General features: G+C 44.4%; 52 protein-coding genes (2 of these 52 running past the window's edge). 24 read left to right on the plus strand and 28 right to left on the minus strand.

The annotated features are described in order from the left end of the window. The 6 genes from AAEO56_RS00480 to AAEO56_RS00505 all read left to right on the plus strand — a co-directional run. A protein-coding gene (locus tag AAEO56_RS00480; RefSeq protein WP_341695045.1) for a SusC/RagA family TonB-linked outer membrane protein crosses the window boundary here: on the plus strand, positions 1–1,254 show its final stretch. The gene continues 1,824 nt to the left of window position 1, outside the view; 1,254 of the gene's 3,078 nt are visible here — the last part of the coding sequence; its start codon lies beyond the left edge, outside the window; the stop codon is at positions 1,252–1,254. An 11-nt stretch (positions 1,255–1,265) separates the two neighbouring features. After that, positions 1,266–2,744: a RagB/SusD family nutrient uptake outer membrane protein gene (locus AAEO56_RS00485; protein ID WP_341695046.1), complete on the plus strand. Its 1,479-nt coding sequence runs from the start codon at positions 1,266–1,268 to the stop codon at positions 2,742–2,744. 74 nt (positions 2,745–2,818) lie between these two features. Next, positions 2,819–3,871 (plus strand): glycoside hydrolase family 130 protein, encoded by a 1,053-nt coding sequence (locus tag AAEO56_RS00490; RefSeq protein ID WP_341695047.1) that lies wholly within the window; start codon positions 2,819–2,821, stop codon positions 3,869–3,871. A gap of 5 nt (positions 3,872–3,876) precedes the next feature. Continuing rightward, positions 3,877–5,169, plus strand: coding sequence for an MFS transporter (locus tag AAEO56_RS00495; protein WP_341695048.1), 1,293 nt, complete (start codon positions 3,877–3,879; stop codon positions 5,167–5,169). Positions 5,170–5,188: 19 nt separating this feature from the next. Beyond that, positions 5,189–6,910, plus strand: a complete 1,722-nt coding sequence (locus tag AAEO56_RS00500) for a glycoside hydrolase family protein (RefSeq protein WP_341695049.1) — start codon at positions 5,189–5,191, stop codon at positions 6,908–6,910. Between the two features lie 63 nt (positions 6,911–6,973). Then, positions 6,974–8,551 carry an alpha-glucosidase gene (locus AAEO56_RS00505; RefSeq protein ID WP_341695050.1) on the plus strand — a complete coding sequence of 526 codons (1,578 nt, stop codon included), beginning with the start codon at positions 6,974–6,976 and terminating at the stop codon, positions 8,549–8,551. A 57-nt stretch (positions 8,552–8,608) separates the two neighbouring features. Here the strand turns inward: AAEO56_RS00505 and AAEO56_RS00510 are convergent, their stop codons facing one another. The 6 genes from AAEO56_RS00510 to AAEO56_RS00535 form a co-directional block, all read right to left on the minus strand. Beyond that, complete coding sequence (locus tag AAEO56_RS00510) at positions 8,609–9,022, minus strand: DUF1842 domain-containing protein (protein ID WP_341695051.1); 414 nt, start codon at positions 9,020–9,022, stop codon at positions 8,609–8,611. A 386-nt stretch (positions 9,023–9,408) separates the two neighbouring features. Next, entirely contained in the window at positions 9,409–9,912 is a 504-nt protein-coding gene (locus AAEO56_RS00515) for a hypothetical protein (RefSeq protein ID WP_341695052.1), read from the minus strand. Then, entirely contained in the window at positions 9,909–10,496 is a 588-nt protein-coding gene (locus AAEO56_RS00520; RefSeq protein ID WP_341695053.1) for a class I SAM-dependent methyltransferase, read from the minus strand. Before AAEO56_RS00520 ends, AAEO56_RS00515 begins: the two co-directional genes overlap by 4 nt. Further along, positions 10,471–11,301, minus strand: coding sequence for an oxygenase MpaB family protein (locus AAEO56_RS00525; RefSeq protein ID WP_341695054.1), 831 nt, complete (start codon positions 11,299–11,301; stop codon positions 10,471–10,473). Before AAEO56_RS00525 ends, AAEO56_RS00520 begins: the two co-directional genes overlap by 26 nt. Before the next feature lie 57 nt (positions 11,302–11,358). Then, on the minus strand, positions 11,359–11,658 hold the full coding sequence (locus tag AAEO56_RS00530; RefSeq protein WP_341695055.1) for a winged helix-turn-helix domain-containing protein: 300 nt from the start codon (positions 11,656–11,658) through the stop codon (positions 11,359–11,361). Further along, positions 11,655–12,281, minus strand: coding sequence for a hypothetical protein (locus AAEO56_RS00535; RefSeq protein WP_341695056.1), 627 nt, complete (start codon positions 12,279–12,281; stop codon positions 11,655–11,657). Before AAEO56_RS00535 ends, AAEO56_RS00530 begins: the two co-directional genes overlap by 4 nt. A 396-nt stretch (positions 12,282–12,677) precedes the next feature. Here AAEO56_RS00535 and AAEO56_RS00540 point away from each other — a divergent pair, with 396 nt between their 5' ends. Next, positions 12,678–14,594, plus strand: coding sequence for an SPFH domain-containing protein (locus AAEO56_RS00540; protein WP_341695057.1), 1,917 nt, complete (start codon positions 12,678–12,680; stop codon positions 14,592–14,594). 279 nt (positions 14,595–14,873) lie between these two features. On the opposite strand, the gene AAEO56_RS00545 is transcribed toward AAEO56_RS00540, so the two are convergent. The 4 genes from AAEO56_RS00545 to AAEO56_RS00560 are packed head-to-tail and all read right to left on the minus strand — an operon-like array spanning position 14,874 to position 17,307. Further along, a complete protein-coding gene (locus AAEO56_RS00545) occupies positions 14,874–15,557 on the minus strand; it encodes a response regulator transcription factor (protein WP_341695058.1) in 684 nt (227 codons plus the stop codon). A 3-nt stretch (positions 15,558–15,560) separates the two neighbouring features. After that, the gene (locus tag AAEO56_RS00550; protein WP_341695059.1) at positions 15,561–16,355 is read right to left on the minus strand and encodes a sensor histidine kinase; all 795 of its coding nucleotides are present in this window, start codon (positions 16,353–16,355) and stop codon (positions 15,561–15,563) included. Continuing rightward, positions 16,307–16,960, minus strand: a complete 654-nt coding sequence (locus tag AAEO56_RS00555) for a hypothetical protein (protein ID WP_341695060.1) — start codon at positions 16,958–16,960, stop codon at positions 16,307–16,309. Before AAEO56_RS00555 ends, AAEO56_RS00550 begins: the two co-directional genes overlap by 49 nt. A 2-nt stretch (positions 16,961–16,962) precedes the next feature. Further along, on the minus strand, positions 16,963–17,307 hold the full coding sequence (locus tag AAEO56_RS00560) for a hypothetical protein (protein ID WP_341695061.1): 345 nt from the start codon (positions 17,305–17,307) through the stop codon (positions 16,963–16,965). Between the two features lie 328 nt (positions 17,308–17,635). Between AAEO56_RS00560 and AAEO56_RS00565 the strand changes: the two genes are divergently transcribed. The 4 genes from AAEO56_RS00565 to AAEO56_RS00580 all read left to right on the plus strand — a co-directional run bounded on the left by AAEO56_RS00565 (position 17,636) and on the right by AAEO56_RS00580 (position 23,195). After that, positions 17,636–19,108, plus strand: coding sequence for a hypothetical protein (locus AAEO56_RS00565; protein WP_341695062.1), 1,473 nt, complete (start codon positions 17,636–17,638; stop codon positions 19,106–19,108). A 39-nt stretch (positions 19,109–19,147) separates the two neighbouring features. Further along, positions 19,148–19,702 carry a phage tail protein gene (locus AAEO56_RS00570; protein WP_341695063.1) on the plus strand — a complete coding sequence of 185 codons (555 nt, stop codon included), beginning with the start codon at positions 19,148–19,150 and terminating at the stop codon, positions 19,700–19,702. 581 nt (positions 19,703–20,283) lie between these two features. Next, the gene (locus tag AAEO56_RS00575) at positions 20,284–20,775 is read left to right on the plus strand and encodes a T9SS type A sorting domain-containing protein (RefSeq protein WP_341695064.1); all 492 of its coding nucleotides are present in this window, start codon (positions 20,284–20,286) and stop codon (positions 20,773–20,775) included. After that, positions 20,772–23,195 carry a collagen-like domain-containing protein gene (locus AAEO56_RS00580; RefSeq protein WP_341695065.1) on the plus strand — a complete coding sequence of 808 codons (2,424 nt, stop codon included), beginning with the start codon at positions 20,772–20,774 and terminating at the stop codon, positions 23,193–23,195. The genes AAEO56_RS00575 and AAEO56_RS00580 overlap by 4 nt, the downstream gene beginning before the upstream one ends. A 148-nt stretch (positions 23,196–23,343) precedes the next feature. Here AAEO56_RS00580 and AAEO56_RS00585 read toward each other — a convergent pair whose 3' ends face one another. Continuing rightward, the gene (locus AAEO56_RS00585; protein ID WP_341695556.1) at positions 23,344–23,598 is read right to left on the minus strand and encodes a T9SS type A sorting domain-containing protein; all 255 of its coding nucleotides are present in this window, start codon (positions 23,596–23,598) and stop codon (positions 23,344–23,346) included. Positions 23,599–23,852: 254 nt separating this feature from the next. Beyond that, a complete protein-coding gene (locus AAEO56_RS00590) occupies positions 23,853–24,845 on the minus strand; it encodes a T9SS type A sorting domain-containing protein (RefSeq protein WP_341695066.1) in 993 nt (330 codons plus the stop codon). Between the two features lie 189 nt (positions 24,846–25,034). Here AAEO56_RS00590 and AAEO56_RS00595 point away from each other — a divergent pair, with 189 nt between their 5' ends. Continuing rightward, entirely contained in the window at positions 25,035–26,819 is a 1,785-nt protein-coding gene (locus AAEO56_RS00595; RefSeq protein WP_341695067.1) for a hypothetical protein, read from the plus strand. A gap of 129 nt (positions 26,820–26,948) precedes the next feature. Then, complete coding sequence (gene uvrA, locus AAEO56_RS00600; RefSeq protein ID WP_341695068.1) at positions 26,949–29,483, plus strand: excinuclease ABC subunit UvrA; 2,535 nt, start codon at positions 26,949–26,951, stop codon at positions 29,481–29,483. A gap of 302 nt (positions 29,484–29,785) precedes the next feature. Here uvrA and AAEO56_RS00605 read toward each other — a convergent pair whose 3' ends face one another. After that, entirely contained in the window at positions 29,786–30,322 is a 537-nt protein-coding gene (locus AAEO56_RS00605; RefSeq protein ID WP_341695069.1) for a pyridoxamine 5'-phosphate oxidase family protein, read from the minus strand. Positions 30,323–30,479: 157 nt separating this feature from the next. Here AAEO56_RS00605 and AAEO56_RS00610 point away from each other — a divergent pair, with 157 nt between their 5' ends. Beyond that, the gene (locus tag AAEO56_RS00610; RefSeq protein WP_341695070.1) at positions 30,480–31,346 is read left to right on the plus strand and encodes a cupin-like domain-containing protein; all 867 of its coding nucleotides are present in this window, start codon (positions 30,480–30,482) and stop codon (positions 31,344–31,346) included. A gap of 420 nt (positions 31,347–31,766) precedes the next feature. On the opposite strand, the gene AAEO56_RS00615 is transcribed toward AAEO56_RS00610, so the two are convergent. Beyond that, a complete protein-coding gene (locus AAEO56_RS00615) occupies positions 31,767–33,368 on the minus strand; it encodes a Na+/H+ antiporter (protein ID WP_341695071.1) in 1,602 nt (533 codons plus the stop codon). 131 nt (positions 33,369–33,499) lie between these two features. Here AAEO56_RS00615 and AAEO56_RS00620 point away from each other — a divergent pair, with 131 nt between their 5' ends. The 4 genes from AAEO56_RS00620 (at position 33,500) to AAEO56_RS00635 (ending at position 41,291) form a co-directional block, all read left to right on the plus strand. Beyond that, complete coding sequence (locus tag AAEO56_RS00620; RefSeq protein ID WP_341695072.1) at positions 33,500–33,874, plus strand: response regulator; 375 nt, start codon at positions 33,500–33,502, stop codon at positions 33,872–33,874. A gap of 5 nt (positions 33,875–33,879) precedes the next feature. Further along, positions 33,880–36,348 (plus strand): PAS domain-containing protein, encoded by a 2,469-nt coding sequence (locus tag AAEO56_RS00625; protein WP_341695073.1) that lies wholly within the window; start codon positions 33,880–33,882, stop codon positions 36,346–36,348. Between the two features lie 199 nt (positions 36,349–36,547). Next, complete coding sequence (trhA, locus tag AAEO56_RS00630) at positions 36,548–37,183, plus strand: PAQR family membrane homeostasis protein TrhA (RefSeq protein ID WP_341695074.1); 636 nt, start codon at positions 36,548–36,550, stop codon at positions 37,181–37,183. A 64-nt stretch (positions 37,184–37,247) separates the two neighbouring features. Continuing rightward, positions 37,248–41,291, plus strand: a complete 4,044-nt coding sequence (locus AAEO56_RS00635; protein ID WP_341695075.1) for a PAS domain-containing sensor histidine kinase — start codon at positions 37,248–37,250, stop codon at positions 41,289–41,291. Positions 41,292–41,595: 304 nt separating this feature from the next. Here AAEO56_RS00635 and AAEO56_RS00640 read toward each other — a convergent pair whose 3' ends face one another. The 14 genes from AAEO56_RS00640 to AAEO56_RS00705 form a co-directional block, all read right to left on the minus strand. Then, a complete protein-coding gene (locus tag AAEO56_RS00640) occupies positions 41,596–42,615 on the minus strand; it encodes a TerC/Alx family metal homeostasis membrane protein (RefSeq protein ID WP_341695076.1) in 1,020 nt (339 codons plus the stop codon). A 14-nt stretch (positions 42,616–42,629) separates the two neighbouring features. Continuing rightward, on the minus strand, positions 42,630–44,147 hold the full coding sequence (locus AAEO56_RS00645) for a helix-hairpin-helix domain-containing protein (protein WP_341695077.1): 1,518 nt from the start codon (positions 44,145–44,147) through the stop codon (positions 42,630–42,632). Between the two features lie 10 nt (positions 44,148–44,157). Further along, positions 44,158–45,546 (minus strand): PP2C family serine/threonine-protein phosphatase, encoded by a 1,389-nt coding sequence (locus AAEO56_RS00650; protein WP_341695078.1) that lies wholly within the window; start codon positions 45,544–45,546, stop codon positions 44,158–44,160. Next, a complete protein-coding gene (locus AAEO56_RS00655) occupies positions 45,546–46,604 on the minus strand; it encodes a TerY-C metal binding domain-containing protein (protein WP_341695079.1) in 1,059 nt (352 codons plus the stop codon). Before AAEO56_RS00655 ends, AAEO56_RS00650 begins: the two co-directional genes overlap by 1 nt. 146 nt (positions 46,605–46,750) lie before the next feature. Beyond that, complete coding sequence (locus tag AAEO56_RS00660; RefSeq protein ID WP_341695080.1) at positions 46,751–47,386, minus strand: vWA domain-containing protein; 636 nt, start codon at positions 47,384–47,386, stop codon at positions 46,751–46,753. A gap of 11 nt (positions 47,387–47,397) precedes the next feature. Then, entirely contained in the window at positions 47,398–47,817 is a 420-nt protein-coding gene (locus AAEO56_RS00665; protein WP_341695081.1) for a hypothetical protein, read from the minus strand. Positions 47,818–47,820: 3 nt separating this feature from the next. Then, entirely contained in the window at positions 47,821–48,483 is a 663-nt protein-coding gene (locus AAEO56_RS00670; protein ID WP_341695082.1) for a TerD family protein, read from the minus strand. Between the two features lie 134 nt (positions 48,484–48,617). Beyond that, positions 48,618–49,169, minus strand: coding sequence for a TerD family protein (locus AAEO56_RS00675; RefSeq protein WP_341695083.1), 552 nt, complete (start codon positions 49,167–49,169; stop codon positions 48,618–48,620). Between the two features lie 14 nt (positions 49,170–49,183). Then, entirely contained in the window at positions 49,184–50,161 is a 978-nt protein-coding gene (locus AAEO56_RS00680; protein ID WP_341695084.1) for a hypothetical protein, read from the minus strand. A 175-nt stretch (positions 50,162–50,336) separates the two neighbouring features. Then, positions 50,337–51,425, minus strand: a complete 1,089-nt coding sequence (locus tag AAEO56_RS00685) for a toxic anion resistance protein (RefSeq protein ID WP_341695085.1) — start codon at positions 51,423–51,425, stop codon at positions 50,337–50,339. A gap of 10 nt (positions 51,426–51,435) precedes the next feature. Further along, on the minus strand, positions 51,436–52,044 hold the full coding sequence (locus AAEO56_RS00690) for a TerD family protein (protein WP_341695086.1): 609 nt from the start codon (positions 52,042–52,044) through the stop codon (positions 51,436–51,438). 139 nt (positions 52,045–52,183) lie between these two features. After that, positions 52,184–52,738, minus strand: a complete 555-nt coding sequence (locus AAEO56_RS00695) for a TerD family protein (RefSeq protein WP_341695087.1) — start codon at positions 52,736–52,738, stop codon at positions 52,184–52,186. Beyond that, a complete protein-coding gene (locus AAEO56_RS00700) occupies positions 52,707–53,567 on the minus strand; it encodes a phosphoribosyltransferase family protein (protein WP_341695088.1) in 861 nt (286 codons plus the stop codon). The genes AAEO56_RS00695 and AAEO56_RS00700 overlap by 32 nt, the downstream gene beginning before the upstream one ends. After that, a complete protein-coding gene (locus tag AAEO56_RS00705) occupies positions 53,542–54,246 on the minus strand; it encodes an HAD family hydrolase (protein WP_341695089.1) in 705 nt (234 codons plus the stop codon). Before AAEO56_RS00705 ends, AAEO56_RS00700 begins: the two co-directional genes overlap by 26 nt. A 306-nt stretch (positions 54,247–54,552) precedes the next feature. Between AAEO56_RS00705 and AAEO56_RS00710 the strand changes: the two genes are divergently transcribed. The 6 genes from AAEO56_RS00710 to AAEO56_RS00735 all read left to right on the plus strand — a co-directional run. Then, positions 54,553–54,918 carry a VOC family protein gene (locus AAEO56_RS00710; protein ID WP_341695090.1) on the plus strand — a complete coding sequence of 122 codons (366 nt, stop codon included), beginning with the start codon at positions 54,553–54,555 and terminating at the stop codon, positions 54,916–54,918. Further along, the gene (locus AAEO56_RS00715) at positions 54,918–55,463 is read left to right on the plus strand and encodes a GNAT family N-acetyltransferase (RefSeq protein ID WP_341695091.1); all 546 of its coding nucleotides are present in this window, start codon (positions 54,918–54,920) and stop codon (positions 55,461–55,463) included. The genes AAEO56_RS00710 and AAEO56_RS00715 overlap by 1 nt, the downstream gene beginning before the upstream one ends. A 111-nt stretch (positions 55,464–55,574) precedes the next feature. Next, positions 55,575–56,297 carry a hypothetical protein gene (locus AAEO56_RS00720; RefSeq protein ID WP_341695092.1) on the plus strand — a complete coding sequence of 241 codons (723 nt, stop codon included), beginning with the start codon at positions 55,575–55,577 and terminating at the stop codon, positions 56,295–56,297. A gap of 176 nt (positions 56,298–56,473) precedes the next feature. Then, positions 56,474–56,851, plus strand: a complete 378-nt coding sequence (crcB, locus tag AAEO56_RS00725) for a fluoride efflux transporter CrcB (protein ID WP_341695093.1) — start codon at positions 56,474–56,476, stop codon at positions 56,849–56,851. A gap of 161 nt (positions 56,852–57,012) precedes the next feature. Beyond that, entirely contained in the window at positions 57,013–57,153 is a 141-nt protein-coding gene (locus AAEO56_RS00730) for a hypothetical protein (RefSeq protein ID WP_341695094.1), read from the plus strand. A 378-nt stretch (positions 57,154–57,531) separates the two neighbouring features. After that, positions 57,532–57,671 carry the 5' portion of a hypothetical protein gene (locus AAEO56_RS00735; RefSeq protein ID WP_341695095.1) on the plus strand. It continues 70 nt past the right edge of the window, so the window shows 140 of its 210 coding nt (coding positions 1–140); its start codon is at positions 57,532–57,534; its stop codon lies off the right edge, out of view.

Raw genomic sequence — 57,671 nt, forward strand, 5'->3', positions numbered from 1 at the left:
AAATATTTTGCTACAGCAACAATGAGGGCTGATGCATCTTCAAGGTTCGGGCCAAACCACAAATGGGGCTATTTCCCGTCAGTAGGTGCAAACTGGATCATTTCAAACGAAAACTTCATGACTGATGTAAACTGGCTTTCTTACCTTAGGTTAAGAGCAAGCTGGGGTCAGTTAGGAAATCAGGAAATACCTAATAATGCCTACGAAACTTTAGTTTCTACAACAGGTGGCGGCGTGAACATCATCCGTTATGGTAATCCTGACCTGAAATGGGAAACAACTACACAAACCAATTTTGGCCTTGATTTTTCATTCCTGAAAGATAAGCTGATGTTTACTGCTGATTATTTTAATAAAACAACTGACGATATACTATTAACTGTTGGCCTTCCTGCAGTATCAGTAGGGGTTATTGGCAGGACGTATGTAAATGCAGGCGAAGTTGAGAACAAAGGCTTTGAGTTTGGGGTAAAATTCCAAAATAATGACCATGATTTTAAATATGGAGTAAATGCCAATCTTGCAACCCTGACAAGCAATGTGAACCGCCTTCAGGAATTTGTAAAAAACATACAGGACGATTCAACTCATACCAGAATAGAAGCAGGACAGCCTGCAAACTCGTATTATGGTTACGTATTTGACGGAATTTATCAAAATGCAGCGGAAGTGAGCTCTGCTTTATATACAAATGCAAATGGTACTCAACCCGGAGATATGAAATTTAAGGATCTTAACAACGATGGACAGATCAACGCGGATGACAGGACATTTATTGGTAACCCGAACCCGAAAGTTGTGTATGGCTTTACATTTAATGCCTCTTACAAAAACTTTGATATCTCGTTCCTTTTACAAGGTGTAGAGGGCGTTGACCGCTATAATGACCTGAAACAGATACTTGATTATGACAGCCGTCCGTTCAACTCTACTACAGCAGTTTTAGGCGCGTGGAATGGCGAGGGTACCAGCAATACTACTCCAAGGGTTACATTCAATAATAATGGCGGTGGGTTTGTATCAAGCAAATTTGTAGAAGATGCTTCTTACCTGAGGTTAAAAAACATCGAACTTGGATATACCCTTAATAATGTAGTACCAGGCATCAGTGGTTTACGTATATATGTTTCAGGACAAAACCTGCTAACATTCACGAAGTATACCGGTTTAGATCCTGAATCGACATCATACATAGATAAAGGAACCTATCCACAGGCAGCGGCAGTTATTTTTGGTGCGAAAGTAAAACTTTAAAAAAATTGATTATGAAAAATTATATTAAACTCGGACTGCTACTTGGTGTAGTCACAATCACAGGATGTGAAGATGAGCTTACGCAGGAAGCTGTGGGGTTAACCACCCTTGAACAGGCAAACACTACCCCTACGCTGGCGACAATAGAAACATCTGTACGCTCGTCTTACGACTTGCTTTCCAACAGGCTGAATATACTGGCACAATGGGATTGGAACGGCGGACTTGTATTCCAGAATGATTATGTGATGCAGGATGTGGCATCGGATGATATGGAAAAGAAATGGAACCCTGATGGTGACCAGCCATGGATTGATGACCTGAACAATTTTACTTTCACCTCTACCAATGGAGGTCCGAACGGACTATGGAAGTATGATTATGAAGGTATCAAAAGGATAAACATCGCGATTGCCCATCTTACAAATCCGGATATAGAATCTATTACAGGAATTACTGCTGAAAGGAAAAACCAGTTATTGGGAGAAGCATACTTTTTGAGGTCATATTACTATTTCTCACTGGTTACAAATTTTGGTGACGTGCCATTGATAATTGCTCCTGTTAAGACCTACCAGGAAGCTTTTGAAGTGGCGGTAAGAGCAGACAAAGCAGTAGTTTGGGATCGTATAAAAGCCGACCTTAATACAGCGAAAGGGCTATTACCTAACAGCAAATTTTCATCTGAAACCGAAAAATGGAGGGTATCAAAAGGTGCTGTGATTGCGCTTTTGGCAAAATCAGAATTATATACTGAAAACTGGGGTGCCGTACCGGGCCTTGTTGACGAATTGGCGCCGCTTGGCTACAGCCTGAATGACAACTATTTCGACAGCTTCAGGACAGAATTTACGGATAACGAAGTAATTTTTGCTTTTGACCACCAGACCAATGCCACTCCGACAAAAAGAGGTAATGGTATTGATGCACCGCTTGGATGGGGATTCTTTGCCCCTAGCGCGAATTTCCTTGCGTCTTTTGAGCCGAATGATCCAAGGCTGCTGTATACTGTAAACGTTGCTACTCAAAATGTAAACAAAATGCTGGGCAGCCTTGACGGTACCAATAAAGGTAATGACGATGGGCCGAACAATAAGATCTACATGCGCTATGCTGATGCCCTCCTATGGAAAGCAGAAGCTTTGAACGAGCAGGGAGACCACGCTGGCGCTATCGCGATCATCAACCAGATCAGGAACAGGGCAAGGACTACAGTTGATGCCCTGGGCAACATCCCTCCTGCCGGAACTCTTGCAGACAGGCCTTCATCTTCTGATGGCGCAACTGTAAAAGGATGGCTGATATCAGAAAGAAGGGCAGAACTTGGTTTTGAAAACCAAAGGATGCTTGACCTGAAACGATGGGGTATAGCGAAAGAGGTAATGATAGCCCACGGAAAAAACTTCCTGGATAAACACTACCTATACCCTATTCCACAATCTGAAATTGATGCTTCTGCAGGGACTTTGACACAAAATCCCGGTTACTAAAATAAAAGTTTGGGTTAGCTCAGGTGCTGTTAAAGCAGGCCTGGGTTAACCCTTAATTATACAACACACTTGATATGAAAGACATCGCAAAACGCTTTGTTGAGAATCCCCTATTATCTCCACAGGACTTAGTGCCAAGCACCGAAGGCCTGGAAATTACCTGCCTGCTTAATCCCGGTGCCTTCAGGTTCCAGGATAAAACATGGCTTATCGTGAGGGTCGCAGAAAGGCCTAAACAAAAAGACAATATCATTTCGTTCCCGATACTTACAGCGACCGGAGGCATTGATATTATGGAAATAGAAACATCTGACCCTGAGCTTATCGCTGATGATGCAAGGGTAATCAATTATAAAGGGAGCGACTACCTTACAACACTGTCGCACCTGCGCCTGCTTTGCAGCGATGACGGGATTAAATTTTATGAGCCTGAAGGTTATCCGGCGCTTGTTGGCGAAGGTATAATGGAAACATTCGGGATAGAGGATTGCCGCGTGGCAGAGATTGAAGGTATCTACTACCTGACATTCACTTCTGTTTCGCCGAATGGCGTGGGCGTGGGCCTTCGCACCACAACCGACTGGAAAAATTTCGAAAAGCACGGCCTGATATTCCCGGCACACAATAAAGACTGCGCCATTTTTGAAGAGAAAATTAATGGCTTGTTCTATGCAATCCATCGCCCGAGCAGCGTAGATATTGGAGGAAATTACATTTGGTTAGCATCATCTCCTGATGGTATCCATTGGGGGAACCACAAATGCATTATCAAAACACGCAAAGGCCACTGGGACAGCAAGAGGGTTGGCGGCGGCGCTGCCCCTATCAAAACTGCAAAAGGATGGCTGGAAATATACCACGGCGCGAATGAAAATCACCAGTATTGCCTTGGCGCTTTCTTAATGGATCTTAATGATCCGTCGAAAGTACTGGCAAGAACGGAAGAACCGATAATGGTGCCTTTGGAGGAATACGAACTGAAAGGCTTCTTTGGGCATGTTGTATTTACAAACGGTCATATTATTGACCCGGATGGCGATACAATAACTGTTTATTATGGTGCAGCCGATGAATTCGTATGTGCTGCTAAATTTTCTATCAACGGGATACTCTCACTTTTAAAATAGAATTAATGCTAAAGAAACTTACATCAGAAGTTAACCATTTTAAAAGCCAGAGCCATAATTTCCGCATACTGGTCCTTACCAATATGGTCTATGCATTGGTACAGCCCGTTATCGATATTTTTGTGGCGGCCTATATTATGAGGAACTCCGATGATACCTCAAAAGTCGTTATTTACCAGTTGGCAATTTATACTGGTATTCCCCTGACTTTCTTGCTAAATGGCTTTCTGCTGAAGTATTTTAATATCCGGAAACTCTACTCTACAGGGATGATGCTCAGCGGTGTTTCGATGGTGATCATGATGTCGTTAAAGACACTTGACCTTACCGGGATAGCTATAGCGGGCATTACCATGGGACTGTCTTTTGGCTTGTATTGGGCGAACAGGGATTACCTTGCCATATCGATCACCAATGATGAAAACCGTAACTATTACTACGGCCTTGAAACATTCATTTATACGATCATTGCCATTGCGGTGCCTGCTACAATAGGCTGGTTCATCCAGTCGAAAACAGGCGCGGAAGACAAGCATGGCGCTTACCTTGTGATCACCGGGATCGTATTTTTAATTACTATGGTGGCTTCGATTGTTTGCTTCAGGGGAAAATTTGAAAACCCTGTCCAGAAAAAATATATCTTCTTTAAATTCCATCCGCTTTGGTATAAATTATTGTCACTGGCGATGTTCAAGGGCCTTGCACAGGGCTTTTTGGTAACAGCTCCGGCAATGCTCATCTTTAAAATATTAGGCGAAGAGGGTGCGCTTGGCAATGCGCAGTCTATTGGCGCTATCCTCGCTGCGATAATCATTTATTTCATAGGGCGTTTCTCAAAACCGTCCGACAGGATCAAAACGTTTTCCGCAGGACTTATACTGTTTGCATTGGGCGCATGTCTGAATGGCTTGCTTTTCGACGAAACAGGCGTGATCATATTCCTGCTACTATTACTTATCGCTAAACCCCTTATGGACCTGGCCTACTACCCTATCCAGCTTCGGGTTATAGATATCGTTTCGCGGATAGAAAGACGAGGCGAGTTCACCTACATCCTTAACCATGAATCGGGCTTATACCTCGGCAGGCTTTTGGGCGCTGGCACGTTTTTAGTTTTATACTTTGTAGTTTCTGAAGATTTTGCCCTTAGGTACGCTATCGGGATCATCGCACTGCTGCAATTATGCTCTATATTTATAAGCAAAAAGATCATTGCTCAAGGCAACAGCATAGCTCCTGAAAAAGAAGATATAGAAGATACAAAAGTCCTTGAAGAGACTGCCGCAAACCTGGTTTAACACTAACATCAATCTACTTATGAACATTATATATAAAACTGCCGCAGCCTGTTTATTCCTGTTGGGAATTGACGCTACCGCACAGGTAAAACAACAACCCATACCGCGTGTCGATCAAATGGCGGATATGCCAAAGCCATTTAATATCATCGATTACAACAAGCTGTCGCACGATTTTGATGCAACCGTTTATGACTTTAATGCCAAGGGAGAATTTTGGCCGTTAGTCTGGATTGATACATCGCAAAAAAATGCACCACAGGATGTTGTGGGAATGTACACCGCAATTGGCGACGTGCGCCAGGGGCCGTTACATAACAAAGGGATGTTCCATGAAGCGTTGGCAACTATGGGCGCTACACTGGGCGGCACTCTGGTAGGCATTGATAAGACCAACCAGGAAGGCCGGAATTATGTATCCATGCTTAAAAACTATTTCAACAGCGAAACCGGTTGGAACATCATGATGAACAACACCTGTCCCGAAGTAGCTTTGCTGGGTGGCGGTTATGGCCGCGACTGGTGGTATGATGTATACCCTAACCTGCTGTTCTATGCGATATACGACAAATACCCGAACGAGCCCGGCCTTGAAAAAATGGCAAGGACAATTGCCGATAAATTCTATGAGGCCGATGTTATCCTGAATGGCAATTACGACTACTCTTATTTCGATTATGGGAAAATGACCCCCATGAAAAACAATATCTGCGCACAGCCTGATGCGGCCGCAGGTCATGCATGGGTTTTATATGCAGCGTATAAAAAATTCGGTGATGCCAAATACCTGAAAGGTGCAATCTCAGCTCTTAACGCACTGGAAGCGCAAAAGCTGAATCCTACTTATGAATTGCTGATGCCTTTCGGGGCCTATCTTGCCGCAAGGATAAACGCTGAGCAGAGTAAAACTTATGACATCAATAAAATGCTGCACTGGAGCTTTGACGGCACCCCTATCTGCCGCGAAGGCTGGGGTGTATTGGTAGGCAACTGGAACGGGTATGACATTTCAGGGATCGTAGGCAGTACGGTAGACCGTGGCGGCTATGGCTTCCTGATGAATACCTATGATGCCGCATGGCCTTTGGTGCCTATGGTGCGTTATAATCAGTCGTATGCTAATGCGATAGGCAAATGGATGCTGAATGCCGCGAATGCATCAAAATTCTTTTACCCACAATACATGCCGGATGAGCATGAGACCATTCCGGAACTGGCAAGTGTAAGCAAAAATGTTATTGCTTACGAAGGGATAATCAAACGGTCGAATATGGACCAGTACCAAAACGTACAGGCACCTGTAGCGCAGGGTGACGGGCCGCTTTGGGTGGTAGGGCAAAACCCGCCACAGTCACAGCTAAGCGTTTACGGCAGCGGGCACGTTGGTATCTTTGGAAGCATCATCAAAAAAACAAATGTAGAGGGCGTTTTGCGTTTGGATTTACTTGCCACCGACTTTTTCCATGACAAGGCCTACCCTTCCTATTTGTATTATAATCCATATACGGAAGGAAAAACCGTTAAGGTAAAAGTTGCAAAAGGCAAAAAAGTGGATTTGTATGATACTGTATCGGGAACTTTTGTAGCGAAGAATGTTTCATCTTCGGCAAAAATAAAGCTTACATCTAAAAATTCAGCGATAATCATAATGGTTCCGTCGAAAGGCAAAATGACCTATGAAGGCTCGAAAATGCTGGTGGATGGTGTAGTTGTCGATTATAATTACCAATCAAAAAAATAAATAACAGTGAAAGGCAGGACAAAACTTGTAATTATGATCGCCTGCTTTTTAAGTTGTATTGCCATGCATTCACAAGATTCCGCGACTGCAAAAAAATGGTGGAAGGAAAGCGTTTTTTACCAAATCTATATGCCAAGCTATGCTGACAGTAATGGGGACGGCTATGGTGATTTCAAAGGAATTACAAACAAGTTGGGTTACTTGGAGGAACTGGGGGTCAGGTGTGTTTGGCTGACCCCTTTCCTATCTTCACCAAAAGTGGATAACGGTTATGACGTTGCCGATTATTATGCCATCGACCCTACCTACGGGACTATGGACGACTTTACTACTTTCCTGAAAGAAGCCCACAAAAGGAATATCAAAGTAATTATGGACCTGGTGCTGAACCACTCTTCTACCGAATGCAAATGGTTCCGGGAATCCAGGAAATCAAAAGACAATCCGTACCGCGATTATTACATCTGGAAAGACAAGCCTAACAACTGGGAGTCATTTTTTGGCGGGTCGGCATGCGAACTGGATCCTGTGACCAACCAATATTATTACCACAAATTTGATGTGACGATGGCCGACCTCAATTGGTCGAACCCAAAAGTCGTAGCTGAAGTGCAAAACATCCTCCAATTCTGGCTCGATGCGGGTGTGGATGGTTTCCGCCTCGATGTGATCAACTTCCTCAATACCGATGGCATTACACAGGACAATCCCATGAAAGACGGCAAGCAGCACCACCTATACGATATTGATCAAAAGGGCGTGAAAGATGCCATGCGAATCATAAAGTCGACTGTGAATAAATATGACAGCCGTTTTATCGTAGGCGAAATAGGCAGCGACAAGATTGAAGTATTGAAGCAATACCAGTCGGAAGAATTGCTGGATGTGGTCTTTAATTTTAACTTTGGTAGTATCCCCTCTTTTTCTGCAGAAAGGATTTTCAACGAGATGCAAAGCATGGAAAAGGAGATGAGCAGCTACCCTACCCTGTTTTTCGGGAGCCATGATATGCCGCGCATGATCGACCGGTTAGCCGATGGAAATCCTGAAAAGGCAACCGCACTGGCCACCCTGATGCTTACCGCAAAAGGAGTGCCGTTTATTTATTATGGCGAAGAGATCGGGATGCACAACATCATTGCCAAAAGCCTGGCTGAAATCGTAGACATACAGGGAAAAACGGCCTACAAGCTTGCAATAGAAAAAGGTAAAAACCCCAATGAATCATTGGTAGAAGCAAATAGCCAGAACCGAGATAAGTCCCGCAGCCCTATGCAATGGAATGGATCAGATTTCGCAGGGTTTTCAAAAGAGAGAAGCTGGATAAAGATCAACACCGATTATAGGGAAGTCAATGTAGAGGCTTTCGCAAAGAAGACAAACACTATTCTCTCCGATTATAAAAAGATCATTGCTTTACGGAATTCTGAAAAAGCATTGCAATATGGGGAATATAAGCGCCTGGAATACAAAGAAGGCCAGATATTGTTTACCCGCAGCTTTGAGAATGAAGAGATAACCGTTATCATTAACTTTGGAACGAAAACTAAAGTAAAGCTTCCGGCTGGTGCCAAATTGCTTTTGGGGGATACTGATATAAGATCAAATGGTCATATCATTTATAAAACGATGTTGTATTAAAACAAGAGAAACCTGTCTTTTCAGACAGGCCTCCCCAACATTTGAATATTTATCAACTTACGATTTTGAAACCGGAACGTCTTCAACATCATGGCCTCCATAGCTAAAGCCGCCTTTCCCGTTCCAGTTGTTGTCTATTGCCATGTGGGCAGAGAAGTCGGCAAGGAAAGAACCTATTGCCGGTGGCGGAACAGACTGAACATACTGGCCTTCCAGCGCAACTATCTTGGTCACGTTTCCGAAGCCTGTCGCACGGATGACACCGCTTACGTTTCTTATAACAATATCTCCCATCGGCGGTGCCAAAGCCTGGGTAATCTCTACTGTACCCGAAACACTGTTAGTGGAAGGAACCACTACTAATGAAAAATGCATGATCGGTGCACCGGGCATACCTACGTTGCCCATTGTACCATTTACAAGATACGCTCCTATCAAGCGGCTCGTTTTACTTTTTGTTGCTGTTGTCATAATTTTAATAATTTATTGGTTTTAAATCTTACTCATCTGGCTTTTCAGATATCGCCCCTTTACTAGTGGTGTGGTCCACCTGAATCTGACCCGGTCTACAAAGTCGTGAATGTTCTCTGTTAAGAAGAATTGTACCCGATTTCGTACTCCGGGATAATTGCATGCGTAACATAAATTTTTAGCTAAAAACCTTTGACTAAATTACACAATAGCAGTTTTGAAAAACCGCGTAGAAATACCTGTTTTTCAGTAATAGTATAAAATATTGGCACCAAACCACCAATATCCTAAAGAAATCAGCCCAAAAGATGGAGATTTAAAGGATTATAAAATGAGACCCAGATTGCAGAAATTTGGTATATCAGAAACTTTTTTGTGAAGATGTTTTAATAGATAACATGGGCCAGATAAACAATAGAATAGCTAAGCATACAGCAAATACTTTTTGTATCGAATGAACTGAAGATGGATTCTCCTCCTGCGTTATCCCTTGTCCATAGCCAGGCCGGCAGCCAAAACCCAATTGAAAAAGCAATATCCATAAAATCAAACCGGCCGTTTAAAAAATGTATCAATTGTAGTATTTCCATACCCACTGCTATTAATATTGGAATAAATACCAGCCGTAGTTTATACTTTCGGAACTGTAGGTAAAAAGGGCCGGAAGTAATTGTAATGCAAAATACCCACAAGCCTTCCGGGAGGGAATACACAATACATTCCTTCAATGGCAATGCGGTAGTGATGGCTGTTTTTAAATCATGATAGCGATCCTTTGATAGCAATGCCATAATGAACTGGTTGACCAGGGTTTTCTCTGTCCGGTAAAAAACATAGATAAACAGGCAGATCAATAATGAAACGGTCAGTAGTGGGATGTACTTTTTCAAGGCCTGGAAAAAATAAGGAGTTGATAATAGGAGCCTTTTCCCAGCCCCGTTTTTTTTACTAAAGAGAACTTTCTTAGCCCGTCAATATCGCTCAGGCGGAACAAGGATTTGAAATGGAAAATACATGACAACGGGTGAAAAGCCCTGTCAATATATTTAAGCCCGTTATCGGGTGTAAAATGGTTCAGGATAAAGAGCTTCCCTCCCGGCTTTAGCACCCTCTGAACGTGTTCCAATAACCGATTGGGATCTTTGGCAACAGCCAGTACATGCGACATAACCACATAATCGAAACCGGCGTTGGGAAACGATAAATTCTCGCCATCCATTAGCAGCAGTCTGATATTGTTTTTTTCAAAACGACGCGCTTTGCCCAGCATCGCTTCGGAAATGTCGATGCCCGTGATCTCATGCCCTTTATATAAAGGCAGGTGCGACCCGGTGCCAACGCCTATCTCAAGCAGTTTTCCTGAAGGATATTTATTCACTTCATCAATCAGTACTTTTCTTTGCCCCGCTAAAAAATAGTTTATGACAGGGTACAGAAAAGTTATGCGGTTATAAAAGATGCGTGCTGTGTGCATTTTCTGAACGTTTAAAGTGAAAGGGACACCTGCGACCTTTTGGCCCGACATCCAGTGCCTTCAGGTCGTTTTTATATTTCGCCGGCTGGATGATGGCTTTTATAATCCAGTCGCCTTTAAGATATTTAATTAGCTTGTAGGATCCTACAAAAGGCCGCAACAGGGACATTCTCCTGAATCCCAACAGCCCGCGTACTTTATTTGGAACTACCAGTGACTGCGCTTCTAATAATATCCTGTACCGCATCACGCCAAGGTGTTTTCGATATTGACGAAAGAGGTCATCCGTGTAAATGCTGCGCTGCATATCCTCCTCCATGTGTCCTGCACGCATGTCCTCCCATTCCCCGAAGGTTTGCGGCAGGCCTTTCAATCCCATGCGGTCACCTACCCTGTAAAACACATCGAAAACTTCCTGCCTTTCGGCATCGCTCAATTTGCGTTCCAGCACTTCAAACGACCTGACCGAGTAATCGATGAGCATGAAGAGCACGTCCCTGTAAGCCCAGTCGGGAATGCCCATGCCGCGCTTTGCCTCCACCCCGGCATGTATTGCTGCAATGGTGTCGATGGCTTTCAGGGCTGTCTCTCTATCCGAAAAGATTATGGAGCGGGCATACGAAACCGTGGAGAAAAGCCTTCCAAGCGGATCGGCGGGAAGCTTGCCGGTAAAGTACAGCCAGTCGACCGCCTTATTGAGCGCAAATTCTGCCGAAGCACCCGCAAATATAAAGAGGATGTTATCGCTGTTGCCCCATATTTGCCGCACTATCGAATCCTTTTTTACAAAATATTCTGTTTCCATAGAATTATACTTTATTTTAAAAGAACTTTGAATTTCAAAGTTTTATTGCAAATTTTTTTATTTATGTGATTTTACCAAATTTTCAAGTATCCTCAAATGCTCAAGGAATGCCGTCCTGCCCTCTTTTGTCATAATATATTTTGTATTGGGTTTTCTCCCCACAAATGATTTTTCAACACCAATAAATTCTTCTTTTTCCAACGCTTTCAGGTGGCTTGCAAGGTTGCCGTCGGTAACATCAAGGTACTCCTTTAGCGCATTGAAGTCCAGGGCATCATTAACAGCCAGCGCTGACATGATCCCCAGCCTTATGCGGCTCTCGAATGCCTTATGTAATCCATTTACTGAAATTTTCACCTGTCGTATTTAACGTGTATGTATATACCATAAATTATGTGGGCAACCCCAAAACCCAATGCCCAGAATACCAGGCCGTATTCTATAAAATAAGAATTGGCAAGCCCAAGCGCTACCTGTATCAGGCCTAATATCTTTATATCCTCAAAAGTATACCTGCTTGCAATGTATAATGAGAGCCCGTAGAATATCAGGGTTACTGGAGCAATCAGCCCGATAAGCCCTTTCGAGAGCAGCACCAGACTAAATAATCCGCCTATTACCAAAGGTACGCTCATATTTATAAGCAGCCGCCTTGACGTGGAATTCCACATCGTTTCATTTCTCTTTTGTGCCTTCCTGTTCGAAAAATAAAATGCGGTACCGATTGACAAAACCAGTACAGCGACCGCCAAAAGCGCAACCTTCATCAAACCCGCTAAATACTCCCCTCTCGAAAAAGAGGTATAAACAACTTCGTCAGGATTAAAATTAAATACCTTATAGGCTATCCATGCACCTGCCAAAGCATACACCCCAGCCATGATACCTGCCCATCCGGACAGGGAAAGAAATTTGGTAGACCGTTCCATCATCGAACGTATCTCGGATATGTCCCGGGCAAAATCCTGCTGTTGCTTCATAAAAAAGTACTTTTCACTACAAAGTTAATAATTTCGATTAAAAATTAGCTATTCGTACTACTATTTTTACCATACGATGCAGTAAGTTTCTCCTCCAGCCTATAAAATGTTACATCCTTCGTAGCAGACAGATGTCACACAATTTTTGCATTTACCAAAATATGCGATACGAAAAGTTATTCTTGTACACGCATAGCGGTATAAAATCTGACTTTTAAATTGTTAAAGCCCAAAATGCCAATCATAGTTTGTTTTACAAAAAATAATGTCACAGACGGGCAATTTCAGGCCTCCTTAAGCATGGTTTTTTCACATTTAATTAACAAAAATGTTAATAGTTAAAATGTTAATTTATCCGAAAACCGCCCTGTAATTTTGTAGTCTAATTTTTATAATATGACAACAATTATTCTAAGTTACTGGTGGGCAATCCCGGTACTTTTATGTGTTTTAGGGTACAAATTTGTACTTCGTGTTTTTTTCGGAATGGTGATAGTACCTGAAGATAAGATAGGGCTGGTTACCAAAAAGTTCGTTTTATTCGGGGAAGGAAAATCCATGCCCGACAGCCGCATCGTAGCAACAAAGGGAGAAGCCGGCTTCCAGGCACAAACGCTTGCACCCGGGTTGTACTGGATGAAATGGATATGGCAATATAGTATTGACATGACATCGTTCACGATTATCCCTGAAGGCAACATCGGCCTCATCTTAAGCAAAGATGGTAGGGAAATACCAACAGGCCGCATTCTCGCAAGAAGGGTAGAATGTGATAACTTCCAGGATGCTGCGGCGTTTTTGGAAAACGGTGGGCAAAAAGGCCGCCAGACCGCTTTTGTGACAACAGGGTCTTACAGGATAAATACATTTTTGTTCCAGGTCGTAATCATGGAACAGGTAAAAATAAGGGAGAACATGGTCGGCGTGGTTACTGCCCTCGATGGTGAGCCGATACCTATCGGGCAGATCGCGGGTAAATTTATTGAAGGCCATAACAACTTCCAGGATTTCGATGAGTTCCTTGGCCAGGGTGGTAACAGGGGTTTACAGCCACAGGTAATGCTGGCAGGTTCGTACTACCTTAATACATGGGGCGTACAGATCGAGCAGATACCTATGACGGATGTGCCTATTGGTTATGTGGGTGTCGTGATATCCTACATAGGAGAAGATGGTGTGGATGTGACCGGCGAAACCTTTAAGCATGGCAATATTGTAGCGAAAGGTGACCGTGGCGTATGGGTAGAACCACTTGGGCCCGGTAAGTATGCCATCAATAAATATACCACCAAGCTGGAACCTGTCCCTACTACCAACCTTGTACTCAATTGGGCAAACGCGCGCAGTGAGTCGCACGACCTAGATAAGAATTTGTCGACCATTACAGTACGGTCTAAAGACGGCTTCCCCTTTAACCTGGATGTGGCGCAAATTATCCACGTCCCAGCCAATGAAGCGCCTAAAGTGATCGCGCGTTTCGGCAGCATGACCAACCTTGTGTCGCAGGTATTGGAGCCTACTATAGGTAACTACTTTCGTAACTCGGCGCAGGACAGCGATGTTATCTCATTCCTTAGCACCAGGAAAGAACGCCAGGAATCGGCAAAGAACCACATTAAGGCAGTGCTGGATGAGTATAATGTGAATGCTGTAGATACGCTGATCGGCGACATTGTGCCTCCTGAATCGCTGATGAAAACACTGACCGACCGTAAAATTGCGGAAGAAGAGCAGAAAACCTACCAGACCCAAAGGATGGCACAGGAACAGCGCCAGGGTGTGGAGAAAGAAACCGCCATTGCAGATATGCAGAAAGAAATCGTTCGCGCTTCGCAGAGCGTTGAAATCGCACAGCGGACTGCTGATGCCACAGTGAAAAAAGCGGAAGGTGATGCAACCAGCCTCAAACTAAATGTAAATGCCGAAGCCGAAGCTACTAAGATGAGAGCCAATGCTGAGGCCGAAGCTACAAAAGCAAGGGCAGGCGCTCAGGCAGAGGCTACCAAGCTTACTGCAAGCGCTGAGGCAGAACGCATTTCGAAAACAGGTTTGGCTGAAGCCGAAAAGATCATGGCAATAGGTAAGTCGACTGCGGAAGCCTACCAACTACAGGTTTCGGCTATGGGCGGCGATAACTTTACCCGGTACAAAATCACAGAAGAGATTGGTAAAGGCAATATTAAGGTGATTCCTGATGTAATGATATCGGGGAATGGCGGTGCCGATAACCCCATAAGCGGCATTCTTGGCCTTAAACTCATGGAAATGATGGGCAATGATAAAAAAGACAAGCCTGATCCTGAGTTGAATTAATGAAATGAAAACAGCCTTCGGGCTGTTTTTTTTTATAAAACAAGGAACACCTAATGGCTCAGAAAGACACCGTCGCCCCCGGATAGGTATGCCCATACGCTATTTGAGGATAAGGGGATTACTGTGATTGTAATTTTTCTTAGAAAAAAAAGGCAGGCAACAGGAATTGTAGTTTGGCCCTCATATAAATAAACTTGTCTGTTGAAAGTACAGCTGCATAGATAAGTAATTATTTTAAAAATACAGCACGCTGTTTGGCTATTCTTTACTGGAAAAATTTTAATCTACCAGATTATCTACAGATACATATTCGTTTTGGATAGCATATATGATAAGGCCTATCATATTTTTACATTCGGTTTTGCGTAATAAATTATTGCGATGCCCTTCTACAGTCCTTGAGCTTAGGAACAACTCTTTGGCTATTTCACCTGCGCTGTATTGTTTGCAGATTAATTTAAGCACTTCTACTTCCCTTGTTGTAAGCTGCTCACCGTCAAACCTGCTCCTGGGTTTTTTATTTGGCGAAATCAGGCATTCATGTATAATACTCAACACATGGTCGTTGTAGTAATACCCGTTAGTATACACTTCGTTTATAGTTGTCAGCAATTCCTGCGGGGTAGTGTTTTTTGCTACATAAGCTGACGCGCCTACATCGATCATGTTGGCAATAAACGATTTGGTATCGTAACTTGACAAAGCAATTATCCTGATTCCGGGGTAATCATTATGAATTATTTTTGTGGCCTCTACCCCATTCAACAATGGCATCTTAAGATCCAGTATAATAATATCAGGATGATTCCTTTCTTCCTCTTTTTTAAGATACGTAATAAGCTCCTGGCCATTAGATGCCTCAAAAACAATTTCGATGTTTTTCTTCCTTTGCAGTAAAAATGAAATCCCTTTTCGGAATAAAGCTTCATCATCTACAAGTGCAATTTTGATTTGGCTGTTCATAGTCTAAAAATTAAAGATAACATTTGTGCCTTTGCCTACAACTGAATTGAAAGTAATGCTGCCATCCAGGTAAATAATCCTGCTTTCAATATTTTTCATACCAAGGCCTTTTTTATTTTCGATGCTTTCGGTATCAAAACCTTTCCCGTTATCCGAATACGTGCATAGAACCTTCCCACTCTTTTCTTCAAAAAGCAGCGAAACACCACTTGCCTTGCCATGGCGAAGCGAATTGCTTATCAGTTCCTGCACGATCCTGAAGACATGGAGGTGACGCTTCTTATCTGCATCGTCAAACTGCACCTTATTCGTATAGGTAACCGCTATCGCATTTAAGCTGTTATATTCAAAGCACAACTCTTCAATGCCTGCATGAAGCCCAAATTTATCCAATACTGCAGGTAACAGGTCATGTGCTATTTTCCTGGAATTGTCAAGCGCTTTGGCCACCATGCCTATTATGTTTTCCGATATTTCAGAAAGTTCGCGGGCAGTCAGGTTGGGCGTGGTGAGCAGGTGGCTGTTTAACGAAACAATATTTAGCTTTGAACTTATATCGTCATGCAAATCCTGTGCAATTCGCCGGCGTTCTTCTTCCTGTACTTCTATTGTAACTGTCAGCAGGTCTTTCTGATAGTCGAGTTCGAGCTGTTTTGTTTCGAGTTCTTTCAGAGTGACTTTCCTTTTTGAGAAATAAAAGAACAACAGCAGGATCATTCCCATAAACACCATAAGAAAGATCGCTGTTATCAATATGAGCGCTGTTTGGTTGCTTTCTGATAAAAGGTTTTCTTCCATTCATATAAGATTAATAGTTGGTAAGCAATAAATATTATGGAGTTGATCTTCCAGATGTACATACCCACATCAGCGGCAATTGATACAATTTCTGCGGCAGTGGCAAAAATAAGGCTGATGCCGATCAGGTAAATAAATATTCCTGCAGTAATATAATAAAAAGGCAATTTATTGGATATGAGCTCATATAAATAAAGAACTGCATAAAGGATAAGGATAATAGCCGTCATCAAAAAGCCAAATGAATTAAAAACATAATAAAGTTCGGGTTCCCTGATGTATTGTATGGCTAAAACAACTAAAACCGGGACTGTTATATATTTTATTACCCGGCTGATCTTTTTGTTACAATCCTCAAAAACATAATAGAAAAAGCAACTCAGCACTATGTATTGGATAAAAAGATAATACGTTGATAAAAAATGGTTATTGGCATTCCTTGTAGCATAACTTTCCATTATAAACTGTACAGCACATATCCCCAAAAGATAAAAGGTAAAAAATTTATAGGCCCTGCTTTTGCCGGCAAAGCCTATAAAATAGATAATGGTATTTATAAACAGAAGAATATAGCCTGTGTAAGATATAATCTTTAGTGAAAACATGCTTATTCGTTTAGAGGGCTGCTGTTATCGCATGCGTTAGGGCAGGGCCTTGAAAAATCATAAATGTTAGCCCCTGGATATTTTCCCGGAATCATATCAATAAAGGTTTCGGTTACATGATCATACTTTGTACCTACGATCATAAATTTTGGTTCTCCGTTATCATCTATCCCGAGATATCCTCTTACAGCATCTATACCTTCTGCCAGTACTTGTATAACGTCTTCCTTAGGAATCAAAAAAGCATGAAGTTCATTTTTTGCGAAATAACTGCTTTCGTCCTTTCTCCATTTATCAGCCCATCTCTTGGCTGTTTCTAAATCAATAATAAAATCTGGTGCTTCCATGGTATAACTATTTTAATTGGTTACATAAAAAAACAAAAATGCAAACGGCAATGTGGTAGATACCTGTATGCAGAAGATTTATAGATGAAGCAGGGTAGGTTTATAATTGCCTCCCTTTGTGTCACAAAGTAAAGGTAAAATATTTTACAAAGAAAACGTTAACGTACTACAAAATAATCCTGAAACTGCAAATAAATCCGTTGAAATGCATCCATTGGTAGTTGCTTTCAGTAAATATACCTGTAAAAAAAACGGGTAGATATACGCTAAAATAAAAAGCGCCTAAATGGTAGTTTAGTACTACCAATAATATAAAACCAGACCAACTATGACTGCATCATCAAAACCAGCGAAACATGCCGGCAAGGACACCAGTACCCGTAACGAAAAGGCATCAAAAACAAATATCGCGTACTTTATAGTACTATTGACAGGCACACTAATGGCTATAATTTCCTGTGATAAAAAGGAAGGCGAAAACCATTATTCGGACGTTATCAAGCCTCAGGAATTCCCGGATGACCTTGGTATAGAAGGATTTAATTTCCCTGAAGATTCAACTGCGATTTACGGATGGCTTGAAAAGAGGGATACGGTGAGCATAACAAGGCACGCATGGGGCATTTGGGCTGGCCTTACTGCCAAATCCGACCAGGTTTTTGAGGGAGATTCCCTGCTTGTTTTTGAAACATGGCTTGGTGTTAAGGAAATTTCGAAATTCGCTGCCCTGGGGAACAAAAGTGGTGGCTGCACCCCTCTAAAAAAAGAACGTACCCCATTAAGCGTTCCGAAGCAGTTTATTCACGCACAGTTGTTTGCCAATAAAAATGCCAGGATCGACACTTCCTTCCAGGTATACGAAACCGTATCCTATAATCCCAGCGCGGCATGCTATGCCACAGAGAACCTCATCTTTAACCAATCAGTCCTTGACCAATATAAGGTACAGGGCGGAATTGGCAGCATACCTCCTTTCCCTAACAGCGCCATTACTACAAAACCTACCTATTTTGCAGGTAAGCCAAATAACGACGGACTTATAAGGGTACCGGTATGGCCGGGCACGCCAAACCCCGCTAAGGCCTATAAATATGATGTATGGGATACCTATGTATATGCCGATATAAACAACAATCAGCCGGGCAATAAAAAACTGGTGCCGGTGACAGCAGCTAAGCCTACGCCACAGCAAATAAAGGCCGCAACCTGCAATGTAAGTGATTTCATCAATTACAAGCTTGATAAAGACGAAGCAAAATACCTCAACCTGCACCAGGATAAAGGCAGCGCCCAGTTTAAGGCCGGGGATATTGTACTATTGGTCGGCATGCACGTTGGTACACGGGAAATTAATAACTGGACCTGGCAAACCTATTTTTGGAGCTATAATAACGACAACCCATTCCTGCCGAGTTCGCGCTTTGAGGCCAGCCTTAGGCCACCATCTGTTAAAGGGGCCGCAGCACACTATGCCGTTACTACTTCGTATGCAATGGTTTGGCCCAACCAGCCCGTTAACGGCGGTAGCAATGAAGGAGTAACCCCGATCATATCTTTCAATCCTTACCTGGAAGCCGGTTTTGGCCCGGGCGTATTCAGCGTTCCAAACAAGATGGATGCTTCCTATCAGTACGGCGTACAGACCAATTGCATGACCTGCCATGCCATGGCAACGGCAAGTGGGAGCATTGGCTACAGTACCGACCAGTACATAAGTATGGACGACAAGTCCCTGTTCACAAACCAGGTGCAGCTTGATTTTGCATGGTCCATCCAGGGCAACATCAACAAGAAGAAATAATAGGAACAAATAAATATTAACCAATTAAATTTTATTATCATGGACGAGTACATTGGAATTATCAAACTATTTGGAGGAAATTTTGCGCCACGTGGCTGGGCATTTTGCACCGGGCAAATCTTGCCCATATCCCAATACACTGCTGTATTCTCGCTTTTGGGCACTACCTATGGCGGTGACGGGATATCCAATTTTGCCTTACCTGACCTTAGGAGCAGGGTTCCCGTTGGAATGGGCCAGGGACCGGGGCTCTCCGATTATACCCAGGGTGAAATGGCAGGCGAAGAAAATGTTAGCCTTTTGACCAGCAACCTTCCGTCACATTCACATGCTGGACAGCTATTTGTAAGTGCCGAAAATGCTACCGATCCAGTTGCTACAAATGACGCATCAATAGCGTCGCCGGGAACTTTGAGCGGCAGGACATTTTCACCTACGCTTGGATTTGCGGCTGTAGCGCCCGACACTGTTTTGAACACCGGATCGATTAGAGTGGGGGTTACAGGCGGGAACATTCCTATAAGCATTCTGCAGCCTTACATAGGTATGAACTACATAATATGCCTTGAAGGTATCTATCCGCCAAGGCCATAATTTCAAGTTTCAAATGCTTTTCTCCAAAAATGCCCTGATAATGGCGCAGTTCTGGAGAAAAGTTTTTGCTTTCAATCCGGAAAGCGAAATTCAGTAGTCAAATCTAAATGAAAATGCCGCTTATAGATGCCTTTACTTTCCGAATGCAGATAGGCCTTAAATACACCCCGTTTTCATAAAAATGCCGATAGAAAGGCCTACATTTTTATCCATACCATTCTTAACTGTGAAAGTGCTGCCATCACGAACAATTATGCAGCTGAAGCCTGCAGCAATATCAGAAACAAACATATCCGGAAATAAAATCACCTTTAAACAAAAATTTACATAAAACACTCATAGAAAGGGATTTATATTTTATTTCATGATACTGCCTCACTAAATAGGCAGCGTAAAACCAGGTATATATACGTGGTTTTAAATCGCGTATATCTGCGCTGAAATAAAAAGTTAAGATACACTAAGTTAGTACCGGAAATGATCCGCATCAAAAAAACAGATCATCATGCGTTACGATGCTGGCGCACGATAATTATGAAGCGATCTTAAATCAGCATAACATCAACTAAAAAACACCTTTAATGAGAAAAGAAATGACAGCATTGATCGCCCTGCTTGCCACGGGCTTTTATATGCCGCAACTTTATGCACAGCAGGCTGTAACGTCTTCGGGAGGAGATGCGATGGGTAGCGGCGGCACAGCAAGCTATTCTACAGGGCAGGTAGCCTATACCGTCATTACCGGTACCGGCGGCATTGCAACACAGGGCGTACAGCAGCCCTATGAAATCTTTGTACTTGGCACCGACAAGCATGAAGGCATAAAACTTTCTGCGATCATCTATCCCAACCCCACCATTTCCACAGTTAAGCTGGTGATAGACAATTCTGACCTGCGTGACCTCAGCTTTGAGCTTTTCGACCTGAGCGGAAGGCTGATCACAGGACGAAAGATAACTTCGGGAGAAACGACAATAGGTATGGACACGCTGCAGGCGGGTACCTATGTATTAAACGTTTACGGAGGCGCATTCAAACTAAAAAGCTTTAAAATATTAAAAAGAGATCTATGAAAAAAATAATTACTTTACTCGTATTATTCATCAGTGCGGGGCTCTTTGCCCAGGCACCGGGAAAAATGAGCTACCAGTCGGTAGTCAGGAATTCAGGGGGCGACCTCATCAGCAGCGCTCCTGTCGGGGTGAAGATCAGCATATTGCAGGGCTCCGCTACGGGTACTCCCGTATTTGCCGAAACCCATACCGCCTCAACCAATGTTAACGGACTGGTAAGCCTTGAAATAGGTGGCGGAAATCCTATAACCGGATCGTTTGCAGCTATAAATTGGGCGACTGGCCCTTTCTTCATTAAAACAGAGATCGACCCTGCCGGTGGCAGCAGTTATTCTATTGCCGGCACAAGCGAATTAATGAGCGTACCCTATGCCTTATTTGCTGCTAACAGTACTCCGGGACCACAAGGGCCTCAGGGGCCTGCAGGTGCAGTTGGGCCACAAGGACCTATTGGGCTGACAGGTGCTACAGGAGCCGCTGGTGCTACAGGAGCGATTGGACCTGTCGGACCGGCTGGTGCTAATGGACCCGTGGGGCCGCAAGGACCAATAGGGTTAACAGGGGCTACCGGGGCAGTTGGGCCACAAGGACCAATAGGACTTACAGGGGCTACCGGGGCCGTTGGACCACAGGGACCAATAGGACTTACGGGTGCCGCTGGTGCTACAGGAGCGGTTGGAGCTACAGGACCTCAGGGACCAATAGGATTAACGGGCGCTACAGGGGCTGTTGGACCACAGGGACCAATAGGACTTACAGGAGCAATTGGACCTGTCGGACCAGCTGGTGCTAATGGAGCCGTAGGGCCACAAGGACCAATAGGACTTACAGGGGCTACCGGGGCCGTTGGACCACAGGGACCAATAGGACTTACGGGTGCCGCTGGTGCTACAGGAGCGGTTGGAGCTACAGGACCTCAGGGACCAATAGGATTAACGGGCGCTACAGGGGCTGTTGGACCACAGGGACCTATTGGACTTACAGGAGCGATCGGACCTGTCGGACCAGCTGGTGCTAACGGAGCCGTAGGGCCGCAAGGACCAATAGGATTAACAGGGGCCACTGGAGCTGTTGGACCACAGGGACCTATTGGACTGACTGGTGCAACAGGAGCCGTTGGTGCTACAGGACCACAGGGACCTATTGGGCTTACGGGGGCGACAGGACCTGCCGGAGCAAACGGAACCGACGGTGTTGATGGTGCTACAGGACCACAAGGACCGATAGGATTAACAGGTGAAACTGGTCCTGCCGGCGCAACTGGAGCCGTTGGTGCTACAGGACCTCAGGGACCTATTGGATTAACAGGTGCAGTTGGACCACAAGGGCCAATTGGACTTACAGGAGCAACTGGGGCAGTTGGCGCTACAGGACCACAGGGACCTATTGGGCTTACGGGGGCGACAGGACCTGCCGGAGCAAACGGAACCGACGGTGTTGATGGTGCTACAGGACCACAGGGACCAATAGGATTAACAGGTGCTGTTGGACCACAAGGACCAATTGGACTTACAGGTGCTACAGGACCTGCCGGAGCAAACGGAAACGACGGTGTTGATGGTGCTACAGGACCACAAGGACCGATAGGATTAACTGGTGCAGTTGGACCACAAGGGCCAATTGGACTTACAGGTGCTACAGGACCTGCCGGAGCAAACGGAACCGACGGTGTTGATGGTGCTACAGGACCACAAGGACCACAGGGACCAATAGGATTAACAGGTGCAGTTGGACCACAAGGGCCAATTGGACTTACAGGAGCAACTGGACCTACTGGCGCAGTTGGACCACAGGGACCTATTGGATTAACTGGCCCTACCGGAGCAACTGGGGCAGTTGGCGCTACAGGACCACAGGGACCAATAGGATTAACAGGTCCTACGGGAGCCACTGGAGCTGTTGGACCACAGGGACCTATTGGGCTTACGGGGGCAACAGGACCTGCCGGAGCAAACGGAACCGACGGTGTTGATGGTGCTACAGGACCACAAGGACCACAAGGACCACAGGGACCAATAGGACCAACAGGTGCAGTTGGACCGCAAGGGCCAATCGGACTTACAGGAGCAACTGGTGCTACAGGGGCCGCAGGCGCTCAGGGGATACAAGGTATCCAGGGACCTGCAGGGCTTAGCACGTTGCCTGTAACTACTATCACTGCAAGTGGAACAACCCTCGATACAACCACCAGATTTGTTTATATTACAGGCAATTATTCTGTACTGCTGCCAGCAAGCCCGGCTGTGGGCCAACAGATCTATTTCTTTTCTGAGAATATATCGGCTGCAATTAACCCGAATGGAAAATTTTTCAGGGATGGCGGCGTAAACTATGGTACATCTACATTTAATGAATTTGGAGGCACAACTTCAAGAGGATTTATCCTGATCTTTAATGGTACTTTTTGGTTCACCATATAAACATATTATCTCACTAAATATCAAAAACCATTTTACGTAACTGTAAAATGGTTTTGTTTTTTATGAGTATAGTGGCTTTGCATAAACAATAAAAACGGGCGTTAAACCCGTTTTTCCCCCATAAAATTAAAAATATCACTAAAGCTGGTTAATGATTTACTATGATTTTTTTGGTAAAAGATTTTCCATCGGCAGTTGCATTCAGCATAAAAATCCCGTTCGACACGCCTGACACATCCATTTTGCCTGTTCCCGAAATGCGCAGTACTTCCCTTCCCGGCAGGTCATAAAGGCTTCCTTCAATGGCTGTAGCTGAGGATGGCAGTTCGAGTGTCACAATACCCGATGCAGGATTTGGATAGGCGTTTTCGGCTGCAATTAACCCGAATGGAAAATTTTTCAGGAATGGCGGCGTAAACTATGATACATCTGCATTCAATGAATTTGGAGGCACAACTTCAAGAGGATTTATCCTGATCTTTAACGGTACTTATTGGTTCTCCATATAAACATATTATCTCACTACATATCAAAAACCATTTTACGTAACTGTAAAATGGTTTTGTTTTTTATGAGTATAGTGGCTTTGCTTCATCAATAAAAACGGGCCTTAAGCCCGTTTTTCCCCCTTAAAATTAAAAATATCACTAAAGCTGATTAATGATTTACTATGATTTTTTTGGTAAAAGATTTTCCATCGGCTGTTGCATTGAGCATAAAAATCCCATTCGACAGGCCTGACACATCCATTTTGTCTGTTCCCGAAATGCGCAGTACTTCCCTTCCCGACAAGTCATAAAGGCTTCCTTCAATTACTGTAGCCGAAGATGGCAGTTCGAGTGTCACAATACCCGATGCAGGATTTGGATAGGCGTTTATTGCAGTTGCTTCATAGTCTTCCCTGCCCATTGTAGATTGAAGCGGGATAAAGCTACCTCCTTCTGTCCTGACCATGAACAGCCCGAATGCCGGCCCGTTACTGTTATTTTCCGGATGCGCAAACCCGCTCGATAGTACAATGGCTGCTTTGTTGTCCATCGCCATGGTAGCAAGAGGTACTGAATAAGAGCCTAAAACTTCATTGGTCGCTGTTGTGGTTACTTCTATTACATAATTCATTACCGGCATGCTGTGATAACCGGCCGTAAAAACCGGATAAGGCATATCATAAATAAAAGTACCCAAAGGTATGCTGGTTTCTGACACATTTATATTGCCCGAATCGGTACACCCATGGCTTAACAGGACACCCGTATAGCCCGGCATATAAGTACTATCAAATGCGCCCGAAAAAAGCCTGAGCCCAAAAGGCGGCGCCGGTGAATAGCCGGTTGTGCTGTGGATTCCGTTGGCAACAATCACGTAAGTACCATTGAATGTTTCAGTCATGCTGTAAAAACCGTCTGCTACAGATGTGCTATTAGCAGGGGCTATAGTAAATGTAAGAGGAATACCTGCCGGTATCTCGAGGAAAGGTGTTGCTTCCCTGAAACCCATATCATCGATTATCCTGATGTCTCCCATATAAATATCGATGTGAGTTAAAGCGGCATCAGGCGAGTTGTGTACCGCCTGTAACTTTGCCTGGGAAAAAGCGTTAGGGCTTACTAATAAAATGGCTGCTGCCACGAGAAAGGTAATTTTTTTCATTTTTCTTTTGGTTAAAATTGATAAGGCAAATGTATCCCCAACTCGCAAAAGCACCTAAAAAACACGGTAAGCAATTTGGTAATCATATTGACAAATAATTGATTTTAAAGCGATTAAATATCTAACCAACAGTATCAGGATTTCATTTAATATTATTAAATTTCGCCTGCCAAGTATAAGTTGCATCAAATGAGCAAGTGTTTCAAATTTTACGTTATAACTATTTTTTACCTTTTTTTATCCGTTGCCGGTTTTTGCCAGGCTCAGGAAAAGAAAAGTGACGCATTGCTACGCGATCTGGAAAAGAAAGCGGCACACTTTAACGGACCAGCATCCGGCGGGGAAATTGCTGCTATTAAAGTTTCGTATAACGGATTGTTGAAGGAAGCAGAACGGACAAATGATTACGGAACTATATCCCCGGGTGCGCTTACGGTGGCGATGTATGCCTACAAAATGCGAAAGGCCGACGACGCACTGTACTACTTTAACGAAAGCATCAAATACGAAAAGGATTCCCGTGACAAAGACAAGCACATCCAAAGTGCAAAAGCAAGGCGGTTTTCGGGCGACATGTACCTTATCAGCAATGATTATAAAAAAGCGCTTTCTGTTTACCTTGATGCGTTGGACCTTGCCATAAAGCACGGTCTCAAAGAGGAAGAGGCGGCAACGCTCAATAACCTTTCCGTCCTTTATATTAAAATGTACGACCCGAAAAACCTTCCGAATACAAAAAAAGGAATGGAATATGCCTCGAAGTCTATCGAAGTCCTGAAACAGCAAGGCGCTGGTAATAAAAATGCATTGCGGTCACTTGCGGTTTCCTACAGCAATTATGGGGATCTTTCCAATAATTATGGTAAGGACAGCAAACAGCGCAGCTATCAGCAAAAAGCCATACAGGCCTATGAAAAAGCCCTTTCACTATTTGATAAAGTGGGTATGCCGGCACAAAAATGCGGTGTGTATGGCAATATTGCTTATGCGTATAAAGACCTTGGCAACAGGGAAAAATATTACTCGAACCTGATGAATGCTTATACTGTAATGCAAAACCAGGACGTATCCCTATACGAACAGGAAGGCATCCACTATGCACTAGGTGAGTATTATTATGAAGATAAAGACAGGGAGAAAAGCCTGTACCATTTGCAGGAGGCAGAAAAGCTTCTGGCATCGGACCCGGCAAAGGATTACCAGATCATGGTGCTTTTGAAAAGCCTTGGCCAGCGCATATATGCCGAACGGGCTGACTATAAAAAAGCATACCAATACCAGGCTGCCCACCAAAAACTTAACGACAGCCTGCTTAATGCCGAAACCCTGCGCAGGTTTGAAGAGATCGAAGTACAATACCAAAGCGAACGCAAAGGGCAGCAGCTTAAGGAAGCAGCGCTTTCGCTCGAAAATGCCCACCTGATGCGCAATGCTGTTATTGTAGTGGCTGTACTGCTCGCCCTGTCACTATTCCTCTTTTACCGGTTTTATACTGCGAAGAATAAAGCGCTTCTTTTTAAAAAGGAAGCTGCGGATGTAGCATTGGAAAAAGCTGCTCTTGAAATTAAAGCCAACAAGGAAATGCTGGATCGCTATACGCAGAGCTTAGTAGAAAAAAGCCACCTCATCGATGATCTGGAGAAACAGCTCACAGAATCGGGTAAAGCAGATGACGCTGCACTAAGCAAACTGTCCAATAGCAGGATACTCACCCGCGAGGACTGGGCCGAATACAAAAGGCTTTTTGACAAGGTATATCCCGGATTCTTTATCAAGATGCGGCAAAAATATCCGGATATCACAGATGCTGATGAGCGCATCCTCGCCTTCAGCAAGCTTAACATCAACCTCAAGGAAGCTGCCGACCTGCTGGGCATTTCCTACGACTCCATGAAGAACAGCCGCTACCGCCTCCGCAAAAAAATGGGTATCGATAATGAAACCGGCTTCAGGGATATTACTGAGAATATTTAGGATTGCTTTTATCATTAAGCCTCCTTATAATTAATTGTTAAAAGGATCTCCGGCTTCCATAAAAGTCACGAAATTGATTTACATGAGCGTTTCTTCGCTATTTTACCTAAACACTATCATTCTATCATAATGGCAAAAAAATCACAGGAAAGTAAAACCGCATTTACAGGTTTTGTCCAGGTTAAAGGTGCGCGTGAGCATAACCTTAAAGATGTGAGCGTAGCTATTCCGCGTGATGCGCTTGTTGTATTCACAGGTATTTCGGGTTCCGGAAAATCATCGCTGGCCTTTGGCACGCTGTATGCCGAAGCACAGCGCCGCTATCTTGATTCGGTTTCACCTTATGCCCGCAGGCTGTTCAACCAGATGGCAATACCGGAAGTGGATGAGATAGAAGGCCTGCCGCCCGCAGTTGCATTACAGCAGCAAAGGGGTTCGGTAAGCACACGATCATCGGTCGGGAGCGTTACCACCCTTTCAAATTTATTACGGATGCTCTATTCCCGTGCAGGTGAATACCCGGCAGGGCAATCCATCATTTATGCCGAGGCCTTTTCGCCTAATACACCCGAAGGCGCCTGCCCGGAATGCCACGGCCTTGGTAAAGTATATGAGGTAACTGAAAAATCGATGGTGCCGGATGATTCCCTCACCATACGCGAACGCGCCGTTGCAGCCTGGCCTTCTGCCTGGCAGGGGCAAAACCAGCGTGATATCCTTACAACGCTTGGCCATGATGTGGACGTGCCATGGCGCGACCTACCGAAAAAAACACGCGACTGGATACTTTTTACCGACGAACAGCCCGTAGTGCCTGTATATCCCGGAATGAACAAGGAACAGGTTAAGACGGCGATTCAAAAGAAATGGCCGCCCGACTATATGGGAACCTTTACGGGAGTGAAGCGGTATGTAATGCACACCTTTGCTACTACCCAAAGCCAGTTGATGAAAAAACGCGTAGCGCAGTACATGCTGAGCAGCGAGTGCCCGGCTTGTCACGGCAAACGGCTACGGAAAGAATCACTTTCGATAAAATTTGCAGGGCTCGATATTGCCGATATGGGCCGGCAGCCCCTGGAACGTATGGCAGAAATATTTGCGCCATTCGCTATGCCTTCTATTAATGGAGCACCGGAACAAGGCGAAGGCCATCCTGAAAAAGTGATCGTGGCACGGCGCATTGCCGAAGACCTTATGGCAAGGCTTACCGTAATACTCGACCTTGGGCTGGGTTACCTTACACTGGAGCGCAGCACGCCTACCCTTTCGCCTGGCGAATTGCAGCGGCTTCGGCTTGCGACGCAGGTGCGGTCGAATTTATTTGGCGTGGTATATGTACTCGATGAGCCTTCGGCAGGGCTGCACCCGGCAGATACAGAGGCCCTGCTGCGCGCACTTGACCGCCTGAAAGCATCGGGTAATTCGCTCTTTGTAGTTGAGCATGAAATAGACATAATACGCCACGCCGACTGGATCGTGGATGTTGGCCCCGCTGCCGGCGAACTGGGCGGCACTATACTGTACAGCGGCCCGCCGGAAGGCTTAAAAGAGGTAGAGGAATCGGTGACACGCCAATACATTTTCAACACAAAAAGCAATATCCCAAACAGGCAGCGCGAACCGAAAGGCTGGTTGAAACTATCAGGAATAACCCGAAACAACCTCAATGCGCTCGATGTAAATTTCCCGCTGGGGGTATTTACCAGTGTTACCGGTGTGTCGGGGTCAGGCAAAAGCAGCCTTGTGAGCCAGGTGCTAGTTGAATTGGTAGCCGGACAATTGGGGTTGCCTAAGGATAGTAGCGCTGATGAAGAGGAAAATCCGCTGGAAACATCATTGGTAGAAACACTTGGCGGCAGCATTACCGATGGGATGCAGTTTATAAAACGCCTCGTTGTGGTTGACCAAAAGCCTATCGGGCGCACGCCACGGTCCAACCTTGCCACCTACACGGGATTGTTTGACAACATCCGTAAGTTGTTCGCGGCAACCAAACTGGCGAAATCAAGGAAGTATGATGCCGGCCGCTTTTCTTTTAATGTAGTAAAAGGCCGCTGCCCGCACTGCCAGGGCGAAGGTTTTGTGATGGTAGAATTGCTTTTCCTGCCAAGCGTTTATTCCCCCTGCCCTACCTGCCACGGCACGCGCTATAACCCGCAGACCCTTGAGGTTACCTATCGTGATAAGAACATTGCCGAAGTATTGGGAATGACGGTAGATACTGCTTACGACTTTTTTACGGATGAAAAAACAGTTGCCCATGCCCTTGACGTGATCAGGCAGGTAGGCTTGGGATATCTCCGCCTTGGCCAGCCGGCAACAGAGCTTTCGGGTGGGGAGGCGCAGCGTATTAAACTGGCTACCGAACTCCAGCGCGTACAACATGGAAATACACTTTATATTTTAGATGAGCCTACTACGGGGCTGCACCCGTCTGATGTTGAAAAGCTTATGGTACAGCTGGACGGGCTCGTGGAAGCAGGGAATACTGTAATTGTGGTAGAGCATGACATGCACGTTATTGCAGCAAGCGACTACATTATTGACGTAGGTCCCGGCGCGGGAGCCAGAGGTGGGACAATTGTGGTAACGGGCACACCTGCCGAAGTGGCGAAGAGCAAAATAAGCAGGACATCGCCTTACCTGCGCAACTATGTCTGACTTTATTAATAATCCGGTTCGCCACATATAAGCCTCGCTAAAAGAATTCCCCATGAAACGTTTGAGGCGCTTCGCCTTATCCTAAAAATCTTGATTACTCAGCAGAATGGCTATGTACCGAAGTAACTGTCCTTCGAAAGCTAATGTCCGAAAGCATCCTGGATTCAGGAAATCGATAAAGACCCCTTTGGGGAAAAGCTAAAAAGCCGCCGGAATCGAACCGGACGGCTTTTGGTATTTAGATAGCTACTGTAAACAGCACAAAAGTTGTACAATCTGTGGTAGTATATACTTAAGAAACCTTATGGAATCACATTGCCCTCGATTGAGTCGTCCAGTGTTTCACCTTTAATGGCGCCTATCGTCCTTTTTATCATCGCCACAAACATACCGTGCTTAGTGTCCCAGTAGTAACCGTCGGATGGCGTAAATTTAATAACCGTTATCCTTGGGTCATCTACCCCTTCAGTAAACCATGTTTTCATCATTGGGTCCCAAAGCTCTTCGATTTTTTGCTTATCGGTACTGATTGTTGCTTTGCCATAAAGGGTTAGGAAATCACTGTACGAAGATCCCTGAAACAGCATCTGTACAGCAGGGTCGGCAGCAATTTCTGCATTCTTGTGGCTGTCATTCGCACTAAGGAACCAAAAGTTTCCATTGTCATCAATCTTTTCTGCAGACATAGGCCTTGTTGAGAATGCTTCGCCGCTTACTATTTTGGTACAAAAAAAGCACGAACCTGCTTTATGGGCCAGCTCCTTAATTTTTTCGAGTGCTTCCGGCCCCGCAAGATCTTTAAAATTATCCTCGGGCTGGTTTTGGTTAATAGAGTCCATATTTATAATTTTTTAGTTTTTATAAATTTACTGTAACATATAGTGGTTCCAATTTAGACAATTACTAAATTTTTGTTTAATTTTCCATTAATTTTTAATTAACTAAAGATGACCATTACAGCGATGACGATGCACGTATTATTATTATCTTTGCGCCATGCCATTTGACTATATACAAATTGAAAGGGTTGAAAAACTCACGAAGAAAGAATTTATAGAAAATTACTATAAGCCGCAAAAGCCTGTGGTAATTACAAACCAGATTGAGGACTGGCCTGCTTTTACCAAGTGGAATTTCGATTTCCTGCGTGAAGTGGCCGGAGATAAAACCGTGCCGCTATATGACAACCGTAAAACCGATTATACCAAGAAGGTAAACGAGCCGGATTTTACTATGACAATGTCTGAGTATATCGATATACTTGAGAGAGGCCCAACCCACCTGCGCATTTTCCTTTACAACCTGATGAAGGATGTGCCGTCTATGAAGCAGGATATGAAGTGGCCAAAGATGGGCATACGACTTATTAAAAGCCTCCCGCTTGTTTTTTTTGGCGGGCAGGGCGCCAAGGTTTTCATGCATTATGACATCGACTTCCCGAATATATTCCACTTTCATTTTGCAGGAGAAAAACAATGTGTGCTGGTTGACCCGAAGGAGACCAAATATATGTACCGCCTGCCCTACTCCTGGATATGCAACGAGGATATTGATTTCGATAACCCGGACTTTGAAAAATTTCCTGCATTGAAAATGGTGAAACCTTACATAACCAACCTCAAACACGGCGAAATGCTCTATATGCCGGAAGGATGGTGGCATTATATGAAATACCTGACACCCGGGTTTTCGCTTAGCCTTCGTTCCTTAGCCGGAAGGCCGGGCAATCTGCTAAAAGGGCTTGCAAATGTTACCTTCAACAGGATATACGACAACTGGATGCGCAAACGCAAAGGCCAGGCATGGCTGGATTATAAGGACGAAGAGTCAATACGCAGGACTAATGCAGCGCTGGAGAAATAGAGGATGTTAACAACTTATTTTGGATAACACACCCCCTGTCCTCTATCAAGACTATCGTGTGGACAAAAATATTAATTACATTTTTCTACACAGCTTTGCATCTTTTTGTAGAAATGATTATCACGCAAAGACTCAGGCCTGAATCTTAATACTTCAGCCGCAAAGCATGCGATGCAATTTTTTCACGTACACAACTCTGCGTCTTTGCGACTTTGCGCGACATTTTCTAACCTAAGGCCTTACAGCCAACACTTCAAAGCAGGTGCTTTTAAATAGCACTGAAAAGATGTGTCCACAAGATAGCTCTCAAGAGTGGAATAGCTATACTAATGCCTATAAACCGTATATGCCGTTACGAGTGAAGCTCCTCCCTCACCTTTGGAGAGGGCTGGGGTAAGGCCAATTTCGACTGAAAACTGATTACCCGTCATACATATCCATACTCAGGCGGGTTTCTTCGAGGTCGAGTTCCCTTTCTATCTTACGTAAAACTTCTTCGCTGGTGCCGCCCTTGCGGTGCAGCTGCTCTATCTTTTGGCGCTCTACATTGATAAGGTCGATTTGCAGCTGCGTAAACTCATTAAAGATATTGGCAGGCAGTGTTTCGCCTTTTCCAAAGAAATTAGCAGGCAACTCGGTTTTTTGCAGGCGGTTGAACTTTACCTCATACTTGCTTTTTATATTATGCAGCAATTCGTCCTGCAACAGCGAAAGGTTTTCCTCTATATGGGCAATAGTTTGCGATACAACCAGGTTGCGCACTTCATACTCCTCAGCAAAAACAGAATACGGCTGCATCTTCATTTTTTTGATTATCCAGGGCAGTGTAAGCCCAAGCCCAACCAGCGTTGAGAGGATTACACAGAATGTGAGGTAGATGATAAGGCTCCGGTGGGGGAATGCAGAACCATCAGGAAGGGCAAGCGGAAGTGCAAGCGCAGCCGCCATTGACACAACGCCCCGCATGCCGCCCCAACCGAAAACAACGAGGTTTCGGGCATCGAAGGGTTCATTTGTCCGTATCTTTTTGCTGAGCATACGCGGAAGCATGGCAGCCGGCACTACCCAGATAAATCGTATCACTACCACCACAAAGCTTACGGTGCCTCCCCAGAGTATAAGCTCACCTGCAGAATAACCATCGATACCCTCCATGATCTGGCGCAGCTGCAGGCCAATAAGGATAAAAATCAGCCCGTTGAGGATATATACTACCACATCCCATACGGTTGTGGCCATGATGCGGCTTTGGTGCGTAAATATCTGCCCCGACCGGAAGGATAGATACAAACCGGTGCTAACAACTGCAAGCACCCCCGAAAAATGGAAGTGCTCTGCGAGCAGGTAACCCGCAAAAGGCGTAAGGAACGTAAGTGTGACCTCCACAATCGGGTCGCAGACGAATTTTTTGTGTACAAGGTACATAATATACCCCAGGCCAAGCCCGATACCGATACCTGCAATGACCATTACAAAAAAATTAGCGCTCGCCTGCCAGATAACAAAGTTGCCTGCGGTTATTGCTGTAAGGGCATATTTATAGGCTACAAGGCCGCTGGCATCATTCACCAGGCTTTCACCTTCGAGTATGGTAATGATTCGGGGATTGAGGCCCAGCCCTTTTGTAATAGACGTGGCTGCTACTGCATCCGGCGGCGATACAATGGCCCCGATAAGGAACGCGAGCGGCCAGCTGAGGCCATCGATGAGCATGTGGGCAGCTACCGCAACAGCAAGGGTTGTAAAAAAGACCAGGCCAATGGCGGCAAGGCTTATGGGACGTATGGAGCCTTTAAAATCATGCCAGCTGGTATTCCATGCGGCGTGGTACAACAAGGGTGGCAGGAAGATGATAAACACCACCTCCGGGTTGAGGGCGATAGCGGGCAGCCCCGGCACAATGCTGATAATAACACCACACATTACCAGTACTATAGGGAAAGGGAATTTATATTTGTTGCTAAGGATGCCAAGGAACACCATTCCGAAAAGCATCATTACGATTATGCCTATATTTTCCATAGTGGAAATATACGAAGTCTTTCATAAATTTTTATACCCGGTTACAGCCTGCTTAATGATTTCGTTATTTATTTAAAGAACATTGTAAAGGTTGCGGGAATTTACTATTTTAGTAACCTAATGCAGTAGCTATGCAATACCGTAACATCCTCCTTATTGACGACGATGACGACGACCAGGAAATATTCCTGACGGCGATGGAAGAGGTTTCCGGTTTGGCTACCTGCACGGCAGTGAGCGATGGGGCGACAGCCTTACGAAAGCTTGTTGCAAAAGAGCTGCACCCTGATGTGATTTTTCTTGACCTCAACATGCCGCTTATGAGCGGACAGCAGTTCCTTACTGAAATTAAAAAAAATACAGACCTTAAAAATATTCCTGTCATTATCTTTTCCACTTCCTCCAATCCCGAGACGATAAAAGAAGCCAGCAGGCTAGGTGCGCAAAGCTTTATCACAAAACCGGAGGGGTACAACGAACTGATAAACCTTCTTGGCAGGCTTTAACATGCATGAAAAAATCTCCTGAAAAAATAAACCTGAATTTTATGTCCGGCGGTGGAGAATGTGGCGAGCTTGTGCGCTCTCTGGACTGGTCGGAAACATCGCTGGGCACTCCTGCCAACTGGCCGTCAAGCCTTCGCACATCACTCGGGATACTCCTGCATTCTGCTTTACCGATGGTGCTGTTTTGGGGAGATGACTATATTTGTTTTTATAACGATGCATTCAGGCCGAGCCTTGGCATTGATGGGAAACATCCCGGCATCGGAAAAAAAGGCAGGGATCTCTGGGCAGATGTATGGGATTTTGCAGGCCCGTTGTTCGAGAAGGTGCTTACTACAGGCGAACCGGTATGGTTTGATGACCAGCTGGTGCCTTTTTACAGGAACGGGAAAATGGAGAACATATACTGGAATTCCAGCTATAGCCCCATATATGATGATAGTGGTACTATTAACGGCGTTTTTGTTGCCTGCAACGAAACGACTGAAAAAGTACAAACTGCCAAAAAACTCAACGAATCGGAAAAGCATTTTGAAACGCTCATTCGGGAGGCCGCGGTAGGAATTATTATATTTACCGGCGATGACCATATCATCGAAATGGTGAATGAGGCTTACCTTACACTTAACGGTCGCGACTACGATGATTTGACAGGAAAGCCCTTATTCGAAGTGATGCCCGATAACGATCCTCACTTCAGGAAGATCATAGACGGCGTAAAATCATCCGGGAAACCATATTACATCAATAATCATAACTACACTTTAGAAAAGGATGGGACAGAGAAAGATATCTTTCTTAACGTCATCTACCAGCCATTCAGGAATCCTGAAGGGGATATTTGCGGTGTAATGGTGCTTTGCAACGATGTTACCCAAAATGTTATGGCCCAAAGGCGCGTTGAAGAAAGCGAACAGCGTGTGCGGTCTATTGTAGAAAGCGTCCCTTTCCCTATTGGTGTCTATTCCGGGCGCGAAATGCGGATTGTTATGGCAAACCAATCCATCATGGACGTATGGGGAAAAGGCAATGACATAGTTGGCAGCACGTATTCAGAAATATTGCCTGAGTTGGAAGGCACAGGTATCTATGCGCAGCTTGACCGGGTGTATACAACAGGCATACCTTTTCATGCCAGGAACCAGCAGGTAGACCTTGTTGTGGACGGCAAATTACAGCCTTTCTTTTTTAATTACAGCTTTACCCCTTTATATGATGCCGACGGTACAATATATGGCGTAATGAACACTGCCGCAGAAGTAACCGACCTTAACGTAGCAAAGCAAAAAGTAGAACAGAGCGAAAAAAATTTCAGGAATATTATATTGCAGGCGCCGGTGGCCATGTGCCTTATGGTAGGGCCTGACCATGTGGTTGAAATTGCTAATGAAGCGATGATAAACCTTTGGGGGAAATTGCCCGAGCAGGTATTAAATAAGCCTATATTCGAAGGCCTTCCCGATTCCCGTGACCAGGGCCTGGAAAAATTGCTAAATGATGTATTTACTACAGGCAAGGCTTTTAACGCCAACGAAATGCCTGTAAATCTCTTGCGCTTTGGCAAAAAGGAAACGGTGTATCAGAATTTTGTATACGAGCCTTACCAGGATGCCGACGGGACTATCCTCGGGATACTCGCTATTACTGTAGATGTATCGGCGCAGGTACTGGCGAGGCATAAGATACAGGACATTGTAACCAGGCGTACCAGAGAACTGGAAATCGCGAATAATGACCTCCTGAAATCCAATGCCGAGCTGGCGCAATTTGCTTATATCGCCTCTCATGACCTTCAGGAGCCGTTGCGTAAAATTAGTACGTTTGCACAAATGATTGAATCGCGGTCGGCACATAAACTCGACGGGCAGTCGCTCAATTATTTCGACAAGATAAAAAATGCCGCTAACCGGATGCAGACGCTTATACGCGATGTACTGACCTACTCTGAGTTAGTGAAGGATTCCGAAATATTCGCTCCTACCGACCTGAACGAAGTACTGGATGGCGTTATCAGTGATTTTGAACTGCTTATCGAACAGAAAGGAGCCAGGATTACTTTTGAAAATCTTCCGGTTGTAGAAGCAATACCGTTACAGATGTCGCAGCTGTTTGGCAACCTTATCAGCAACTCGCTCAAATTTTCGCGTACCGATATCCAACCCGTGATTTCGATAGCAACGGATCTAATGACGGTTGCCGAAAAAGCGGAAAATGATTTTCAGAAAGAGGTGTATTACAAGATAACCTTCAGGGACAATGGCATCGGTTTCCGGGAAGAATATGCAGACAAGATATTCAATATCTTCCAGAGGCTGCATGGAAAACTGGAATATGAGGGTACCGGTATCGGGCTTGCCATGTGCCGGAAAATAGCCCTGAATCATAACGGTGTACTGAATGCTCATGGAAGCTCTGAGAATGGCGCGGTATTCAACCTGCTTATTCCCGAAAAGCATATTTATAAACCGTTATAGCGGTATTTTTTCTACAGGCAGGAGCCAGCGTTAACGTTGATACAGTAAAGCATTTTCAGCGGTAAATGCCATTGCTCTGTTAGTTCTAAACTTCGAAATGCGTCAAAATCACAAAATTTATATTTACTGCAGGATGATTTTATAATTGATTTATTACGTGGGATAATGCCTTTCCGTACCTTTGTAAGAAAGATTTATCATGCCGAAAAAGAACAGGAAACGCGAAGAGTTCTGGAATGTTGTAACCCACGGCACCGGGGCGCTGCTTTCGGTAGCCGCATTTATTGCCCTTGTTACCTATGCTGCCTTTAACGGCAATGCAATGCATATTGCCGCAGCGATTGTTTTTGGCGGAAGCCTGGTCCTGCTCTACGCTGCCTCAACTATTTACCACTATGTTGCTACACTGCGCTGGAAACGATTTTTCCAAAAGATAGACCACCTGTGCATCTATGTCCTTATAGCCGGGACATATACCCCTATAGCCCTGCTCGGACTGAAGGGTGCCTGGGGATGGACGATCTTCGGGATAATATGGGCGTTTGCACTTGCAGGCTTTATTTTTAAATTTTCTCCGCTGCGACGGTCCGAAAAATTGTCGCTTTCGCTATATGCGCTCATGGGATGGCTCATCATTATCGCCATAAAGCCGCTTATAGAAAGCCTTTCGGCAGGTGCACTTTTTTACCTTTTGGGTGGTGGCCTTTGCTATACCTTCGGTATTTATTTTTATGCCAAAGAAAAGATACCCTACAATCATGCCATTTGGCATGTTTTTGTGCTGGGAGGAAGTACTCTGCATTTCCTTGGCATCTTTTTATACCTCATACCCTGATAGCCGAAATAATTTCTTATTTTTAAATACTGTTTCAAAAGAGTATTCAACTACACTATAAAACTTGGAAAATAACAATTACCCTTTTCTTCGGATTGAAGGCGAAATGGCACAGCTTACGAGGAATTTTAACTGGGCAGCTACACCCGTTGGCCCAATTTCCGAATGGCCCATCAGCCTGCGCAATACCGTCGCCATGGTGTTGTCGTCAAAATTTCCTATGTTTTTATGGTGGGGTGAAGACCTTACACAATTTTATAATGATGCCTACCTTCCCAGCCTTGGCAATAACGGCAAGCACCCGCAGGCATTAGGCCAGAAAGGGTTTGACTGCTGGCCCGAAATATGGGACACCATCAATCCCCTGATACAAAAAGTACGCAGTGAGGGCATAAGCGCCTGGCATGAAGACATGCTGCTCCCTATTTACCGGAACGGGCAAATGGAAGATGTGTACTGGACTTTCAGTTACAGCGCGGTTATGGGCGATACAGGCGCTATTGAAGGCGTACTCGTGATTTGCACTGAAACTACCGACAAGGTAAACAACCTGAAATCGCTGGAAGAAAGCAGGGACCAACTTGAATTTGCAATTGATGCAACGGAGCTTGGCACATGGGACTTTAACCCGCTAACCGGAAAATTTTCTGGCAATTCACGCCTGAAAGAATGGTTTGGCTTAAAGCCGAAAGAGGAGATACCGCTGGATTCGGCAACGAACGTAATTGCAGAAAAAGACAGGGAAAATGTAAAAGAAGCGATAGAAAAAGCCCTCCAATATGAGTCCGGGGGTAGATACAATATAGAATTTACTATTATACACCCCATTACAAAACAGGAACGGCTTGTAAAGGCGAAGGGCCGCGCCTGGTTTGACGAAAACAACGTTGCCTGTCGCTTTAACGGCACCTTGCAGGATATATCCGAAAACCGTAAAGCACAGGAAGAAGTGGCCGAAGCAGCCCAGCTTGCGGACCTGGCTATTAAAAGCGCAGGTATGGGGCTTTTTCGGGTAGATCTGGTTACGGGCGAGATCAACTACACCCCTATGTTTGCTTATGTGCTTACCGGCGATATTGAAAAGCGTGTAATTTCAAGAAAAGACTTTATAAAATACGTCCATCCTGACGATTTTTCGGCACGGGCAAAAGCTCTGGAAGAAGGTATCACGGATAATGAATTTTACTATTCCCCAAGGGTAATATGGGACGACGGCTCTGTACACCGCATGGTAGTAATGGGCTCTAATAGTTTTGATTCCCATGGCAATGCGATATCCTTTTCGGGAACGGTACGGGATATCAGCGTACTCGAAAACCAAAGGATGGCACTCGAAAAAGCTGAGACGCAAAGGCGCGACAGCGATACCAAATTCCGTAATGTGACTGATAGTTCCCCTACCGGCTTGTGGCTGGCAGACGAAACCGGCAGGATAACATATATGAATAAAATATTAGCCGACTGGACCGGTAAACCCTATGAAGACCTAATGGGGCACGGGTGGGCAGATGCTATTATTGAAGATGACAGGCAGCGCAGTACGGTGACATTTCTCGAAGCAATAGCGTCACGCACTCATTACGATGTGCTTTTCAGGATCCGGAAAGCAGACGCTTCTATTGTATGGTGCCGTGCCGCAGGAGACCCGTATTACCATGATGATGGCAGCTATGCGGGATATGCGGGCTATTGCATGGATATAGACGAGATCATTGAAGGCAGGAAAGCGCTTACGCATAGTGAGGAACGCTTCAGGGCAATGGTAGAGCAGGCGCCGGTGGCTACCTGCCTCTTCACCGGAAAAGATATGAAAATTGAGGTCGCCAATGAAATCATGATCGGCTATTGGGGTAAAGACAAATCTGTAATAGGCAAACCGCTTGCTGAAGGGCTTCCCGAGCTTAAAGGCCAGCCATTCCTTGATATCCTTGACCATATTTATGCTACAGGGGTAACGCACTCTGAAATTGAGGCGTCTGTAAAATTGGAAGTAAATGGCGTTCTCGGCGAATATTACTTTGATTATACCTATAAGCCGCTATTCGATGCCAATGGCAAAGTATATGCCATTATGGATATGGCTGTTGATGTTACCGACCGTGTCATTGCACAGCAAAAAATAGAAGAAAACCGGAAGCAGTTGTTTGACTCATTTGAACAGTCGCCGGTGGGTATTGCGGTTATAGATAAGGAAGAGCTTACCTTTAGCATGGCAAACACTTTTTATGGTGAACTGGTGGGGAGGAAACCGCAGGACATACTGGGAAAACCATTGTTAGAAGCACTCCCCGAAATAAAAGGGCAGGGTTTCGACCTGCTGCTCGAAAATGTTATTACGACCGGCGTGCCATTTATTGCAAATGAAGTAGCAGCCGAACTCTTGCGGAACAATGTGCTCGAAACGATATACGTAGATCTTGCCTACCAGCCAATGCGCAGAGGTAACGAAAATGTAAACCGTATATTGGTAGTTGCGACAGACGTTACACAACAGGTAATATCACGCAGAAAAGTCGAATTGAGCGAGGCAAAGCTGAAATCGGTCATAGCATCTGCGCCTGCCGGTATCGGCCTTTTTGTGGGCCGCGACCTGGTTATCGAAATGCCCAACCAGACTTTTGTCGATATCGTTGGCAAAGGGTGGGATGTGGTAGGCAAACCATTATGCGAGGCAATGCCTGAACTGGTAACGCATGGGCAGCCTTTTCTCAAAATACTTGACGATGTATTTACTACCGGGAAAATGTACCGGAGTTTTGGAGATCTGGTAAAAATTGTACAAAACGGAGAGCTTACCTATAAATACTACAACATAACCTATACTCCCCTTTTTGATGATAATAACGAGGTATATGCTATTCTTGACATTGCAATTGATGTAACAGAAGCAGTGCTCGCCCGCCAAAAGGCTGAAGATGCCCAAATAGCACTTAGGGGTGCTGTAGAGCTGGCCGAACTTGCTACCTGGAGTTATAATATAAAAGAAAGTACCTTTAGTTACTCTGAAAGGTTTATGGACTGGCTTGGTTTTTCAGAAAATACTAAAAACATCGATGAGGCGTATAAGTCGTTGCCTGAAGAATATGTAGAAAACTTAGACCGGAAGATAAAAGAAGCCATAGTGCCGGGATCATCCGGGCTTTATGAAAATGAGCACCCGGTAATTAACCGCCTTACAGGCCAGGTGCGCATCATCCACGCGCAGGCGCAGGTAGCCTATGATACTGCAGGCAACCCTGAATTTTTAAGCGGCAGCGCACAGGACGTGACAAAAGAACGCAAGCTACAGCAGCAGCTTGAATTTGAAGTAAAACAGCGTACCGAAGAATTGGAAGCCGCTAATGCCGAACTGGCCAATGCTAATAATTCGCTTCAGCAAAATAACGAAGAACTCAACCAGTTTGCTTATATTGCTTCGCACGATTTACAGGAGCCGGTGCGGAAAATAAGTATTTTCTCGAAAATGCTGGAAGACAGCCTTGGGCAAATCGACGAAAGGCCTAAAAATTACCTGACAAAGATCAATAACTCTGCTGACAGGATGGGCAATCTTATACGTGATGTACTGAGCTATTCCCAGTTATCTAAAAATAATGACCTTTTCGACCTGATAAATCTGAATGATATCGCCCATGATACCATCACTGATTTTGAACTCACTATAGAACAAACAGCAGCCCAAATAGAATGCCGGGGATTGCCTGTTATTGAGGCGATTCCATTGCAGATGTCGCAGCTCTTCGGGAACCTCATATCAAACTCCCTGAAATATGTACGCCCGGGAGTAAGCCCACTTATTAATATATCAGCGGCACTTTTGCCACCCGGGGAAGCAAATTTTGCCCATAGTGACGATAAGGTGGCGTACTACAGGATAGAATTCAGGGACAACGGCATCGGGTTCGAGCAGGAATATGCGGAAAGGATTTTCCAGATTTTCCAGAGGCTGCACGGCAAGACAGAATATTCCGGTACTGGTATAGGGCTGGCTATCTGCAAAAAGATCGTACAGAACCATCATGGCCATATAGAAGCGTCGGCAAGTGAGGGAAGCGGTGCAGTATTTAGGCTTTACCTGCCGGAAAAGCAGCATATAAGGCAATCGTAAGTTTGTTATCCGAATTCGCTAGTCAGGATTAGCATCGGGTTTGTTTCGCGGACCCGTACTCTTGGCAATTTTTTACCAGACCGCTGTTTTTTTAGGTACCCAAATTTTATACGGTTGATTTAGATGCTTCGCTTCTTCGCACTTTCGAAAAATAAAAAAAGTTTATTGAAACGGATTTCAATAAACTTTTATAAATGATATGTTGTATTGGCGATTAGAATGTTATTAACTGCGTATCATACACCCACCGTACACGTCAGCTAAATTTCTGAAAAAACGTCCGGAAGTTATACTGTATAGAGCCCTAGTCCGCTGCCTCTTCTTTCTTTTCAGGGAATGCAACCGAGGCCAGTACCGATAGCACCAGCACGCCACCCACTACGATAAGCGAATGCATCGATTCGATGTGGTATATCGGCGCGATAACCATTTTTACACCAATGAACGACAATATGATAGCCAGGCCGTATTTCAGCTTGCTGAACAGGTGGATAAAGTTGGCCAAAAGGAAATACAGCGCCCTCAATCCAAGGATCGCAAAAATGTTTGATGTATAGAGGATGAATGGATCCTTAGGTGCAATGGCGAAGATCGCCGGGATAGAGTCGACTGCAAAAAGAAGGTCGGTAAACTCAATAACTCCCACCACAACCAATAGCGGCGTAGCTACTTTTATGCCATTTTCTACAGTAAAGAAGTTATCCTTGTCGTAGTTCTTGCTTACCTTAAAAAACTTATAGATAAACTTAGCGCCGGGGCTTTTGCTGAAATCTTTTTCCTCATCGTCGTCGTCATCGGCAAACGCAGATTTGATACCTGCGTAAACAAGGAAAAGCCCGAACAATGTCATGATCACGTTAATTTGCACATTGTGTCCAAAAATATTCATCTCCGGCAGGTACGTCAACTTGATAAGCTCCACACCGCTGAAAATGAATATCGCACGAAGCACCAACGCCCCGATGATACCCCAAAACAGCACCTTGTGGTGATTCTCTTTCGGCACGTTAAAAAATCCAAATACAAGTATAAATACAAAGAGGTTATCTACTGATAAGGCTTTCTCTATCCAATAAGCAGACTGGAATTGAGAAAATTTCTCAAGGGCTACCTCATGTGATTCAGCATTAAAAACCCAGTAGATGACGCCACTGAATGCCATAGATAACGAGATCCATACCAACGACCAAATAATAGCTTCCTTGTTAGTAACTGCATGGCTTTTTTTGTTGAAAATCCCGAGGTCGAGCAAAAGCATGATGACCACCAGTACCGCAAAACCGGCTAAAAGCCCCGGGTGATAAAATAAACTGTCTTTCTCCATTTCTCTTTTTAGTATTAATTGTTATTGTTGGTAATTGTTATCAGTACAAGCCTGCCGCCTTCTTTTGATGACAGCAGTATTTTTTTTCCGTTCGTAAGTTCAACCATCGACCCTACCGGCACTTCTTTGCTTTCGGTAACATCCTTCATCGCATCCAGCTTTTGGTTTACAAAAACCCATTTGCCCTCATAAAATGTAAAGTACCCAACCGGTATCTTTTCGCGCGGATCGAGCCTTTCGTTACGCACCACATTTCGGTTTACATGCCAGTTGAAAAGGTACTGGTTGTTGTACACCATCAGGCGTTGGTTATCCGGTTTCCAAACACCGGGGCTAAATTCGTAATAAAAATCGAGTATTGGCAATGTTCCCTGGTGTTTTGTACCACAGAACGGGCATTTTGGCACACTTGAATTATCAAACACATACCATTGCTGGCTGCAGTTGGCGTTCCCGCATTTTTGCATCAGGTCCACGGTTTTTAGCAATGCCTGTTCCCATGCCTCGGCGGGCGGTCGCAGCTGCGGGTCGTGCAATCCATCGATAAAGGTACGATTAAACATTTCAGTAAGGTACGGCCCGGTGATTGTATAGGGCAGTGCATTCACATCGGCCCATGGCATGTCCCATTTCGAGAAACGGTTCATCTTCGGCCTGTTGCTCTGGTCTGTAGGATGTTCAATGAACAAGGCTTTTTCGCCCATGGAGAGCAGGTCGTCTTTTTCGGTGTCCAGGTCATGCACCTTTCCCCCTTTTAGCGGGTGGCGGTGCAACAGGAACATATATATAAGTACGGGCAGCGCATGCAGGTCGGTCAGCCTGCTGGGCAATATCCGGTTGGGATCATTCTTGTCAAGGTGTTTTGTTGCCAAAACCTCGGGTGCGATAAACTCGGCTGTACCAATAACCTCCGCAGGAAACAGTCCCGGCACTACCAAACCGTCGAGGTCGATCATACAGGCTGCTTTTTCAACAGGGTCTATCAATACGTTATTATAGGAAAGGTCGGAATGTGCCAGGCCCATAGCGTGCATTTTCTTAACGCCGCGCACCAGGTTAACGCATATCTGGAAATAGCTAAGCCAGTTGCCAAGCTCGGACTTCGCCACACGCAGCGGGAACTGCTCATTCCTGAATTTTGCCGCGGCAAACCACTTCCCGTTCTTCTCTTTGCCTTTTATCAGGTCGCCGGTCTCATGCCCTTTTGCAAAGAAAAATTTTCCTTTGTATGCCGGCACGATGATCCCTGTCAGTCCCTGGTAGTCTACGACATCGGTAGGCCAGCGGAAAACTTCTTCAAGGAAATAATCGGCAGCCTCTTTATTTTTTATCTGGGGAAGGTAATAATTGGTGATGCGCTTCAGGCGCTCCTTTTGGTTATCGTCGAGTTTCTCCCTGAAAAGGGCTACTACATACGACTTGTCGGGACTAAAATACACGTCCTTAACGCCGCCACGCATGGGTTCGCCAGTATCTGCAAACTCATAGGTTTTATTAGGGTCGTTAACAGAACGTACAGTTACAATGTTCATTGATAATCAATTAAAATAAAAGCGCCAACGTGCGGTCGTCGTGGTTACCGGGGCTCCAGAAATCCATCCAGGCGGCAAGCCTGTTACGCATACTATCGTTGCCCCTCCTCATTCCTAATAGTACCTCGCTGTTGTTTTCTTCAAGGTCAAGGTCTTCAAAAAAGGCCTGCCATCTCTCAATTTTTTCGATGTTGGCCTCCACTTCAAACTTGGGGTCGTAGATGCCATCCGTCATTAATACAAAATAAGAGAAATCTTTTACGAATTCAAAGGTAAATCGCCCTTCATATACTTCGGCCCTGAAAATTTCGGGCATGGTGATAAAACGGGTACCCCCGCCAAACTCACCCACATCGAGTGTGTTCATCAGTTTTACTTCCGTCACATCTTTATTCAGCAGCGCCATAGGGCAGTCGCCAACGCTGAAGGTCATGAATAGCGATCCTTCTGGGTAATGTTTCATAAGCGCAAAAACCAGCGTTGCATGAAAGGCATTAAGGGGCATCTCCACTTCGCGTGAAAAATTCTCAATTTCTTCAAAAGCATGGTTGGCTGCCCCCGAGAGGTATGGCAATGCCAGTTCTTTTATTTTGTCTTTGGCATTCGCCGAAACCGCTTCGTCTATCGGTGCAGATCGCTGTGTGGTAAAGCTTTGCTTCATGTAATTCACAACAGCATTGCAGGCGATCTCCGAACCCTTGCGCCCGGCCGGTGCTGAACCCGCGCCATCTGAAACTGCGATGACATTCCAGCCATTCTCCAGTTCCGCGTAGTCGTAATCATCATCGCGATAGCCACCGGTATTAGCGTGCGACCTGCCGCGACGTGAAGCCACTACAAGAGTTTTTCCACCAAGCTGCCATGTTTCCGAAACATTATCGGGTTTGGCAAAAAGGCCTTCAGGATCACTTGGAATGTCTTTCCAAAGCGATTTCGGGTCGGCATTAATGATGATGGAAAGCGGCTTGGTATTCATGGGTGCGCCTTCCTCCTCGCCTTCAAACCTGTAGCTGAAGGTAAGTGCAATGTCGCCGCCTTTTTCGGGCGTACCCGATATGGTTTTGGAAGCCACATCATAGTCTAGCCCTGAGTCGTCAAAGCCTGTCAGCGAATATTCCGTAATATCATTTAGGCCTAATGCCTCAAAATTGAATACGGTAGTATAAGGCTTGCCTGCCATCCCGTTCGGGAACGTGATATATTGATTGGCTATATCCAGCCGCCGTGCCCTTATCTGCCATGCTTGTGTCATTTGAATCTGTAGCTGCCTTATCAGGCTTACGTTTTTTATGTTTTCTTCCAACGCCGCAAATTCAAGGAATTCCTTTTCGAATTGCTGCGGGGTCGTTATGCCCTGGTTGGCCAGGAGCGTGAAAATGTATTTTTGGATGTCGTTCATTATCCCTGTGCCCTTCCGATGTCAAAGCCGCCTTTTCCGCCTCCTGATGTATATTTGCCCTGCGAGCCGCACCACGGGCATGTGCTCACTTCCTCATCGCCGATGCAATGTATTTTTCGGCAGCCGCAAACGGCAAGGCCATACTGGTTGCCACAGCACGGGCATGTTGGTGCGCCAATAAGCTCATCGCTGTTTACATTGCTGTCCACAGATTTGTCGGCAAGCTCATAATACGAATTATCAACCGGATAGGCACCCATCAGCCTGTAGGCACGGGTCTCAAAATCCATGCCCCCAAAGCTCGAAGGCTGCGACACCTTGCCGTATTTCATCAAGTAGGGCCGCTTGGTATTCTGGCACTGCGCGGCAAGGACTACAAAGTTATCGTCTACATAGCCCCTTTCAATATCGGAGGGTTTGTTCAGGTCGATCTTAGAAACGGTATCGCCATCCGTCTTGGCCAGCTCAAAGCCCGAAGAATTGTTCTCCACGCTGATGCTGCTGGTCTTAATGGAATCGGTAACCCATTTGAAGAATTCTTTATAGGACTGGACATTGGTATTTTTAAAATGAAGGACATTATCGGTCAGTTCGCCAAGCAATTTCGTATCGGCTTCGTTACCAAATGACACCGCGACCATATTGGCCGTGCGCTGCCAGTTTTGTTTCCATTCGTTGATGGCGACACGGGAATCATCCGTAGGCACACCGTCAGTAAACAGGAATACAATAGGTTTCCAGTCACCTTTTTGCTCAAAAGTCGTTTTTACAATGTTGCTGCGAAGCTCATACATCAGGTGGCCTAAGCCCTTGCTTAACGATGTACCACTGCCTATCGGGAACCGCGGCGGGTAAAAGCTCACGATCTCCTGTAAAGGAACGAGCGTTTTGGCCTGCCCTGCAAATACGATTATGGAGATCCAAACGGTTTCCAGCGCATGCGGGTCGGACTTTAATGCCTGTATAATGGTTGCAAGCCCCTCCTCTACCTGCTGGATGGGTTCGCCTACCATAGACTCTGAAATGTCTATTAAAAAATATATCGGAAGCCTTCTCATGTTTTTTAATTTTTTATACGTTCACGTGTCATTTCGAACGTAGCTTGCGAAGTGAGAAATCTCACGTTTAAAGAGATTTCTCCTATCGTCGAAATGACAAAGCAGCACGTTTAAAAGCTACAAACTGTGGTTACGTTTCATTATATTTAAATAACAACGGTAATCTCGTCAGGTGGCGGCGGCAGTTTCGGGGCCTCGCCTGTTCCTTGGCTTTTGTTACCCTGCTCTATGGTTTCTGACACCCATTTAAAGAATGTCTTCAATGTCTGGCTGTCCGCCGAATCCAGGTGCACTACATTATCGGTTAGCTCTTTCAGCATGGCATCATTGGCAAGGTGGCCGGCCGCACAGCCTACCACAGCGCCAAAATCATACGCCCTTACCTCAGCTGTCTTTTCACGGTACAGCTGTATGTCCGAAGGCTTCCCATCAGTAAAGATGAAAAGCAGCGGTTTCCAGTCGCCCTTTTGCGTAGGCGAGCTTTTTATGATGTCCTGCTTCGCTTTGTTCAGTACAAAATCGAGCGCGGCACCGGTGTTGGTAGGCCCACTTTGGGGACAGGTTATTTCCGGCAGGCGAAACTGCACCAACTCGGTAAGCGGCACGATCTCCTTCACTTCACGGTCGAACGTGATGATGCTTATCCATAGCGAATCCAGTGCCTGCGCATCGCTCCGCAAGGTGTTCACCATACCGCTAAGGGCATTGTTCAGGGCATGTATGGGCTCGCCGTACATCGATCCTGAGGTATCCAGTAAAAAATAGACAGGTAATCTGCGCATAATGCTTCGTATTAGTCTTTCGGGATATTGTACACGGGCGGCTTCTCTTCCTGCTGCTGCGGCATGTTATACGATACCGTACCATTTATATTGTAAGTAGAGGTATTCGCTTCAGGATCATGCTGGATCAGGTGGCCCATTACTTCACGGGTTACCTCCTTGCCACCTGAAAGCTGGTGGTACAGTGAACCGATGGTATAGATAGGCCCCCAGGGAATTCCCCACCAGCCCATCACGCCATTGGTAGCGATATGCTTGTACGAATACTTAAAGGTACTTTCGTCCGGCCTTATAAAGTAGATGGACGAAGACCTTCTAAGTGTTATCACCGCCAAAGAAATAGTATAGGGAAAAAATACAAATTTCCCGCCCTGGTCCACAAGCTGCCTGATCTCGGCAACCCGAAGCCCTTCGATATTTTTAATCTGCATAATTTACAGGTACGATGCCATTATCCTTTTGATAGTCTGGCCTAAGAAAACATCCTCCGTAGGGTCGCCTATAGCGCTGAATTTCCATTCGCCGTTCCTTTTGTAGAGCTTGCCCATAATGATCGAAAGCTTGCCGGTATATTGCGCTTCCGCAGAAACGTTATACGATGCGAAAACAGAATTTACCCTTGTAGGCGTGCCTTCGTACATCCTGATCTTTGAATACGGTATCTGCGAGAAATCCTCACGTCCTGCATTGTTAAGGAAGAAGAATATCTGGGTCACGTTAGGGTTGATACGTGTAAGGTCAACGGTGATGATCTCGTTGTCAAGGCCATCATCCCCCCCGGTATCACCCTGAAGGTCATCGCCGGTATGTTTTAGTGCGCCGTCTACCGAAAGCAGCTTTCCTTTTGGAAGGCCAAATTGCTGCAGCACCTCAACCCTGTATAAAGGTGAATACAGGTGATCGCAAATATTATTCTGCTCATCTACCATGATGCAGCTAAGATCAAGGTCGATGTTTGTTACTTTTTTTCCAAGGCCAAGGAAACCGCCTTTGGTCTCGATAGCACCCCAGTTTACGCCAACACAAAAGTTGGTAAGGGACTCTCCTGTAGTCTTTCTAAGGTCGATCTTCTGACCTTTGGTTAAATTAATTGCCATTTGTTTTTATGTTAATTGGTTGGTTTGATAGCTTGTTATGTTCTCGACTGCGCTCGAACTGACACGGATATATTAATATTTACGTAAAATATTAAGTTTATCGTTGTCACATCCAGCGCAGTCGAGATGCTTTATTAATTATATTTATTCAAAAAGTCCTGCAGGCCGCCCTTCATGCCGTTACCCACAGCCTCGAATTTCCATTCGTCATTCCTTTTATAAATGCGTCCAAATTCTACAGCAGTTTCGATAGAGAAATCCTCATCAAGCTCATATTTTACCAGCTCTGTGTTGCCGGCATCCACGATCCTAATGAAGGAGTTGCGTATCTGCCCAAAATTTTGCCTTCTGTCCGCTGCTTTGTGGATGGTTACCACAAACGTTATCTCGGCTACATCTCCAGATATCTTTGAAAGGTCAACGATCACTTTCTCATCGTCGCCATCGCCATCACCCGTGAGGTTGTCACCCGTGTGCGTTACAGCGCCATCCGGTGTCGAAAGGTTGTTGTAGAATACAAAATGGTTGTCGCTTACCAGCTTGCCGTTAGCACCCAGTACGAATATCGAAGCATCCACGTCGAAAGCCTCGCCTGTATTGCTGCTATTACTATCCCATCCAAGGCCCACCGTAAATTTTGGGGCCGCTATGGTTTGTCTTTGTCCTTTTTCTAAATTAATTGCCATTGGTTATATTGGTTTTATTTTGAATTCACATTAATATTTAGCATTGCTCTTAAAATATTGGTCTGCTCGTCTACATTCTGAAGCTCGTCGAGGAAATCCACACCCGAGATCTTCTCAAGGTAGCCGCCCAGCACATCTTCTACATTTGGCGGAAGGATGCTCTTTATGGTGCCCAACTTTTCCTTCAGCATTTCGGTCTTGGCTTTCAGGTCCTGTATAATCCTGTTCTTGTTGGACAGGTTCTTAGACAGATCCAGCCCTTTAACCATTTCCGCATCCAGAAAATAAAACGACCTAGCGCTTCCTATAAAGATAAACTTATCATTAGAATCTCTAAAGTCATATACCTCAACGATCTCATCCTCGTGCACCAGCCCACAGGCGAATTTTACCCTGAAATTATTGATATTGAGCCTCCCGAGCAATTTCTTCTCTATGGTGGCAAACTCGTTGCGATAGGCACTACGCGCTTCCATATCGGTAAGCGCCATGAATTGCGACGGGGTTATTTCCCTGTAAAACTCACCGCTCCTTTTGGCCGGGAAAACCATAATATCCCCCCACCCGAACTGCACCTGAGCACTGTCGGCCAGCATCGTGTACAGCAGCTTCAATTTCTCTGCCATTGCTTTGGAGTGCTCCCTGACTTCTGCAGCAAAATCTACCGTAGCCGCTTCACTTTCCAGCTTGCGTACAATATCCTCGTTTATATAAATTTCGTCAGATATAAGAAGGTACTGCTGCTCCTTGGCCTTCTTGAGCTTTTGGAACAACTCTATCAGCGTGCTGGTATACTGCACATGAAAAAGCTCCAGCTTGTTGGCATCGAGGTTCCTGTTCGACTCAAAAAGGTTGTGTATGACCTGTGTACGGATATAAACCGCAAAAAGGTCTTTATGGTTAAAAAAATTCGACAGCGTTTTCAGCACTTTCAGCTTCGCGCCGCTGTCCTTTATAACCACCGCATATATTTCTTCCTGCTCTGCCGTCATCTACATTAAATCTTCACTTCTCTAACTCTGTTAAAATCTTTTAACCACATAGATACATAGTCCTTTCACATTAACTTTATTGAAAATAGCAGCAAACATAGAATGAAGCCTTGCTTCATCTCTGTGCGCATCCTAAGCCTGTGTTCCTATGTGGTTAAATATTCTTCTTCGCTCCTTAGCTTGTAACTCCTTTTTTTAATTCCGCTTCCAGGCTTTGCAGTCCGGCATCAAGCTCCCTTCGTGTCTGGGCACCCTGCTCATGGATCTGTTTCACCTCTGCAAGCGTATCGATAAGCGATTTGGTCGTTGTTTTCAGTGTCTCAAGCGATACTATAGTGTTCTCGCTCTCCCTTGCCACCTCTATACTGTTCTGTTTCAGCATCTCTGCATTCTTCTGCAATATGGTGTTGGTAGTTTCAGATACCTTACGCTGCACCTCGATATTCTGTTTTTGCCTTTGCAATGCCACGGCAAGCGTCAGCTGGTTTTTCCAGACCGGCATGGTCGTGGTGAGTATTGACTGTGCTTTTTCAGCCAGCGACGTGTTGTTGTTCTGTACCACGCGTATTTGTGCCAATGACTGTATCAGGATAAAACGCACTACCTTCATATCGGCAAGCCTTTTGTCGAGCCTGTTGATGAAAGTTCGCTTATCTGCGATCTCATAATCCTGGTATTGCGATGCGTTGCCTTCCATCACGGCAAGCTCTTCGCTTAGTTCCTTAAAACGTATTTGCCCCGCAATGATGAACTTCTCAATTTCCTTGATAAGCTGCACATTGCCATCAAACATGGTTTGCAGCGAGGTATTGTCTTTTACCGAATTGATCATCCCGGCCTTTACCTTGTTGCTTATCCTGTCGACATTCGCCGTGATCTTATCGTACTTCTGGAACATTTTCTTCACATCGACGATCATGTTTTTAAGGAACGGTATTTTCGAGACGAATTTCTGGAAGCCGCTTTGGTTCAGCTCATCCACGTCAATGTAGTTCAGCTCCGCCAACAGTTCGTTGATAAGCGGACCTACATCGCCTGCCTGCTGCGCCCTTACGTTGCTGAGGAACGTGTCACTCTGCTTCGATATCGTGTTCTGGATCTCAGCACCATAATTAAGTATCGAATTGACATCTTTTTCATTCAGCTGGTTGGCTATAGGCCTGTAATCAGCCATTTGTGTTTCGGTTATGGAGGCGAGGTTTACATTCCCTTCCTTATCCATTGGCCCCGAAATGGGCGTTACCGTAACTTCGTTATTTTCCATTGTTTTGGTTTTACAGGTGATTTTGCTGTATCGTAACTACAGTCTGCTCCAGCTTTTTATCGGCTGTAGGCGTTCCTACGGCATTGAATTTCCAGTCGCCGTTCCTTTTGTAGAATACGCCAAGAATCATTGCTACGCTCCCGGAGAAAGCTTTATCGTTGGCTACGTCATATTTTGCGAATACTTCCTGCACGCGTGTTGGCGTACCCTCATATATCCTGATGGATGCGAACGGGATGTCCTTAAAGTCCTGGCCGCGGAAGCTGTTGATAAAGAACCCAAGATGGTGCGCATTTGGCGACAGCTTTGCGAGGTCTACAGTTATTACTTCGTTGTCAAGGCCGTCATCGCCGTTAAGGTCGCCCGTAAGGTCATCACCGCTGTGGCGGATGGCCTGGTCATTACTCTTCAGCTGCCTGAAGCTCACAGTATCGATAAGTTGTTTGTTCTCGTCGTATACTGCGCAGCTCGCATCAAGGTCTACCGGCTCTTTTTTTGTACCGAATAATCCTTTTTTCTCGATCGCGCCCCAGTTGATACCCACGCAGATGTTCTGCAGTTTAGAACCGTTGCTCTTTTCAAGGTTAATGCGCTGTCCTTTTTCTAAATTAATTGCCATTATTTTATGTTTTAATTGCTAATTAAAGCTGATATGTTATATTGTTCCCGACTGCGCCCGAACTGACAACGGTGCAAAATCACAATTACGTTACTAACATGTTTAGCATTGTCACATCGAGCGCAGCCGAGATGCCTGATTAATTATATTTATTCAGGTAATCCTGAAGTCCGCCCCTCATTCCCACGCCTACTGCCTCAAACTTCCACTCGTTGTTCCTTTTATAGATACGGCCGAATTCTACCGCGGTCTCTATAGAAAAATCTTCTTCAAGCTCATATTTCACAAGCTCGTTATTGTTTGACGCATCTACGATACGTACAAACGAATTGCGCACCTGGCCGAAATTCTGTTTCCTTGCCTCGGCATCGTGTATCGTTACCACTACGCATATTTCGGTAGCCCTCGGGTCTATTTTAGACAGGTCAACAATGATCGATTCGTCATCACCATCGCCGTCGCCTGTTAGGTTATCGCCTGTGTGCTCTACGGCCTCATCCGGTGACTTAAGATTGTTGTAAAATACAAAAAATTCGTCAGCAAGCAGCTTTTTGTTGTCGCCCATAATAAACACCGAAGCATCAAGGTCGAATGCAGCGCCCGTTGACGATGCGTTGGTATCCCATCCTAAGCCGATTGTAAATTTAGGGGCGTTTAGCGTTTCACGCTGGCCTTTCTGTAAATTGATAGCCATAATTTGTTTTATTTTTATTGGTTAAACTATGATTGATTTTATTGAGGTTTGTTTGATATTCTTCTATAGTATGGTAATTGTTGCTCACCGCCAGGTCGAACAGCTTTCGCCTCGCCTTCTTTTTCATCGATGATAAAAGTACCAAAAATTCCGCATTTTCCAGTTTCAATATGTATTTTACAATGCGGGTATTAAATTCGAACGAGCGGGAATTGATCACCTCCATCAGGCTGGCGGTATCTTTTACAAAATAATAATTGTAGTAATTCTCGATGTTCGGGTGGATGTCCTTATTGATAAGCTCGGCATAATACAGGAACGTAAAAGTGCCTTCCACCTCATATTGCTCCAGTATCTTTTTCACGATATGCTCGTGGCTGCCCGTAATCTTTATATCGTCCAGCAGCAGGCACAGCTTGCCGCCAATGTAGTTCCTGTCAATGTAATAGGTATCGTTGGCGATGAGCTTTACCCTTTCGGCATAGTCAAGGTTGCCATAATCGGTGGTATAGGTCTGGTTACGGTATATTTTCGATTCAGCCAAAGCCTTCCTCCCATTATCATAAAGGAACTTGTTCATACGCAGCTTGAAATAGTGGCATAAAAAGTTAGAAGCCGTAGGTATCGAATGGTACGGGCTGGGCAGGATCACGATCTCGCTGTGCGACAATATCAGGTTTTTATGCTCACTGATAAAGCCTTCAAAAAGTTCATCTGCGAATTTTTCGGCATAAGTATTCTCCCCGAACTTGAATTTACTGTATTCAGTTTCAGAGAAAGGGCAATTGTTTTTGTCGGTGATCTTATGCAGGCTGTAAGTGATGTTCATTTACGGGTGTGTTTGTAATTAAGTGGGCTTTAAACCCAAAATTAAGCGCGCCATCATAGTCGGATACTTTATTATCCCCTATGTGAAGCACTTCCTCTTTTGAAATAGCGCCAATTTTCAGTATTTCATCATACGCACATTGGTACATATTAGGCGAAGGTTTTGAGAACCCTGTCTCATCGGAATACAATTGGAAAGAAAAATAATTATCAAGGCCGTGATGGGCAAGTACTTTCCGCAGCGAGCTTCCTTTTATAAAAGCGGTATTGCTGAGTATGTTCAGGGTGGTGCCTTGTCCGTGTAGCGACTTCAAAAGCGTTGGAATAGAATCCTGCAGCAGTACGGGCTTATATTCCATAAGCAGCGCATCGGTAAGAGCGTAGAATTCTGCAAGGTGTTTGTTGCTGTAAAGCTCAATATCAATTCCTAATGCATCGAGTATAAGGTAATAAATTTCGAACGTATCAAAATTCTTTCCTGCCTTTTCGTTGATGCTGTTGGTAAGTATATCGAATTTGCGAATTGCCAGCGCCACCTCTTCAATGGGCTTATCGATACTGAAGTAGTCTTTAAACAAAAGGTTCCTTTTATCTTTGAACTCCGGGTTCGACCTGATCAGGGTAAGCCATAGATCGAACGATATGTGCCTGTATTTATATAAGTCCGGTATCCTCTCCATCCTTCTTTTTATAACATTAGAATATATAAACGATGGTAAATATAAAAATTTAATCTTTTTTACAACAATTTAAATTACGAATAACACAGGTAAATGCAAATAATTTAACTTTGAGGTAATAAAAATATTTAACCACATAGGTACATAGTTTGAGAAGTGCTAATTTTTAAAGTGATATATTCATAGCCTGCATAGATTGAAGCTGCGCTTCGAAATTATGTGTTTATATGTTTCCTTGAATTTCTATGAAACCTATTGTTTCTATGTGGTTAATTTTAAATTTAACAAGATATAAATCAACATAAAATGAAAACAACAATATTGGGTCTAAGGACCGTGGGTTATAGGGTAAGCGATCTTGACAACGCCAAAAAATGGTATGCAGAGGCCTTTAAGACAGAGCCGTATTTTGATGAGCCTTTTTATGTAGGCTTCAACATTGGAGGTTATGAACTTGGCCTACAGCCTGATGAAGCTGTAAATGGCGATAATGTCCTGGCCTATTGGGGTGTTGAAAATATTCAGGCAGAATACGACTGGTTCATCAGCCTTGGAGCAACACAACACGAAGCCCCACAGAATGTAGGCGGCGAGATCATGGTGGCTTCGGTAAAGGACCTGTGGGGAAACATCATAGGGCTCATATACAATCCGCATTTCAAATTGCCCTAATGAAGGTAAAGCCGATAACCCATTTTACCGCTGACGGTAAGGAAGTGATCATCCGTGAAGCTACGGAGGAGGATGCCGTGGACCTCATCGGGCTAAAAAAGAGTTATATTAGAGGAACCAGGACCATACCCTTATATGAGTTCGAATACAAGAACGACATCCAGATGGAAAAGGACCTGATAAAACGGTTCCATACCGAAGAAAACAGCCTGCTGCTGGTGGCCGAACACGGGAACAACCTCATTGGGAACATCGACCTTTCGGGCAACCAAAGAACGAAACTCTTCCATACCGGCATGATAGGAATGGGTATCGCCAACGAATGGCAGAACCGGAAAATAGGAAGCTTCCTTATGGAAAGCCTGCTGGGCTGGGCCGCGGAAAGTTCGCCGTTAAAAATCATCTGGCTGGAAGTGTATTCTACCAATATTGGCGGGATAAGGCTGTATGAGAAATTTGGGTTCGAAAGCTGCGGGCATATAAAAAACTTCTTTATGGAAGAAGAACCTGCGGATAAGATAACGATGGTTAAATATTTAACTTAGTTCCTATAAACAGACTTTTGAAACCTGAGATTCTATATTTCTGTAATGACCTATCGTCATCCTTAAGAGATAGAACGCATTTTTTTAAATTATTAACCATAAACATTATAAATGAAAAAAGTCTTACTTTTAATTGTACCTACAATTTTGTTAACATCCTGCGCTGCTAAAATAACTCAAATAGCCCCGCAAAGAAGAGCCTATACTACCGAGAAAATAGACGAAGTTTTAACTAAAGAGATTGGAGAATCTCTTATAATAAAAGGAGATGAAGAAGTTTATAAAGCAATGAAAATAGTTTCTTCACCTGAAGGAAAAGTGTGGCAAAATGATAGTTATACTTATAATGTTGGCGATGTATTTCCTTTAATGGCATCAAATAATGATTATGATTTGTACTTTACTAAATCAAGTGTTAGTGAAAGCAACTCTTATTACAAAGGGAATGTATATACTACATTTTCTTTTTACGGTGTTTGTGCAGAAAAAAAAGACCCAAAAAAGATTAATCCATTTATTAGGCAGACAACAGGTGCGCTTGGAGGAGTATTAACGCATCCAGAAAAGGGATTTAAAGCAGAACCAACAGAATACATAAATATGAAATGTGAAAGTTGCTTTAAAAAAGAATTGGTGTTTAATGGTAAAACAGGGAATAGTTTGAAATTCATGTACAGGGAGTATGTAGAAGATTTGGCAAGACCAGCATTCACGCAAGAACTACAATATGATTTGGCAGAAGGAAATATAATAGGGATTAAAGGTCTTAGAATTGAAGTGATAAGAGCTACGAACATTTCTATAGAATACAAGATATTAAAGACATTTGACTAACAGAAAACAAGACCCACCATCACATCGGGTTTATACTTTACTACAGATTAATATATGGTTACCCTGAAAGAGGAACAACCTCACTCTTACCTATTTAGGGGCTGAGTAAAAAACCCAAGTTATCTTGAGAGGGTACATAGGTATTTCAATATTATAATTGAATATAGTAATAATAAATGATTAAATCGATACTATTAGTAGGGCTTGGCGGAGCAATCGGGAGCATACTTCGGTACCTGTCCGCTATATTAGTCAGCAAATACTGGAACCAGGCTTTCCCGCTTGCCACATTTATCATCAATATGGTGGGATGTTTACTCATTGGCCTGCTGATCGCTTTTATCGAAAAACAGCCGGGAGTAAGCGACAACTTCAGGCTTTTAATGGTAACCGGATTTTGCGGCGGCTATACCACCTATTCTGCTTTTGCCTATGAAAACACATCGCTCATTGGCAGCAGCCAAAGCCTTATTGCATTCGCCTATATTGCGGCCAGCGTTCTTGTAGGAATACTGTTCGTGTGGGTAGGAATGTACTTCGGCAGGCTGCTATGAAAATTTCGTTACACGAAATTCCCTTTTCACTGCAAAACAATGGTTTGAGTATTAAAATTTTACTAAAAAAGGCTGGCAAAAATTTACTTATTTGTAATTTTAACACATCAAAAGAGTGATACTATAAATAATCGCCAAAAGTAACCTTTAAATTGAACACCATGAAATTGCTTAAATTTTTACTCGCAGCATTGGCCGGATTCGGGATTGTTAAACTGGTTGGGTATGTTACCGAAGCAGAGCTTGAAGAAGGTGTGGAATATGACATCTATGAAGATGAAGACCACCCGCTTTTTGTTTAATGACATAATTAATTACACCACAATTTAAATACATAGGCAGCCTATACTACAAATAGATTTGCCAACTATATTTTTCAAATATCCTCCGTGCTTCGGGGGATTTTTTTTTGTCCTGGATCTGACTTATACGAATACATTTTTTCTATGAGGAAGAGGTTCATTGCATAATTAAAAAGCAACCAATTTTGAACCTCATTTCTGGTAAAATCACAATTATTTTAACATCTCGCAAGCCATTCACTAATTAAAATATAAGGATACGTTAAACTATTCCCATCATTCTCAATTTTAAGACAACCTTAGTAAAGACAGCGTTTTACAATGGCTAACTTAGTAAAAGATTTCAGGAAGGCACCTTAATTTTTAAATCATAGTATCATGATAACGACAACAAAGGAAACAGCGCCATGCTCACGGGAAAAAGGATGTATAGACCAAAATGATGCCGCCGGGACAAAACCCGACAGGAACAATTATAACAAAATAAACTACACCTCTTACAGGCAAAATTTCATGCT

The organism is Flavobacterium arundinis (assembly GCF_038289855.1).
In the GTDB taxonomy this organism is placed as follows: Bacteria; Bacteroidota; Bacteroidia; order Flavobacteriales; family Flavobacteriaceae; genus Flavobacterium; species Flavobacterium arundinis.

Excerpts from the sequence above, each read along its gene's own strand:
- AAEO56_RS00485 (WP_341695046.1), top strand. The coding sequence starts at position 1,266 with ATGAAAAATTATATTAAACTCGGACTGCTACTTGGTGTAGTCACAATC.
- AAEO56_RS00490 (WP_341695047.1), top strand. The coding sequence starts at position 2,819 with ATGAAAGACATCGCAAAACGCTTTGTTGAGAATCCCCTATTATCTCCA.
- AAEO56_RS00495 (WP_341695048.1), top strand. The coding sequence starts at position 3,877 with ATGCTAAAGAAACTTACATCAGAAGTTAACCATTTTAAAAGCCAGAGC.
- AAEO56_RS00500 (WP_341695049.1), top strand. The coding sequence starts at position 5,189 with ATGAACATTATATATAAAACTGCCGCAGCCTGTTTATTCCTGTTGGGA.
- AAEO56_RS00505 (WP_341695050.1), top strand. The coding sequence starts at position 6,974 with ATGCATTCACAAGATTCCGCGACTGCAAAAAAATGGTGGAAGGAAAGC.
- AAEO56_RS00510 (WP_341695051.1), bottom strand. The coding sequence starts at position 9,022 with ATGACAACAGCAACAAAAAGTAAAACGAGCCGCTTGATAGGAGCGTAT.
- AAEO56_RS00520 (WP_341695053.1), bottom strand. The coding sequence starts at position 10,496 with ATGCACACAGCACGCATCTTTTATAACCGCATAACTTTTCTGTACCCT.
- AAEO56_RS00525 (WP_341695054.1), bottom strand. The coding sequence starts at position 11,301 with ATGGAAACAGAATATTTTGTAAAAAAGGATTCGATAGTGCGGCAAATA.
- AAEO56_RS00535 (WP_341695056.1), bottom strand. The coding sequence starts at position 12,281 with ATGAAGCAACAGCAGGATTTTGCCCGGGACATATCCGAGATACGTTCG.
- AAEO56_RS00540 (WP_341695057.1), top strand. The coding sequence starts at position 12,678 with ATGACAACAATTATTCTAAGTTACTGGTGGGCAATCCCGGTACTTTTA.
- AAEO56_RS00545 (WP_341695058.1), bottom strand. The coding sequence starts at position 15,557 with ATGAACAGCCAAATCAAAATTGCACTTGTAGATGATGAAGCTTTATTC.
- AAEO56_RS00550 (WP_341695059.1), bottom strand. The coding sequence starts at position 16,355 with ATGGAAGAAAACCTTTTATCAGAAAGCAACCAAACAGCGCTCATATTG.
- AAEO56_RS00555 (WP_341695060.1), bottom strand. The coding sequence starts at position 16,960 with ATGTTTTCACTAAAGATTATATCTTACACAGGCTATATTCTTCTGTTT.
- AAEO56_RS00560 (WP_341695061.1), bottom strand. The coding sequence starts at position 17,307 with ATGGAAGCACCAGATTTTATTATTGATTTAGAAACAGCCAAGAGATGG.
- AAEO56_RS00565 (WP_341695062.1), top strand. The coding sequence starts at position 17,636 with ATGACTGCATCATCAAAACCAGCGAAACATGCCGGCAAGGACACCAGT.
- AAEO56_RS00570 (WP_341695063.1), top strand. The coding sequence starts at position 19,148 with ATGGACGAGTACATTGGAATTATCAAACTATTTGGAGGAAATTTTGCG.
- AAEO56_RS00575 (WP_341695064.1), top strand. The coding sequence starts at position 20,284 with ATGAGAAAAGAAATGACAGCATTGATCGCCCTGCTTGCCACGGGCTTT.
- AAEO56_RS00580 (WP_341695065.1), top strand. The coding sequence starts at position 20,772 with ATGAAAAAAATAATTACTTTACTCGTATTATTCATCAGTGCGGGGCTC.
- AAEO56_RS00590 (WP_341695066.1), bottom strand. The coding sequence starts at position 24,845 with ATGAAAAAAATTACCTTTCTCGTGGCAGCAGCCATTTTATTAGTAAGC.
- AAEO56_RS00595 (WP_341695067.1), top strand. The coding sequence starts at position 25,035 with ATGAGCAAGTGTTTCAAATTTTACGTTATAACTATTTTTTACCTTTTT.
- uvrA (WP_341695068.1), top strand. The coding sequence starts at position 26,949 with ATGGCAAAAAAATCACAGGAAAGTAAAACCGCATTTACAGGTTTTGTC.
- AAEO56_RS00605 (WP_341695069.1), bottom strand. The coding sequence starts at position 30,322 with ATGGACTCTATTAACCAAAACCAGCCCGAGGATAATTTTAAAGATCTT.
- AAEO56_RS00610 (WP_341695070.1), top strand. The coding sequence starts at position 30,480 with ATGCCATTTGACTATATACAAATTGAAAGGGTTGAAAAACTCACGAAG.
- AAEO56_RS00615 (WP_341695071.1), bottom strand. The coding sequence starts at position 33,368 with ATGGAAAATATAGGCATAATCGTAATGATGCTTTTCGGAATGGTGTTC.
- AAEO56_RS00620 (WP_341695072.1), top strand. The coding sequence starts at position 33,500 with ATGCAATACCGTAACATCCTCCTTATTGACGACGATGACGACGACCAG.
- AAEO56_RS00625 (WP_341695073.1), top strand. The coding sequence starts at position 33,880 with ATGAAAAAATCTCCTGAAAAAATAAACCTGAATTTTATGTCCGGCGGT.
- trhA (WP_341695074.1), top strand. The coding sequence starts at position 36,548 with ATGCCGAAAAAGAACAGGAAACGCGAAGAGTTCTGGAATGTTGTAACC.
- AAEO56_RS00640 (WP_341695076.1), bottom strand. The coding sequence starts at position 42,615 with ATGGAGAAAGACAGTTTATTTTATCACCCGGGGCTTTTAGCCGGTTTT.
- AAEO56_RS00645 (WP_341695077.1), bottom strand. The coding sequence starts at position 44,147 with ATGAACATTGTAACTGTACGTTCTGTTAACGACCCTAATAAAACCTAT.
- AAEO56_RS00650 (WP_341695078.1), bottom strand. The coding sequence starts at position 45,546 with ATGAACGACATCCAAAAATACATTTTCACGCTCCTGGCCAACCAGGGC.
- AAEO56_RS00655 (WP_341695079.1), bottom strand. The coding sequence starts at position 46,604 with ATGAGAAGGCTTCCGATATATTTTTTAATAGACATTTCAGAGTCTATG.
- AAEO56_RS00660 (WP_341695080.1), bottom strand. The coding sequence starts at position 47,386 with ATGCGCAGATTACCTGTCTATTTTTTACTGGATACCTCAGGATCGATG.
- AAEO56_RS00665 (WP_341695081.1), bottom strand. The coding sequence starts at position 47,817 with ATGCAGATTAAAAATATCGAAGGGCTTCGGGTTGCCGAGATCAGGCAG.
- AAEO56_RS00670 (WP_341695082.1), bottom strand. The coding sequence starts at position 48,483 with ATGGCAATTAATTTAACCAAAGGTCAGAAGATCGACCTTAGAAAGACT.
- AAEO56_RS00675 (WP_341695083.1), bottom strand. The coding sequence starts at position 49,169 with ATGGCAATTAATTTAGAAAAAGGACAAAGACAAACCATAGCGGCCCCA.
- AAEO56_RS00680 (WP_341695084.1), bottom strand. The coding sequence starts at position 50,161 with ATGACGGCAGAGCAGGAAGAAATATATGCGGTGGTTATAAAGGACAGC.
- AAEO56_RS00685 (WP_341695085.1), bottom strand. The coding sequence starts at position 51,425 with ATGGAAAATAACGAAGTTACGGTAACGCCCATTTCGGGGCCAATGGAT.
- AAEO56_RS00690 (WP_341695086.1), bottom strand. The coding sequence starts at position 52,044 with ATGGCAATTAATTTAGAAAAAGGACAGCGCATTAACCTTGAAAAGAGC.
- AAEO56_RS00695 (WP_341695087.1), bottom strand. The coding sequence starts at position 52,738 with ATGGCTATCAATTTACAGAAAGGCCAGCGTGAAACGCTAAACGCCCCT.
- AAEO56_RS00700 (WP_341695088.1), bottom strand. The coding sequence starts at position 53,567 with ATGAACATCACTTACAGCCTGCATAAGATCACCGACAAAAACAATTGC.
- AAEO56_RS00705 (WP_341695089.1), bottom strand. The coding sequence starts at position 54,246 with ATGGAGAGGATACCGGACTTATATAAATACAGGCACATATCGTTCGAT.
- AAEO56_RS00710 (WP_341695090.1), top strand. The coding sequence starts at position 54,553 with ATGAAAACAACAATATTGGGTCTAAGGACCGTGGGTTATAGGGTAAGC.
- AAEO56_RS00715 (WP_341695091.1), top strand. The coding sequence starts at position 54,918 with ATGAAGGTAAAGCCGATAACCCATTTTACCGCTGACGGTAAGGAAGTG.
- AAEO56_RS00720 (WP_341695092.1), top strand. The coding sequence starts at position 55,575 with ATGAAAAAAGTCTTACTTTTAATTGTACCTACAATTTTGTTAACATCC.
- crcB (WP_341695093.1), top strand. The coding sequence starts at position 56,474 with ATGATTAAATCGATACTATTAGTAGGGCTTGGCGGAGCAATCGGGAGC.
- AAEO56_RS00730 (WP_341695094.1), top strand. The coding sequence starts at position 57,013 with ATGAAATTGCTTAAATTTTTACTCGCAGCATTGGCCGGATTCGGGATT.